This is a genomic window from Streptomyces sp. YIM S03343 (assembly GCF_054729195.1).
Genome location: NZ_JBPUKX010000001.1, coordinates 2,923,834 through 2,981,504, shown reverse-complemented (window position 1 = coordinate 2,981,504; position 57,671 = coordinate 2,923,834). Strand labels below are relative to the sequence as shown.

At 69.1% G+C, this 57,671-nt stretch carries 45 protein-coding genes and 1 pseudogene (2 of these 46 only partly in view); 17 read left to right on the top strand and 29 right to left on the bottom strand.

Features of this window, described 5'->3' with window-relative positions:
- From ACSYGN_RS12490 to mce, 5 genes are all read right to left on the bottom strand, one after another.
- Positions 1–37 carry the 5' end (the start) of an ABC transporter permease gene (locus ACSYGN_RS12490; protein ID WP_460394899.1) on the bottom strand. 845 nt of this gene lie to the left of the window's left edge, so the window shows 37 of its 882 coding nt (coding positions 1–37); its start codon is at positions 35–37; its stop codon lies beyond the left edge, outside the window.
- A complete protein-coding gene (locus ACSYGN_RS12485) occupies positions 34–1,386 on the bottom strand; it encodes an ABC transporter ATP-binding protein (protein ID WP_460394896.1) in 1,353 nt (450 codons plus the stop codon). Before ACSYGN_RS12485 ends, ACSYGN_RS12490 begins: the two co-directional genes overlap by 4 nt.
- A gap of 340 nt (positions 1,387–1,726) precedes the next feature.
- Complete coding sequence (locus ACSYGN_RS12480) at positions 1,727–2,665, bottom strand: cellulose-binding protein (protein WP_460394894.1); 939 nt, start codon at positions 2,663–2,665, stop codon at positions 1,727–1,729.
- 473 nt (positions 2,666–3,138) lie between these two features.
- Positions 3,139–6,987, bottom strand: coding sequence for a polarized growth protein Scy (gene scy / locus ACSYGN_RS12475; protein ID WP_460394892.1), 3,849 nt, complete (start codon positions 6,985–6,987; stop codon positions 3,139–3,141).
- A gap of 237 nt (positions 6,988–7,224) precedes the next feature.
- Positions 7,225–7,665, bottom strand: a complete 441-nt coding sequence (gene mce, locus ACSYGN_RS12470; RefSeq protein WP_460394890.1) for a methylmalonyl-CoA epimerase — start codon at positions 7,663–7,665, stop codon at positions 7,225–7,227.
- A gap of 146 nt (positions 7,666–7,811) precedes the next feature.
- On the opposite strand from mce, the gene ACSYGN_RS12465 reads away from it, so the two are divergent.
- Positions 7,812–9,077 carry an acetyl-CoA C-acetyltransferase gene (locus ACSYGN_RS12465; RefSeq protein WP_460394888.1) on the top strand — a complete coding sequence of 422 codons (1,266 nt, stop codon included), beginning with the start codon at positions 7,812–7,814 and terminating at the stop codon, positions 9,075–9,077.
- 207 nt (positions 9,078–9,284) lie between these two features.
- On the top strand, positions 9,285–10,241 hold the full coding sequence (gene meaB, locus ACSYGN_RS12460) for a methylmalonyl Co-A mutase-associated GTPase MeaB (RefSeq protein WP_460403408.1): 957 nt from the start codon (positions 9,285–9,287) through the stop codon (positions 10,239–10,241).
- 235 nt (positions 10,242–10,476) lie between these two features.
- Here the strand turns inward: meaB and ACSYGN_RS12455 are convergent, their stop codons facing one another.
- From ACSYGN_RS12455 to ACSYGN_RS12440, 4 genes are all read right to left on the bottom strand, one after another.
- Positions 10,477–10,953, bottom strand: a complete 477-nt coding sequence (locus ACSYGN_RS12455) for a MarR family winged helix-turn-helix transcriptional regulator (protein ID WP_460394886.1) — start codon at positions 10,951–10,953, stop codon at positions 10,477–10,479.
- A 92-nt stretch (positions 10,954–11,045) separates the two neighbouring features.
- Positions 11,046–11,801 (bottom strand): AIM24 family protein, encoded by a 756-nt coding sequence (locus ACSYGN_RS12450; protein ID WP_460403406.1) that lies wholly within the window; start codon positions 11,799–11,801, stop codon positions 11,046–11,048.
- 53 nt (positions 11,802–11,854) lie between these two features.
- The gene (locus ACSYGN_RS12445; RefSeq protein WP_460394884.1) at positions 11,855–12,505 is read right to left on the bottom strand and encodes an AIM24 family protein; all 651 of its coding nucleotides are present in this window, start codon (positions 12,503–12,505) and stop codon (positions 11,855–11,857) included.
- Between the two features lies 1 nt (position 12,506).
- Entirely contained in the window at positions 12,507–13,139 is a 633-nt protein-coding gene (locus tag ACSYGN_RS12440) for an AIM24 family protein (protein WP_460403404.1), read from the bottom strand.
- Between the two features lie 187 nt (positions 13,140–13,326).
- Here ACSYGN_RS12440 and ACSYGN_RS12435 point away from each other — a divergent pair, with 187 nt between their 5' ends.
- On the top strand, positions 13,327–13,671 hold the full coding sequence (locus tag ACSYGN_RS12435; protein WP_460394882.1) for a DUF3817 domain-containing protein: 345 nt from the start codon (positions 13,327–13,329) through the stop codon (positions 13,669–13,671).
- A complete protein-coding gene (locus tag ACSYGN_RS12430) occupies positions 13,668–13,961 on the top strand; it encodes an MTH1187 family thiamine-binding protein (protein ID WP_460394880.1) in 294 nt (97 codons plus the stop codon). The genes ACSYGN_RS12435 and ACSYGN_RS12430 overlap by 4 nt, the downstream gene beginning before the upstream one ends.
- Before the next feature lie 84 nt (positions 13,962–14,045).
- On the opposite strand, the gene ACSYGN_RS12425 is transcribed toward ACSYGN_RS12430, so the two are convergent.
- Positions 14,046–15,026, bottom strand: coding sequence for an ArsR/SmtB family transcription factor (locus tag ACSYGN_RS12425; RefSeq protein ID WP_460394878.1), 981 nt, complete (start codon positions 15,024–15,026; stop codon positions 14,046–14,048).
- Positions 15,027–15,139: 113 nt separating this feature from the next.
- On the opposite strand from ACSYGN_RS12425, the gene ACSYGN_RS12420 reads away from it, so the two are divergent.
- The 4 genes from ACSYGN_RS12420 (at position 15,140) to ACSYGN_RS12405 (ending at position 19,281) form a co-directional block, all read left to right on the top strand.
- Entirely contained in the window at positions 15,140–16,513 is a 1,374-nt protein-coding gene (locus tag ACSYGN_RS12420; RefSeq protein WP_460394876.1) for an MFS transporter, read from the top strand.
- Between the two features lie 11 nt (positions 16,514–16,524).
- Complete coding sequence (locus tag ACSYGN_RS12415; RefSeq protein ID WP_460394874.1) at positions 16,525–17,034, top strand: MarR family winged helix-turn-helix transcriptional regulator; 510 nt, start codon at positions 16,525–16,527, stop codon at positions 17,032–17,034.
- 101 nt (positions 17,035–17,135) lie between these two features.
- Positions 17,136–17,474: a DUF3817 domain-containing protein gene (locus tag ACSYGN_RS12410; RefSeq protein ID WP_460394871.1), complete on the top strand. Its 339-nt coding sequence runs from the start codon at positions 17,136–17,138 to the stop codon at positions 17,472–17,474.
- A 106-nt stretch (positions 17,475–17,580) separates the two neighbouring features.
- Positions 17,581–19,281, top strand: a complete 1,701-nt coding sequence (locus ACSYGN_RS12405; protein ID WP_460394869.1) for an acyl-CoA mutase large subunit family protein — start codon at positions 17,581–17,583, stop codon at positions 19,279–19,281.
- Positions 19,282–19,445: 164 nt separating this feature from the next.
- Here ACSYGN_RS12405 and ACSYGN_RS12400 read toward each other — a convergent pair whose 3' ends face one another.
- Positions 19,446–20,087, bottom strand: a complete 642-nt coding sequence (locus tag ACSYGN_RS12400; RefSeq protein ID WP_460394867.1) for a TetR/AcrR family transcriptional regulator — start codon at positions 20,085–20,087, stop codon at positions 19,446–19,448.
- A gap of 279 nt (positions 20,088–20,366) precedes the next feature.
- Here ACSYGN_RS12400 and ACSYGN_RS12395 point away from each other — a divergent pair, with 279 nt between their 5' ends.
- The 4 genes from ACSYGN_RS12395 to ACSYGN_RS12380 all read left to right on the top strand — a co-directional run bounded on the left by ACSYGN_RS12395 (position 20,367) and on the right by ACSYGN_RS12380 (position 25,014).
- Positions 20,367–21,338, top strand: a complete 972-nt coding sequence (locus ACSYGN_RS12395) for a tetratricopeptide repeat protein (RefSeq protein WP_460394865.1) — start codon at positions 20,367–20,369, stop codon at positions 21,336–21,338.
- Between the two features lie 745 nt (positions 21,339–22,083).
- Positions 22,084–22,671, top strand: a complete 588-nt coding sequence (locus tag ACSYGN_RS12390) for a DUF6230 family protein (RefSeq protein WP_460394863.1) — start codon at positions 22,084–22,086, stop codon at positions 22,669–22,671.
- 389 nt (positions 22,672–23,060) lie between these two features.
- Positions 23,061–23,711 (top strand): DUF6114 domain-containing protein, encoded by a 651-nt coding sequence (locus ACSYGN_RS12385; protein ID WP_460394861.1) that lies wholly within the window; start codon positions 23,061–23,063, stop codon positions 23,709–23,711.
- Positions 23,701–25,014 carry a hypothetical protein gene (locus tag ACSYGN_RS12380; RefSeq protein ID WP_460394858.1) on the top strand — a complete coding sequence of 438 codons (1,314 nt, stop codon included), beginning with the start codon at positions 23,701–23,703 and terminating at the stop codon, positions 25,012–25,014. Before ACSYGN_RS12385 ends, ACSYGN_RS12380 begins: the two co-directional genes overlap by 11 nt.
- Before the next feature lie 179 nt (positions 25,015–25,193).
- Here the strand turns inward: ACSYGN_RS12380 and pyk are convergent, their stop codons facing one another.
- From pyk to pta, 3 genes are all read right to left on the bottom strand, one after another.
- On the bottom strand, positions 25,194–26,624 hold the full coding sequence (gene pyk, locus ACSYGN_RS12375) for a pyruvate kinase (protein WP_460394856.1): 1,431 nt from the start codon (positions 26,622–26,624) through the stop codon (positions 25,194–25,196).
- A gap of 102 nt (positions 26,625–26,726) precedes the next feature.
- The gene (locus ACSYGN_RS12370) at positions 26,727–27,935 is read right to left on the bottom strand and encodes an acetate kinase (RefSeq protein WP_460403402.1); all 1,209 of its coding nucleotides are present in this window, start codon (positions 27,933–27,935) and stop codon (positions 26,727–26,729) included.
- Positions 27,936–27,961: 26 nt separating this feature from the next.
- The gene (gene pta / locus ACSYGN_RS12365) at positions 27,962–30,040 is read right to left on the bottom strand and encodes a phosphate acetyltransferase (RefSeq protein ID WP_460394853.1); all 2,079 of its coding nucleotides are present in this window, start codon (positions 30,038–30,040) and stop codon (positions 27,962–27,964) included.
- 310 nt (positions 30,041–30,350) lie between these two features.
- Between pta and ACSYGN_RS12360 the strand changes: the two genes are divergently transcribed.
- Positions 30,351–31,376 (top strand): ATP-dependent 6-phosphofructokinase, encoded by a 1,026-nt coding sequence (locus ACSYGN_RS12360; RefSeq protein WP_460394850.1) that lies wholly within the window; start codon positions 30,351–30,353, stop codon positions 31,374–31,376.
- A 115-nt stretch (positions 31,377–31,491) separates the two neighbouring features.
- Here the strand turns inward: ACSYGN_RS12360 and ACSYGN_RS12355 are convergent, their stop codons facing one another.
- From ACSYGN_RS12355 to ACSYGN_RS12345, 3 genes are all read right to left on the bottom strand, one after another.
- A complete protein-coding gene (locus ACSYGN_RS12355; protein WP_460394848.1) occupies positions 31,492–32,208 on the bottom strand; it encodes a helix-turn-helix domain-containing protein in 717 nt (238 codons plus the stop codon).
- A gap of 676 nt (positions 32,209–32,884) precedes the next feature.
- Positions 32,885–33,595: a response regulator gene (locus ACSYGN_RS12350; RefSeq protein WP_460394846.1), complete on the bottom strand. Its 711-nt coding sequence runs from the start codon at positions 33,593–33,595 to the stop codon at positions 32,885–32,887.
- Positions 33,592–35,475, bottom strand: a complete 1,884-nt coding sequence (locus tag ACSYGN_RS12345) for a sensor histidine kinase (protein WP_460394844.1) — start codon at positions 35,473–35,475, stop codon at positions 33,592–33,594. Before ACSYGN_RS12345 ends, ACSYGN_RS12350 begins: the two co-directional genes overlap by 4 nt.
- 235 nt (positions 35,476–35,710) lie before the next feature.
- Between ACSYGN_RS12345 and ACSYGN_RS12340 the strand changes: the two genes are divergently transcribed.
- Complete coding sequence (locus ACSYGN_RS12340) at positions 35,711–37,141, top strand: cation:dicarboxylate symporter family transporter (RefSeq protein ID WP_460403400.1); 1,431 nt, start codon at positions 35,711–35,713, stop codon at positions 37,139–37,141.
- A 277-nt stretch (positions 37,142–37,418) separates the two neighbouring features.
- Here the strand turns inward: ACSYGN_RS12340 and ACSYGN_RS12335 are convergent, their stop codons facing one another.
- A complete protein-coding gene (locus tag ACSYGN_RS12335) occupies positions 37,419–38,069 on the bottom strand; it encodes a TetR/AcrR family transcriptional regulator (RefSeq protein WP_460394842.1) in 651 nt (216 codons plus the stop codon).
- 181 nt (positions 38,070–38,250) lie between these two features.
- Between ACSYGN_RS12335 and ACSYGN_RS12330 the strand changes: the two genes are divergently transcribed.
- Together ACSYGN_RS12330 and ACSYGN_RS12325 are read left to right on the top strand one after the other, a co-directional pair.
- Complete coding sequence (locus ACSYGN_RS12330; RefSeq protein ID WP_460394840.1) at positions 38,251–39,948, top strand: MFS transporter; 1,698 nt, start codon at positions 38,251–38,253, stop codon at positions 39,946–39,948.
- Between the two features lie 105 nt (positions 39,949–40,053).
- A complete protein-coding gene (locus tag ACSYGN_RS12325) occupies positions 40,054–40,818 on the top strand; it encodes a DUF2127 domain-containing protein (RefSeq protein WP_460394838.1) in 765 nt (254 codons plus the stop codon).
- 48 nt (positions 40,819–40,866) lie between these two features.
- Here ACSYGN_RS12325 and ACSYGN_RS12320 read toward each other — a convergent pair whose 3' ends face one another.
- The 6 genes and pseudogenes from ACSYGN_RS12320 to ACSYGN_RS12295 form a co-directional block, all read right to left on the bottom strand.
- Positions 40,867–41,433 (bottom strand): hypothetical protein, encoded by a 567-nt coding sequence (locus ACSYGN_RS12320; protein ID WP_460394836.1) that lies wholly within the window; start codon positions 41,431–41,433, stop codon positions 40,867–40,869.
- Between the two features lie 420 nt (positions 41,434–41,853).
- Positions 41,854–42,198, bottom strand: a pseudogene (locus ACSYGN_RS12315) (transposase); the annotation flags it as partial.
- 157 nt (positions 42,199–42,355) lie between these two features.
- Positions 42,356–43,060, bottom strand: a complete 705-nt coding sequence (locus ACSYGN_RS12310) for a hypothetical protein (protein WP_460394834.1) — start codon at positions 43,058–43,060, stop codon at positions 42,356–42,358.
- A gap of 12 nt (positions 43,061–43,072) precedes the next feature.
- A complete protein-coding gene (locus ACSYGN_RS12305; protein ID WP_460394832.1) occupies positions 43,073–43,471 on the bottom strand; it encodes a hypothetical protein in 399 nt (132 codons plus the stop codon).
- Between the two features lie 167 nt (positions 43,472–43,638).
- Entirely contained in the window at positions 43,639–44,049 is a 411-nt protein-coding gene (locus ACSYGN_RS12300) for a type II toxin-antitoxin system VapC family toxin (protein ID WP_460394830.1), read from the bottom strand.
- A complete protein-coding gene (locus ACSYGN_RS12295; RefSeq protein ID WP_460394828.1) occupies positions 44,046–44,315 on the bottom strand; it encodes a hypothetical protein in 270 nt (89 codons plus the stop codon). Before ACSYGN_RS12295 ends, ACSYGN_RS12300 begins: the two co-directional genes overlap by 4 nt.
- Before the next feature lie 454 nt (positions 44,316–44,769).
- Here ACSYGN_RS12295 and ACSYGN_RS12290 point away from each other — a divergent pair, with 454 nt between their 5' ends.
- Complete coding sequence (locus ACSYGN_RS12290; protein ID WP_460403398.1) at positions 44,770–46,551, top strand: IS481 family transposase; 1,782 nt, start codon at positions 44,770–44,772, stop codon at positions 46,549–46,551.
- A 149-nt stretch (positions 46,552–46,700) separates the two neighbouring features.
- Here the strand turns inward: ACSYGN_RS12290 and ACSYGN_RS12285 are convergent, their stop codons facing one another.
- From ACSYGN_RS12285 to ACSYGN_RS12265, 5 genes are all read right to left on the bottom strand, one after another.
- The gene (locus ACSYGN_RS12285) at positions 46,701–47,204 is read right to left on the bottom strand and encodes a hypothetical protein (RefSeq protein WP_460394826.1); all 504 of its coding nucleotides are present in this window, start codon (positions 47,202–47,204) and stop codon (positions 46,701–46,703) included.
- Positions 47,205–47,410: 206 nt separating this feature from the next.
- A complete protein-coding gene (locus ACSYGN_RS12280; protein ID WP_460394823.1) occupies positions 47,411–47,647 on the bottom strand; it encodes a DUF2283 domain-containing protein in 237 nt (78 codons plus the stop codon).
- A 2-nt stretch (positions 47,648–47,649) separates the two neighbouring features.
- Positions 47,650–47,865 carry a hypothetical protein gene (locus ACSYGN_RS12275; protein WP_460394820.1) on the bottom strand — a complete coding sequence of 72 codons (216 nt, stop codon included), beginning with the start codon at positions 47,863–47,865 and terminating at the stop codon, positions 47,650–47,652.
- Between the two features lie 314 nt (positions 47,866–48,179).
- Positions 48,180–49,019 (bottom strand): barstar family protein, encoded by an 840-nt coding sequence (locus ACSYGN_RS12270; RefSeq protein WP_460394818.1) that lies wholly within the window; start codon positions 49,017–49,019, stop codon positions 48,180–48,182.
- A gap of 93 nt (positions 49,020–49,112) precedes the next feature.
- Positions 49,113–57,671: the 3' portion of a LamG-like jellyroll fold domain-containing protein gene (locus ACSYGN_RS12265; protein ID WP_460394815.1), read on the bottom strand. Its footprint extends 1,944 nt past the window's final position; the window shows 8,559 of its 10,503 coding nt (coding positions 1,945–10,503); its start codon lies beyond the right edge, outside the window; its stop codon occupies positions 49,113–49,115.

Below are 57,671 nucleotides of genomic sequence, written 5' to 3'. Positions count from 1 at the left end.
GCACGGCCTGCGGCATCGGGGACTGCGGGGTACTCATCGGGCGTCCTCGGGCTTGGTGAGGTCGGTGGCGGGCTTCTCGGCGGCGGGCGCAGGTGCGGCGGCGGGAGCGGGGGCCGCGGCGGGTGCGGGCTCAGGCACGGGCGGCCGGGAGGACGGGGGTTGCGGCTGGGCCTGGGGCGCCGCGACGGCCGCGGCCGACGGGGCCGCCGGGGCGGCGTACGGGTTCTGGGCGCCGCCGCCCGCACCGCCCGGCAGCGGGCCGTTGGGAGCGCCGTAGGGACCCGGCCGGCCCGGCTGGCCAGGCCCGCCCGGGGGCATTCCGGGAGGTGTACCTGGGGGCATCGAGAAGGGCTGCCCGCCCGGTCCGGGCGGCGGCGGGGCGTACCAGCCGGGCTGCCCCTGGCCCGGTACCGGCGCCGGCGGCTGGAAGCCGGGCGGAAGCGGCTGCATCAGCCCTTCCTTCTGGTCGACGGTGGAGCGGAAGTCGACGGCGGCCTGCGTCATCCGCATGTACGCCTCCTCCAGCGACGCCTGGTGCGGCGACAGCTCCCACAGCCGTACGTCGGTGTCGTGCGCGATGTCGCTGATGCGCGGCAACTGCAGCCCCATGACGCGCAGCGCGCCGTCCTGCTCGGGCAGCACCTGCCCGCCCGCCTCGGTGAGCGCGGAGGTGAGTTTCTCGCGCAGTTGAGGCTCGGTGTCCGGGGTGCGTACTCGTGCGAAGCCCGCGGAGTTGGCGGCGATGAAGTCCTTCACACCCATGTCGGCGAGCAGTTGGCCGCGCCCGATGACGATGAGGTGGTCGGCGGTCAGCGCCATCTCGCTCATGAGATGGGAGGAGACGAAGACGGTACGGCCCTCTGCCGCGAGCGCCTTCATCAGATTGCGCACCCACAGGATGCCCTCGGGGTCGAGGCCGTTGACCGGCTCGTCGAAGAGCAGCACCTGCGGGTCGCCGAGCAGCGCGGCGGCGATGCCGAGGCGCTGGCCCATGCCGAGGGAGAAGCCCTTGGACCGCTTCCGTGCCACGTCCTGGAGGCCGACCACGCCGAGCACCTCGTCGACCCGGCGGTCCGGGATGCCGGACAACTGGGCCAGGCACAGCAGATGGTTGCGGGCGTGCCGGCCGCCGTGCACGGCCTTGGCGTCGAGGAGGGCGCCGACCTGCCGGGGTGCGTTCGGCAGCTTGCGGTAGGGGTAGCCGCCGATGGTCACCTGGCCCGCGGTGGGATTGTCCAGGCCGAGGATCATCCGCATGGTCGTCGACTTGCCCGAGCCGTTGGGGCCCAGGAAACCGGTCACGGCGCCGGGGCGCACCTGGAAGGAAAGGTTGTACACAGCGGTCTTGTCGCCGTAGCGCTTGGTCAGGCCGACTGCCTCGATCATGCTCCGCACCCATCGACAGGTTCAGGAAAGCGGGGCACATGCCCCCCGTAAGGGCTAGAAGCTTATCGAGGCGCTGACGGTTCCGCTCAAGAGCAGGTAAAAACACGAGGTCTTCCGATCATCGCCCCATCCGTCCCGGAACGTCCCCCCACCGTGCGGCCGGTGGTTGTCGGTGATCGTCGGTGGCTGTCGACGGCCACCGGCCGCCGTCGGCTGCGGGAACGGCGAAGGCCCGCGCCTTCGGTGGATGTCCACCGGGGACGCGGGCCTTCGTAGCCGCTTGCGTCATCCGTCAGCCGCTACCCGTTGTCCGCCATCTGCGCTCCGCAGAAGGCGCGGGTCACCGGGTCTGCTGGGCCGGGACTCCGCGGGAGATCGGCTCGTCGTCCGTGGACGGGCTGCTCGCGGCGGCCACCGCGGCACCGGTCAGCGTGGCGAGCATCTCGCGGACGTTCGTCAGCTGGGCGTTGATGCTGTCGCGGCGGTTGGTGAGGGCGGCCAGCTCGCGCTCGGATTCCGAACGGATCCGGTCGGCCTTGGCGTTGGCGTCGGCCACGATGTCCTCGGCCTGGCGCTGAGCCGTCTCGACCGTCTGGCGGGCGCGGCGCTCGGCGTCGGTGCGCAGCTTCTCGGCCTCCAGGCGAAGCTGCTCGGCGCGGTGCTCGATCTCCGCGAGGCGCTTCTCGGCCTTCTGCTGACGCGAGGCCAGGTCGCGCTCGGACTGCTCGCGGCGCTTGGCGAGGTTCGTCTCGAAGTCGGCTGCGGCCTGCGCGGCCTTGGCACGGGTCTCCTCGAAGAGGGCGTCCGCTTCCTCGCGCTTGGACTGCGCGTCCTTCTGCGCGTCCTGACGCAGCTGCGACGCGTCACTCTTGGCCTTCTCGACGATCCGGACGCCGTCGTCCTCGGCCTTGGCCTTGCGCTCCGCGGCGAAGGACTCGGCGTCGTTGCGGACCTGCTGGGCGGCCGACTCCGCGAGTTCGCGGTGCTGCTCGGCGGCGCGGCGGGCCTCCTCGCGCAGATCCTTCGCCTCTTCCTCGGCGAGACGCAGGATCTTCTCGACACGCGCGCCGAGACCGGCGTACGACGGCTCGGCGTCGGTGATCGCGGCCTGGGCGTTCTGCGTCTCGAGGTGCAGTTCCTCGATGCGCTTTTCCAGAGCGGTGATGCGGGCCAGAGCACTGTCACGGTCGGAGACGAGCTTGGAGATTCGTTCGTCCACCTGAGCGCGGTCGTACCCACGCCGCACAAGCTCGAAGCCGTAGGGGGAAGTGTCGCTCATGGGGTTCCTGTCGAATGAGACCGGTGAGGTGATAGGTGGAATCCTAGGGGCCAAAACGGTGTGTCATCGAGCGGATGCGTGTTTGATCTGGAGAATGACACCCCTTTTGAGTGGCTGAAGCCCGGGCGGCTTGCCAAATGATCAATTAAATGCCCCGAAAGCAGGCGAAATCAACCGGGTTGGGTGACCCCTGGATCACACAAAGTCCCATCCAACTATCAGCTCCGTAACGCTCGCCCGGTAGGAGGGACGCACCGGCACGCCTTGGCGGGAGGGGCGCGACGGGGGCGGGAGTGCGCCCTGCGGCGGGGCGAGCGCCGTGGGGCGGGTGCGGTGAACAGCCCCCGGTCGACCGGGCGTTTGCCCCGACAGCGCCACGCCCACGCCACGCCCACGACACGCCCACGACACGCCCACGACACGCCCTCGCCGTGCCATCACCACGCCATCCCCATGCAGGGAAGGCTCGGCCGCTAGCCGTCCGACCCCTTGCCGCCGCCCCGGGGTCCGCCGATCGTGGCGCCGGCCTTCACCCCCGTGTCCTTGCCCGCTGACGGGGTTTCGAAGGATTCCAGGGCCTCCAGGACGTCCTGGACCCGGGAGATCTCCGCGTTGATGTCCTCGCGGCGGCGCACCAGGATCTCCAGTTCGCGCTTGCCCTCCTCGACGCTGGCCTTCGCCTCCTGGATGGCCTCGGCCTTCAGGTCCTCGGCCTCCTTGATGAGCTTGGCCTTCTTCTGCTCGGCCTCCTTGAGCAGGCCCTCGGCCTTCTTCACGGCGGCGATACGGACCTTGCCCGCCTCGGAGTTGGCCTCGGAGACGATCTCCTTGGCCTTCGCCTGCGCCTTCGCGTGCTGCTCCTCCGCGGACTTGATCAGCGCGTCGCAGCGGTCGCCGGTGGTCTTCATGGTCTCGGTGGCCTCGCGGCGGGCCCGCTCGTGCAGCGTCTCGATCTCGCTGGTGATGCGGTCGCGCAGCTCCTCCGCGCGGTCCCTTATGGCGGTGGCGTCCCGGCGCGCGCCGATGAGCAGCTCGTCCGCGTCCGTACGGGCCTTCTCCACCAGCGAGTTGCCCTCGACCGTCGCCTCCGCGACCAGCCTCTCGGCCTCGCTGCGGGCCGCGCCCACCATGGTGTCGGCCTGCGCCTCCGCGTCCGCGGTGGTCTTGTGCGCCTGCTGCTGCGCCTCCGACATCAGCTTGTCGACCTCGGCGGCGGTCTCCGTGATGAGCGTGTCGACCTGCTCGGCCGCCTCCGAACGCCGCTTGTTGGCGTCCTTGCGCGCCTCGTCCAGCGCACGCTCCGCCTCGGTGCGCGCCCCCGTCACCAGCCGCTCCGCCGCCGCCTCCGCGTCGGCCCTGAGCCGCTCCGCGTCGTGCCGCGTCCGGTCGGCGTGCAACTGGGCGGAGCCCACCGTCTCGGAGGCCTCGGCACGTAGCCGCTCCGCGTCCCCGGTGGCGTCCGCGATGAGCCGCTCGGCCTTGGCGACCGACTCCGCACGCACCCGCTCGGCCTCCTGCGCGGTCTCCGACTGGAGCCGCTCGGCCTCGTTGCTCGCCTCGGTGATCAGGGTGTCGACCTGCGTCGCCGCGTCCGACCGCATCCGGTTGGCGTCCTCCCGGGCGTCGGCCCGGGTGCGCGCGGCGTCGTGGTCGGCCTGCGCGATGGTGTCGGAAGCCTCGGTGCGCACCCGCTGGGCGTGGTCCGCGGCGTCCGACCTGACCCGCTCCGACTCGGCCAGCGCCTCGGTGACCGTGCGCTCGGCGAGCGCCTTCGCGGCGTCCGACTCCTCGCGGGCCTCGCGGCGGATCCGGTTGGCGTCCTCGGTGGCCCGCTCCCGTTCCGCATAGGCGTCCGCGCGGACCCGGTCCGACTCCTCCTCGGCCTCGCGCCTGGTGCGCTCCGCCGCGTGGTCGGCGGCCGAGCGCAGGCCCTGGATCTCCTCCTGCGTCTGCTCGTGCAGCCCGGCGACCGAGTCCCGTACCTGCTGGGCGTGCTGCTCGGCCGCGGACACCATCTCGGTGGCCCGCCGGTCGGCCTCCTCGACCAGCCGTACGGCCTCGGTCTGCGCCTCCTCGACCCGGTTGCGCGCCGACGCCAGCAGTTCCTCGCTCTGCTCGCGGGCCCGCTCACGCTCCTGGTCCGCCTCGGTGCGCGCGGAGCCGAGCAGTTCCTCGGCCTCGCGGCGGCGCCGTACCGCCTCCTCCTGCGCGGCGGCCAGCGTCTCCGACGCCTCCGTGGCCAGCCGTTCGGCGGCGGCCTGCGCCTCGGTGCGGATCCGGTCCGCGGTGTCCTGCGCCTCCGCCTTCAGCCGCTCCGCCTCCGCGGCGGCCTCCGACCGCAGCCGTACGGCGATGTTCTCGCCCTCGGCGCGGGACGACGCCGCGTCCGCCGCGGCCTCGTTGCGCAGCCGCTCGGACTCCGCCTCCGCCTGCCGGCGCAGCGTACGGATCCGTTCGGCGGCCTCGGCGCGCAGCCGCTCCGTCTCCTCACCGGCCTCGCGGCGGATCCGGGCGGCCTCCTCACGGGCCTCCGTCAGCGCCTGCTCGGCGCCGGTCAGCCGCTCGTCGGCCTCCGTCCGCAGCCGGTCCAGCTCCCCGGCGGCCTGCGCCTGCCGGTCCGCGACCGCCTGCTCGGTCTGCTCCCGCAGTTCGCGCGCGGCCCGCTCGGCGTCCGCCTGGATCGACTCCGCCCGCTCGGTCGCCTCGGCCTGCTGCTGCTCGGCGTCCTTGCGGGTGCGCTCCAGGGTGTCCGCGGCCTGCCGGCGCAGCGCGGTGGCGCGCTCGATGGCCTCGGTGCGGACCTTCTCGCTGTCCGTGGTGGCGGTCTGGCGCAGCTCGTCCGCGTCGGCCTTCGCCTTGGCCAGCAGTTCCTCGGCGCTCTTGGCCGCCTCCTCGATCTGCTGGACGGCCTCGCGCCGCGCCTCGGCCCGGATCCGCTCGCCCTCGGCGACCGCGTCGGCCCGCAGCTGCTCGGCCTCGCCGCGCAGCCGCCGCGCCTCCTCCTGGAGTTCGACGGTCTTGGCGCGGTACTCCTTGGTGTCGTCCTTCGCGGCGCCCTTGAGCTGCTCGGCGATGTCGTGCGCCTCGGCGCGCAGCCGGTCGGCCTCGGTCTCCGCCTCGGTGCGGATCCGCTCGGCCTCCTCGGCCGCCGCCCGGGTGGTCTGCCGAGCCTCCTCGGCCGCCTTGTCCAGCACGTCCTCGGCGGTCTTCGCCGCCTTCGCCAGCTGGGAGGCCGACTCCTCGGCGGTCAGGCTGCGGGCCTTCTCGGACGCCTCGGCGACGATCCGCTCGGCCTCCGTACGGGCGTCCGCGACGACCTGCTCGGCCTCCGCCTTGGTGGCCTCGGCCTCCTTGGTGGCCTCCGTGACCAGCCGGGCGACCTGCTCCTTCGCCGTACGGTTGCGCTGCTCGCTCGCCGACTCGGCGCTCGCCAGCGACTTCGCCGCGGCCTCCTTGGCGTCGGCGACCAGCTTCTCCGCCTCGGCCCTGGCCGCCCTGACCGACGTCTCCACCTCGGCCATGCGCTGCTCGGCGGCCCGGCCCACCTCTGCGGCCTCACGGCGCAGGGACTCCGACTCGGTGGCCGTGGTGCTGCGCAGCCGCTCGGCGTGGTCGGCGGCCTCCTGGGCCTGGGTGGAGGCGGCGTTCAGCAGCCGGTCGGCATCCGTGCGGGCCCGGCGCAGCAACTGCTCCGCCTCCGCACGCGCCGCCTCCGCGTCGGCCTGGAGCCGCTGGCGGGCCTCCATCGCGACCCGCTCGGCCTCGGCACGGGCGGCGGCCATGGCCTGCTCGGCCTCGGCACGCGCCTCGTCGACCAGCCGGCGGGCCTGCGACTCGCTGCGCGCCCGCACCTGCTCCGCCCACGCCACGTTCTCGTTGACGTGCGACTCGACGGTCTGCCGACGCTCGGCCAGCTCCTGGTCGAGCTGCTGGCGGCGGGTCACCGCCTCGGTGTGCAACTCGGCCTGGAGCCGTGCGGCCTGCTCGGCGTGCTCCTGAAGGATGCGCTGAGTCTGCGCTCTGACCTGGCTCAGCTCGCGCTCCGCGTCGGCGCGCAGCTGATCGGCCTGGAGCTGCGCGTTGCGCAGCATCTGCTCTGCCTGATAGCCGATGTCGCCGCCGTCGTAGGCGGGCCGGGACATGAGGGTGCGGCGCGCCTCGTGCAGCTTGGCGCGCAGCACCTCGACCTGGTAGCCGAGGTCCTCGGCGTGCTGGATCGCCTTTTCCCGCTCGGTCTTCAGCCGCTCCATCTCGGCCTCGAACCGAGAGAGGCTGTCGACGTCAGCCGCCGGCTCTCGCTCCTGGCGTTCGTAGCCCCGCACTGCGCGGTCCCATCCGTCCCCTGGTCGCAAGCCTGTCCACACGAGCTCCGTCCATCCGCCGGACGGGGCCCCCGGGGAATGGTGTCAGATCAAACGGCGGAGCACGGGCTGCTGCCCCGACGCTCTTCCCCCGAAACCCGGACCCCGGCCCGGTCCTGGCGTCGCAGACGACAGGACCCGGTCGCCCTGGTGGGAGCGGCGACCGACCCCAACCCTACCGGCCCATATGTACGAGGGTCAGTGCTCAGGTGACTCAACTGCCGCCGATGTGACCAGTTCTGTGAGGACACCGCCGCAATCCTTGGGGTGCAGGAAGGTGATCCGGGACCCCATGGAGCCGCGCCGTGGCTCCTCGTACAGAACACGTACGCCTTTTTCCCTGATGTCCGCCGCGTCGGTGTCGACATCCGCCGTACCGAAAGCGATGTGATGAACGCCCTCCCCGTTCTTCGTCAGCCACTTGCCCACCGCGGAGTCCTCGCGGGTCGGTTCCAGGAGCTGGAGGTAGGAGGCGCCGCCGTCCGAGGTGCCGTTGATCTTCAGCATGGCCTCCCGCACGCCCTGTTCCTCGTTGACCTCGGAGTGGAACACTTCGAAGCCGTAGGTGGCACGGTAGAACTCGACGGTCTTGTCGAGGTCGAAACAGGCGATCCCGATGTGGTCGATTCGCGTCAGCATGTAGTCAGTGCAGCGCTCATCGGGTGGTTACGCAACGTGCGCGCGATCACACCGGCCTCCCGATGACGGGCACGGGAGCGCTCAGTACATTCGGGTAAACCCTCGTTCACTCCTCAGCTTGTGCAGCTGAAAGGGGATCGCACCTCATGTCAGGAACGTCAGGTACGACACGTACGACAGACACTTCAGGTACTTCAGGTACTTCAGGTACTTCAGGAACGAACGGCACGACATCCGTCATCGTCGCGGGTGCCCGCACGCCCATGGGCAGGCTGCTGGGCTCCCTCAGGTCCTTCTCCGGGGCCGATCTGGGCGGCTTCGCGATCAAGGCCGCCCTCGACCGCGCGGGTATCGGCGGCGACCAGGTGCAGTATGTGATCATGGGCCAGGTGCTGCAGGCCGGGGCAGGGCAGATCCCGGCGCGCCAGGCGGCCGTCAAGGCGGGCATCCCGATGAACGTCCCGGCGCTCACCGTCAACAAGGTGTGCCTGTCCGGCCTCGACGCGATCGCGCTGGCCGACCAGCTGATTCGCGCCGGTGAGTTCGAGATCGTCGTGGCGGGCGGCCAGGAGTCCATGACCAACGCCCCGCATCTGCTGCCGAAGTCCCGTGAGGGCTACAAGTACGGCGCCGTCGAGGTCCTCGACGCGATGGCCCTCGACGGCCTCACCGACGCCTTCGAGAACATCGCCATGGGCGAGTCCACCGAGAAGCACAACGCCCGCCTCGGCATCGGCCGCGCCGAGCAGGACGAGATCGCCGCCCACTCCCACCAGCGGGCCGCCGCCGCGCAGAAGAACGGCGTCTTCGAGGCCGAGATCACCCCGGTCGAGATCCCGCAGCGCAAGGGCGAGCCGGTCGTCTTCAGCAAGGACGAGGGCATCCGCGCCGACACCACGGCGGAGTCCCTGGGCAAGCTGCGCCCGGCGTTCACCCGGGACGGCACGATCACCGCGGGCACGTCCTCGCAGATCTCCGACGGTGCCGCCGCGGTCGTCGTGATGAGCAAGGCCAAGGCCGAGGAACTGGGCCTTGCCTGGATCGCCGAGATCGGCGCGCACGGCAATGTGGCCGGGCCCGACAACTCGCTCCAGTCGCAGCCGTCCAACGCGATCCTGCACGCCCTGAAGAAGGAGGGCCTGGACGTCTCCGACCTCGACCTCGTCGAGATCAACGAGGCGTTCGCGGCCGTCGCGGTCCAGTCGATGAAGGACCTCGGGGTGTCCACGGACATGGTGAACGTCAACGGCGGCGCCATCGCCCTGGGTCACCCGATCGGGATGTCCGGCGCCCGTCTCGTGCTGCATCTGGCCCTGGAGCTCAGGCGCCGGGGCGGCGGTGTCGGCGCGGCCGCGCTGTGCGGCGGCGGCGGTCAGGGCGACGCGCTGATCGTGCGGGTGCCGAAGGCCTGAACCGGCGGCGGGGACACTGCCCGTGCGGGGGCGGTGTCCCGGCGGCTGTGATGGCCGTGGGGCGTGATGTTCGTACGGCCCTGACGGGCGTACGGCCTGACGGTCGTACGGCCTGACGGTCGTACGCACGTATGGCGTGGCCTTCGTACGTCGTGACCGTCGTACTCGTGACTGTCGTTCTTCGTGATCGGAGTGATCGGAGCTGTGATGCAGGACGTCTCCACTCTGGTGGCCCAGGCCAGGGACGGCAGGCCGCGGGCCGTGGCGCGGCTGATCTCCCTGGTGGAGGGGGCGTCCCCGCAGCTCAGGGAGGTCATGGCGGCACTGGCCCCGCTCACCGGCAACGCCTACGTCGTCGGTCTCACCGGCTCGCCCGGCGTCGGCAAGTCCACGACGACCTCGGCCCTGGTGACGGCCTACCGCGAGCAGGGCAGACGGGTCGGCGTCCTGGCCGTCGACCCGTCCTCCCCGTTCTCCGGGGGCGCCCTGCTCGGCGACCGGGTCCGGATGTCGGAGCACGCCTCCGACCCCGGTGTGTACATCCGCTCGATGGCCACCCGCGGCCACCTCGGCGGCCTCGCCTGGGCGGCGCCGCAGGCGATCCGGGTGCTGGACGCGGCGGGCTGCGACGTGATCCTGGTCGAGACGGTCGGCGTCGGCCAGTCGGAGGTGGAGATCGCCTCCGAGGCCGACACCAGCGTGGTCCTGCTGGCACCCGGTATGGGCGACGGCATCCAGGCGGCCAAGGCCGGGATCCTGGAGATCGGTGATGTGTACGTCGTCAACAAGGCCGACCGGGACGGCGCCGACGCCACCGCGCGCGAGCTGAACCACATGCTGGGCCTCGGCGAGGCCCGCGCCCCGGGCGACTGGCGCCCGCCCATCGTGAAGACGGTCGCCTCACGCGGCGAGGGCGTCGACGAGGTCGTCCAGGCCCTGGAGAAGCACCGTGCATGGATGGCGGAGCACGGCGTGCTGACGGCGCGGCGGCTGGCCCGCGCGGCTCACGAGGTGGAGACGATCGCCGTCACGGCCCTGCGTGAACGCATCGGCGACCTGCACGGCGACCGCCACCTCACCGCCCTCGCCGAACGCATCGTCTCGGGCGAGCTGGACCCGTACCGCGCGGCGGATGAACTGGTGGCGGGCCTGACGACGGCGTAGCGCCTGCGCGGAGGGCCTTCATGCCGGGGCCGCCGGACCCAGGCGGCCCCCGCAGAACCCCGGCGGCCCCACGAAGCCCGAGAGGCCCGAGAGGCCCGCACGGTGCGAGGAAACGTATCGCCAGGCGAAGCCCCGAGGGATTTCCGGCTGTCGAGGGGGTGGGGGTGGGGGCGGGGGTGCTGCCGGGGTCAGTCGGCGGCGGAGCGGATCACGGGCGTCGGGGACGTCGCTGACGTCACGGACGGCCGCGCTGGCCGCGGAGGTGCTCGGCGATGGGCTTCAGCGCCTTGTCCAGCTCCATCAGGGACTCCGGGCTCAGCAGGTCGATGAAGTGGCGGCGGACCGAGGCGACATGATGCGGGGCGACCTTGCGCATCGTGTCCATGCCGTGCTCGGTGAGCACCGCGTACAGCCCGCGCCGGTCGGACTCGCAGTTCTCGCGGCGCACCAGGTCCGCGTTCTCCATCCGGGTGATCTGGTGCGACAGACGGCTCTTGGACTGGAGGGTGGCGGAGGCGAGGTCACTCATCCGCATCCGTACGCCCTCCGACTCGGACAGATTCACGAGGATCTCGTAGTCGTTGCTCGTCAGCCCGAACGGCTGGAGGTCCTTCTCCAGCTGATAGTTCAACAGCCTGTTGACCTCCAGGTGGGTGCGCCAGGCGCACTGCTCCGCATCGGTCAGCCAGCTCGTGGCCGTCTCGGTCTCCATGAATGAAGTCTACCTAAAAAGTTGAAAGGTGAACTAGTGAGGGTGGTGTGACGGTGCGCACCCGTTCGATGTCACACTCCGCAGATTACCGCTCACAGCCCGAAGCGACGCTGGAGATCGCCCAGCTGTCCGGGAAGGCGCGGTGTACCGGCCTGCGGTGAATGGCCCCCGGAATATGCCCCTCCGCCGGGCACTCCGGGCTCGCTGGGCACGGTGCCCGTGGCCTGCTCGGCCATCAGGGTCTCGGTGGACTGGAGCAGTACGGTGCCCGCCCCGACGAACTCGAACTGATGCTCCTCCCCGGAGGCCCCGCCCAGCCCCGTCATCGCACGTAGACCGCCCATGACACCGGTGAGGTAGCCGTGGTCGTAGTGATGGCAGGGGGAGGGGCAGTCGGCCCAGCCCACCAGTGCCTGCGGATCCACCCGGATGGGCGGTTCCATGAACACCACCGGACCGTTGGACGCCGCCACGAACTTGCCGGTTCCGATCAGGGTCAGAAAGCCCGGAACGATCGACTGCTTGAGTGAAAGAGTTGGCTGAAAAGCGAGGAGGTTGCCCGAGCGAATGGTGAGGTTGCCGTCGTCCAGGTCGTAGGAGTTCACATCGAAGGCCCGGTCGGCCAGGAGCATCTTGCCCGAGCCCTCCGCCACCACCCAGTCGCTTGCGTGCAGTGGCGAATGGAACGAAGTACGCACCAGACGGTCCAGTCGGCCGTGCCCGACGCCGTTGAACTCGATCGCCCCGTAGTAGGCGATCATCTTCCCCTTCTGCAGGAACCACTGGCCGCTCTTGAGCTCCACGCAGAACGTGTACTTGTTGACGTTGTCATCGGCGGGAAGGGTCATCGGGTCGTGGACGACGGGGCCGGCGCCGGTACCGGCACCCGGGTAGGGGGCGTTCACAACTTCTCCTCCGATGCCTGGACGTACACCGTGCCGTTGCCGCTCAGCTCCAGCTGGAAGGCCTCGCCGGAGCCGCGGCCCACCATGTCCCGCCAGCCCAGCGCGGTCGACAGCTTGTTGCGGACGTCGCCGTGGTGGGCGACGTAGGCCTGCGGGTCCACATGGACGGGCCGCTGCGGGGTGATCGGCAGCTCGAAGACGCCGCCGTGCGCCATCACGGCGACCGCGCCGTGCCCCTGGAGCGTCGTGGTGAACAGGCCCTGGCCGGTGACCTGGCCGCGCACCATGCCCATGACGCCGCCCTGCGAGCCCATGAACATCGTGCCCTGCCGCAGGGTGCCCTCGAAGGCGAGCAGCCGGTCCGCCTCGACGTACAGCGTGTCCCCGGCGAGGTTGATCACCTGGACATGGTGGCCGCCGTGCCCGAAGAACACCGTGCCGCTGCCCTCCACCGTCATCAGCGGCGTCGCCTCGCCCGCGACCCGGCGCCCGATCATCGACATGATCCCGCCCTGACCGCCCTGCATATTGGGCGTGAAGGACACCTCGCCCTTGTACGCGAGCATCGCGCCGCGCTGACTGAACAGCTGCTGACCGCGCATGACGGTCGCCTCGACCATCTTGGAGTTGAGCTCCCGGAACGCCATCTCAGAGATCCCCCGCGATCGTGGTCCGCTCGCTGGGCTGGACGTACACCAGGCCGTCGCCCTCGAAGCGGATCTGGAAGGCCTCGCCGCCGCCCTCACCGAAGAAGGTGCGGAAGGTCACACCGGACTGGAAGGACTGCCGTACGTTCCCCTGGTGCGCGATGTACGCGCCCGGGTCGACGATCAGCGGATACTGCGGACTCACCCGCAGCACCACCGCCGGCCCGTCCGAGGTGATCGCCGCCTGTCCGTGCCCCTCGACGGTGGTCGTGAACAGCCCGTTGCCCTGGGTCGCGCCACGCAGCCCGGTGAACGTCGTCCCGGTGCGCAGCCCGGCGTCCGTGACGAGCAGATTGCTCGCCTCCACATAGAGGGTGTCACCCTGAAGAGTGACGAGGTTGATCTCGGTGGCCCGGTCCGCGAACCAGCACGTCCCCTGCCCCCGCACCTCCATCACCGTCATCTGCTCGCCGGTGAGCCGCCGGGTCACCATGCCCCGCAGCCCCTCACCGCCGCCGCTCATCTTCTTGAAGGCCATCGAGCCGTCGTACGCGACCATCGAGCCGTTCTTCGCCTTCACGGCGTCCCCGGTCATGTCGACGGCGAGCACCTTGCTGCCTTGCAGTCGGAACATCGCCACGGAGCGAAGGTAACCGCAGGCAGCGCTTGCGGACAGGGGGCCGGAGGGCCCCGCCGACCCCAGCCCGGCGCCGGCCCCATCCCAGCCCGGCGCCGGCCCGACCCCCGTCCGGCGGCCCGGCGGCCGTTTGTGACAGGCCGTTTGCGACAATGGACGCCGCGACCCCGACCGAAGGTGATCCGTGGACATCAAGACCGCCACCGCCCTCCGCCGCCTCCGTCTCGTCTCCGCCCCCGAGGCCGTCTCCTTCCTCCTCCTGCTGCTGTGCTCGGTCCTCAAACGGACCACGGACTTCAACGCGGTGCCCGTCATGGGCTCCCTCCACGGGGTGCTGTTCATCCTGTACGTCGTCTTCTGGGCGGACGCCTGGAACCGCGCCAGGTGGGGCAAGGGAACCGCCGCGTTCTACTTCGTCCTCTCCGTGCTGCCCACCGGCGGCTTCTTCGCCGAGCGCAGGCTGCGTCGCGCGGCCGAGGACGCGGTCATCGCGGCCCGCGCCCGCAAGGAAGGTGTGGTGAACGCATGATCGTCGCCTTCTCCGTGACCCCGCTCGGGGTCGGCGAGGACGTCGGGGAGTACGTCGCCGACGCCGTACGGGTGGTGCGCGAGTCCGGGCTGCCGAACCGCACCGACGCCATGTTCACCTCGATCGAGGGTGAGTGGGACCAGGTCATGGACGTCGTACGGCGCGCCGTCGCCGCCGTGGAGGCACGGGCGCCCCGGGTCTCCCTCGTCCTCAAGGCGGACATCCGGCCCGGGGTGACGGACGGACTGACGTCGAAGGTGGCGACGGTCGAGAGGCATCTCGCGCAGTAGCCATCGGCCGGTGGTGTTCGGGCGGTGTCACCCGTGAGGGGCAGCGTCACCCGTGAGAGGCGGCGTCACCCGTGAGAGGCGGCGTCACTCGCCGGATGTCAGTGCGATTCCCACCGGTGTCCGCTCGTACAGCACCCGGTGGCCGTAGCGCCGCGCGGTGAGCAGTCCCGCGTCGCGCAGCACCGTCAGATGCGCCGACACCGACGACGGGGCCAGCTCCAGACGCTGGGCGAGCGCGGTCGTGGTGGCCGGTTCGTCCAGCGCCGCCAGCACCGCCGCCCGGCCCCGCCCCAGCAGCCGTACCAGCGCGTCCGGGGCACGCCCGCCCTGCTCGCTCCACAGCCCGCCGATCCCGCGCGCCGGATACACCAGCGTCGGCTGCCACGGCGGCTCGAAGGTGCTCACCACGTCCGGCCAGATGAACACGCTCGGCATCAGCACCAGCCCCCGCCCGTCCAGATGCCGCTCGTGCTCGCCCCGGAACTCCACCGTCAGCGTCCCGGCCCGCCAGCCGAACCGCGGATTGATCTCCGGCAGCAGCCCGCCGAGCCCCACCTCGGCCAGCCGCCGCGAGTGGAAGGCGATGTCCGCCTCCAGCAGGGTCCGCAGCCGGGGCCAGTCCGGCTCGACCAGCGTGTGCCACACCTCCTCCAGCGCGTCCGCCAGCTGCCGCACCATGCCCGCCGGATCCGCCATCCAGGCCCGCCCGTACGGGGACTCGGCGGCGCCGGGCGTCGCCGCCAGCGAACGGGCCGTGTCCGCCCGGGCCGCCACCGGGTCCGCCGCCCGTACGGCCGCGATCTCCTCCTCGAACGACACCGCGGGCCCCAGCGGCGGCGGGCACAGCCAGTCCGGGCTGTGCCCCCTGCGCGGCATCAGCAGCCACAGCGGTGTCAGGTCCAGCGAGGCCGCCGCGGCACGGGTACGGCGCAGCCAGCGGGCGTGATAGCCGTGCCGCTCGGGCCGCTTGAGCATCCGCACCACGTCCTGCGTCTCCCACAGCGGCGACACGGCGAAGCGGCAGCGGAGGTAGTCCTCCTCACCGAAGTGCAGGTACGAGGGCATGGGCGGGTCCTTTGCGGTGCTCGGCCGATGGTTGCCCTGTTATGGGTCGGGGAGAGATTCGGCAGGTGCCGAAACTCTACGGCCCCGGGCCCCCGCCCCGGCAGCCTGCGGTCATGCCCGAACAGCCCGACCAGCCCTGCCGGCCCGACCAGCCCGACGACCAGCCCCGGCAGGGGTACGCCCGTGTCTTCGCGGTCCGTGAGTTCCGAGCCGTCTTCGCCGCCCACACCCTCTCCCTGCTCGGCGTCGTCGTCACCGAGATCGCCCTGTCCGTCCTCGTCTACGACCTCACCGGCTCACCCCTGATGAGCGCCCTCGCCTTCGCGCTCGGCTTCCTGCCCTACCTCGTCGGCGGCACCCTTCTCGCCGGCCTCGCCGACCGCCTCCCCGCCCGCCGTGTCCTGGTCGGCTGCGATCTGGTGTGCGCGGGCTGCGTCGCGCTCATGGCCGCGCCGGGCGCCCCCATCGCCGTACTGCTCGCCCTGCGTTGCGTCCTCGCCGTCGTCTCCCCGGTGTTCGCCGGGACCCGGATGGCGACCCTCGCGGACATCCTCGGCGAGGGCGACCTCTTCGTGCTCGGCCGCTCCCTGCTGCGGATCGTCTCCCAGGGCGCGCTGCTCACCGGCTACGGCCTCGGCGGGCTGCTCCTCACCGTCCTCGCGCCCCGCCACGCCCTGCTGATCACCGTCGGCACCTTCCTGGCCTCCGCCGCCCTGCTGCGCCTCGGCACCCGGCGCCGACCCGCCCGGGCCCGGCAGACCGGCGTGCTGCTCGCGGACTCGCTGCGCGGCGCCCGCCTGGTGCTGGCCGACCGCAGGGTGCGCGTCCTGCTGCTGCTCTTCTGGGTGCCGCCGATGTTCACCGTGGTCCCGGAGGCGCTGGCCGCGCCGTACGCCGACGACCTCGGCGCCGGGTCCACCGGCCTCGGCCTGCTGATGTGCGCCCTGCCGCTGGGCACCATCGCCGGGGAGGTCTGGGCGGGCGCCCGGCTGGGACCGGCGGCCCGTGAGCGGATCGCGCTGCCGCTGGTCTGTGTGACCCTCCTGCCGTACCTCGGCTACGCCCTGCGCCCCGGGCTCGGCGTGTCCCTGCTGCTCCTGCTGGTCTCCGGCACGGGGGCGGCGTACACGCTGGGCCTGGATCAGTGGTTCGTACGGGCGGTGCCGGAGGAGCTGCGCGGGCGGGCGATGACGCTGCTCACGGCGGGGCTGATGACCGTGCAGGGGGTGGGCATGGCTGTCGCGGGCATGGCGGCGGAGTTCGCCGGGGTGCGGGCCACCGTGGCGGGGGCGGGGGCGCTGGGGGTGGTGTGCTGCGCGTTGCTGGCGCGGGCGGCGTGGCGCCGCGGGGCGACGGCAGTGGCGGCCGGGCGGAGCGTGGATCGCCGGGGCGCGGACCGGCGGGGCGCGGACCAGTGGGGCGGCAGGGGTGAGCGGCCGGATATCGATGGCCGAGACAGTGCTGGCCGCAATGTGACCGGCGGGTAAGGTCTGATGACGTGCCCAAGCCCCTCAGTCTTCCCTTCGACCCCATCGCCCGTGCCGACGAGCTCTGGAAACAGCGCTGGGGAAACGTGCCGTCCATGGCCGCGATCACCTCGATCATGCGGGCGCACCAGATTCTGCTGGCCGAGGTCGACGCGGTGGTCAAGCCGTACGGGCTGACCTTCGCGCGCTACGAGGCACTCGTTCTGCTGAATTTCTCCAAGGCCGGCGAGCTGCCTATGTCCAAGATCGGCGAGCGGCTCATGGTGCATCCGACCTCCGTCACCAACACGGTGGACCGGCTGGTCAAGTCCGGTCTGGTGGCCAGGCGGCCAAACCCCAACGACGGGCGCGGCACGCTCGCCTCCATCACAGCCAAGGGCCGTGAGGCGGTCGAGGCCGCCACCCGCGATCTGATGGCGATGGACTTCGGGCTCGGGGTGTACGACGCGGAGGAGTGCGCGGAGATCTTCGCGATGCTGCGGCCGCTGCGGGTCGCCGCGCAGGACTTCCAGGACGAATGACCGACGAATGACCCACGAGTGACAGACGAGTGACCTCCGCGTCCGCGTCCGCGGAGGGGCCGCTCGAAGATCGCTCCGGAGCGGTGGTTACGCTCGTGCGCATGAAACGAAGCGTGCTGATCCGCTACCGCGTCATGGCCTACACCACCGGTGTCCTGCTCGTCCTGCTGTGCCTGAGCATGATCGCCAAGTACGGCCTGGACGTCGACGGCGCCGCCGACTTCACTCGGGTCGTTGCCATCGCGCACGGCTGGCTCTACGTCGTCTACCTCGTCGTCGCCTTCGATCTCGGCTCCAAGGCGAAGTGGCCGGTCGCCAAGCAGCTGTGGGTGCTGCTCGCGGGAACGATCCCGACGGCCGCTTTTTTCGTGGAACGGAAGATCAGCCATGAGCTGGAGGGCAAGGTCGCCGGTCCTGCGGCGGCGGTGGCGAAGGTCTGAGGCGTACGGGGTCTCCGCCTCGTACGGCTGGGTCAGCACTGGGGTGTCACTCGGGCGCCCCGGTCTCCCATCGACATTTAGTTGGACGTCCTAGTAAATTTGAAGCATGGACGCTGACGCCATCGAGGAGGGCCGCCGTCGCTGGCAGGCCCGGTACGACGCCGCACGCAAGCGGGACGCCGACTTCAGTACGCTGTCCGGCGACCCCGTCGACCCCGTCTACGGTCCCCGGCCCGGGGACACCTACGAGGGCTTCGAGCGGATCGGCTGGCCGGGGGAGTATCCCTTCACCCGCGGTCTCTATCCGACCGGCTACCGGGGGCGTACCTGGACCATCCGGCAGTTCGCCGGGTTCGGCAACGCCGAGCAGACCAACGAGCGCTACAAGATGATCCTCGCGGCGGGCGGCGGCGGCCTCTCCGTCGCCTTCGACATGCCCACGCTCATGGGCCGTGACTCCGACGATCCCCGCTCGCTGGGCGAGGTCGGCCACTGCGGTGTCGCGATCGACTCGGCCGCCGACATGGAGGTCCTGTTCCGGGAAATCCCGCTGGGCGACGTCACCACCTCGATGACCATCAGCGGCCCCGCCGTCCCCGTCTTCTGCATGTACCTCGTCGCGGCCGAGCGGCAGGGCGTCGATCCTTCCGTGCTCAACGGCACGCTCCAGACCGACATCTTCAAGGAGTACATCGCCCAGAAGGAGTGGCTCTTCCAGCCCGAGCCCCATCTCCGGCTGATCGGCGACCTCATGGAGTACTGCGCCGCCGGCATCCCCGCCTACAAGCCGCTGTCCGTCTCCGGCTACCACATCCGCGAGGCCGGGGCGACGGCGGCGCAGGAGCTGGCGTACACGCTGGCGGACGGGTTCGGGTATGTGGAACTCGGGCTGTCCCGGGGGCTCGATGTGGATGTCTTCGCGCCGGGTCTCTCGTTCTTCTTCGACGCTCACGTCGATTTCTTCGAGGAGATCGCCAAGTTCCGTGCGGCGCGGCGTATTTGGGCGCGGTGGATGCGGGACGTGTACGGGGCGCGGAGTGAGAAGGCGCAGTGGCTGCGGTTCCATACGCAGACCGCCGGGGTGTCTCTGACGGCTCAGCAGCCCTACAACAACGTGGTGCGGACCGCTGTCGAGGCGCTGGCTGCCGTGCTGGGGGGCACCAACTCGCTGCACACCAACGCCCTCGACGAGACGCTCGCGTTGCCCTCCGAGCAGGCCGCGGAGATCGCGCTGCGGACCCAGCAGGTGCTCATGGAGGAGACCGGGGTCGCCAACGTCGCGGATCCGCTGGGTGGTTCCTGGTACGTCGAGCAGCTGACGGACCGGATCGAGGCGGACGCGGAGGCGATCTTCGAGCGGATCAAGGAGCGGGGGCTGCGGGCGCATCCCGACGGGCGGCATCCCGTCGGGCCTGTCACCTCCGGGATTCTGCGCGGGATCGAGGACGGGTGGTTCACCGGGGAGATCGCGGAGTCCGCGTTCCGGTATCAGCAGGCGCTGGAGAAGGGGGAGAAGCGGGTGGTGGGCGTCAATGTCCACGAGGGGTCTGTGACGGGGGAACTGGAGATTCTGCGGGTCAGTCATGAGGTGGAGCGTGAGCAGGTTCGGGGGTTGCGGGAGCGGAAGGGGCTGCGGGACGAGGGGGCGGTTCGTCTGGCGCTCTCGGAGATGGTTGCGGCGGCTCGGGGCGGGGGGAACATGATCGGGCCGATGCTGGTCGCTGTGCGGGCGGAGGCGACGTTGGGGGAGATCTGTGGGGTGCTGCGGGAGGAGTGGGGGGTGTACAGCGAGCCGGCCGGGTTCTGACCGGGTGGGTTTGCGCCCCCGCCGCCCCTTCCCGTTCCCGACCCTGCGGGCTGCGCCCCCAGACCCCCGCTGGTATCAGCCCCTCCGGCGTTTGAGGAGCGGGGGTACGGGGGCGGAGCCCCCGTGAGGGGACGGGAAGGGGCGGCGGGGGCGAGATCCCGGGCTCAGGCGCCCGACGGGCCGGATTGGTGCTTCAGGCCGTTCAGGAGGATCTTGGTCAGGCCCTCTACCCAGCGCTCGTCCGCCGGCTCCGCGCTGACCAGGGTCCGGTGGACCACCGCTCCTGCCACCACGTCGAAGATCAGGTCCGCCGTGCGGGTGGTTTCCTCGGGGTCCGCGGGGGGCGGCAGTTCACCGCGCTGCTCGGCCCTCTCCCGGCCTTCCAGGACCAGCCGTTTCTGACGGTTGACGATCGAGTCCCGGATGCGCTCGCGCAGCGCCGAGTCGCGGGTCGATTCCGAGATCACCGCCATCAGACCGCTCCGGGCCTCCGGGCGCGCCAGGATCGTCGCAAACTGCAGGACCACGCCCTCGATGTCGGCGGCCAGGCTGCCCCTGTCGGGGAGTTCCAGCTCGTCGAAGAGTTCCGCCACCGCGTCCACCACCAGCTCGTTCTTGCCCGACCAGCGGCGGTAGAGGGTCGTCTTCGCCACCCCCGCCCTGGCCGCCACGTCTCCCAACGTCAGGCGGGACCAGCCGAGTTCGACCAGGGCCGCCCGGGTCGCCGCCAGGATCGCGGTGTCCGCGGCGGCGTTGCGCGGGCGGCCCGTGCGGCCCGTGCGGGCGGTGGGGATGCGGCTCTGCATGCCATGACCATAGCCGTGGGGCCACGTCGTACAGGTGTGTGAGGCGGATCACTTCCGGGTGGTTCCGCGTGAGGGGGCTGTGCCGTTACGCTACGAGGCGTAGCGAAAGGGTGCGATGGCTGTTCTGTGCGCCCTCGAGCGACGACCACCGTAATACCTGGCGTCCGGTGGGGACCTGGCGCCGATCAGTACGTCCAGTACGTCACAACGGCAGCACGCAGTGGGGTCGGCTTCCTCTGCGTTTTTCGCTCACGCGCGGGAACGGGGGAGGATAGACGCATGCAGCCACGGAACATGTCCATGAGCGGCGTCGTCGACCTCGCCGCGGTGAAGGCGGCCCAGGAGGCCAAGGCCAAAGCGGAACAGACGCGTGCCGAAGCGGTACGGCAGGGCGGGGGAGGGGCGGTGTCCCCGGCCGACCTCGTCATCGACGTCGACGAGGCGGGATTCGAGCGGGACGTCCTCCAGCGGTCCGCCGAGGTGCCCGTCGTCATCGACTTCTGGGCCGAGTGGTGTCAGCCCTGCAAACAGCTGAGCCCCGTCCTGGAACGGCTCGCCGTCGAGTACGACGGGCGTTTTCTGCTTGCCAAGATCGATGTCGACGCCAACCAGATGCTGATGCAGCAGTTCGGGATCCAGGGCATCCCGGCCGTCTTCGCCGTCGTGGCGGGGCAGGCGCTGCCGCTCTTCCAGGGGGCCGCGCCCGAGGCCCAGATCCGGGAGACCCTCGACCAGCTGGTGCAGGTCGCCGAGCAGCGCTTCGGGCTGACCGGTCTGACCGTCGACCCGGACGCGGAGGCGGGGGATGCCGCCGTGCACGAGGCGCCGGTCGGGCCCTACGACGCCCTCCTCGAAGCCGCCGTGCAGGCCCTGGACGCCGGTGATCTCGGCGGTGCGGTGCAGGCGTACCGGAATGTGCTGAACGACGACCCCGGCAACCCTGAGGCCCAACTGGGCCTCGCACAGGCCGAGTTGCTCCAGCGCGTACAGGGCGTGGACCCGCAGCAGGTACGCAAGGACGCCGCCGAGAAGCCGGACGACGCGGCCGCGCAGATCGCCGCCGCCGATCTGGACCTGGTCGGCGGCCATGTGGACGACGCCTTCGGCCGGCTGATCGACACCGTCAAGCGGACGGCGGGGGACGACAGGGACGCCGTGCGGCGCAGGCTGCTGGAGCTGTTCGAGGTCGTCGGGACCGAGGATCCCCGCGTCGTCGCGGCCCGACGGGCGCTCGCCCGGGCGTTGTTCTAGGACGACACGCCCTTAGGGGCCGCGGGCCCATGGCGGCGGTGGAGGCGCGGGGCGGGTGGCCCGTTCTGAGCTGTTGCTAAACGCCGGGGGTTGTGGTCCCCGCGTGAAAAATCTGTTGTGAGACACCGATGCGGCCGCGCTTTACCAAATCTTGGTAATCGCGGCCGCTGTTACTTGGGGTAATCCAAGGTCGTTGTTCTGTCGCGTTCCGTCCGCAGAACGGCGTATTTGTTCCGCCATTCCGGGGCACCGAGCGTCGCCGTTCGCGACCGACGGGCGGGCGTGCGGTTATCCGGCCGTTACCCGTGAGTAACGAACCCCCTTGTGCGGGCGGCCAGAATGCACCACGATCGGCGACGCTCGGTCCATTCCCGTACCCCCGACAGCCGGTCGGGCGGCCGGGTTCATCTGTGGGTCCCCACCGGGCAGAGCCGGCCGTCGCGCCGGCTCTTGGGCAGGGGGGTCTTCGTCCGCTGGACGAAGCCTGTCCAGAAAGGTTGTGCGTGATGCGTGTCAGGCGCGACCAGTGGTTGTCGCTCGGGGGTGATCGCCGGTGATCCGGGTGCGGTTGGCGCCCGTGACCGCGGGCGCTCCCCTTCCGAGGACGTAGCACTTCTCCCATCCCTGCCCCCGGCTGAGCCGTCGTCAGGAGGCGAGCCGGGACCAGGAGATGTACGTCCGAGAAGGAGGAAATATGGAGTCCCAGGTGCGTGGCGGGACCAGATGGAAGCGGTTCGCTGTGGTCATGGTGCCCAGCGTCGCCGCGACTGCCGCGATAGGTGTCGCCCTCGCGCAGGGTGCGCTGGCCGCGTCGTTCAGCGTGTCGGGCCAGAACTTCAAGGTCCGGGCCGACCAGTTGGTGGGTTACGGGTTCGAGCAGTACGGGGCGATCGACTCGGGTTACACCCTGGACGGCAAGAAGACGGCTCACCCCGTCGCCGTCTCGGCGTTCAACGACGCGACGATCACCAACATGTGCCAGTCCGTGGTCACCCCGGACATCCCGCTGATCGGTTCGGTCACCCTGCGGCTGGAGGCCGGCGGTGCGGGCCACGACCCGGTGCAGGCCCACAACATCTACATCGACGTGGCCGACCTGAAGGCCGACGCCACGTTCGACGACATCGACATCGGTGTGGCCGCCAAGGACGCCAACAAGGGTCCCGGTATCAAGAGCGGTGACACGGCGAATCCTTACGGCTTCTCCCAGCAGGCCACCAAGGCCACGCTGACCGACGTGAAGCAGACGGCGTGGGCCACCACCGCCGGAACCTTCAAGCTGAGCGGTCTGCACATGTCGCTGTCGACGGGTACCAGCGCCGAGTGCTACTAGTGCCGCGACAGGCAACGTTCGCCCCGTCGCGACGCCCGGCACGCACTCTCGCCGCACCGGCCGAAGACCCGAGTACGTCCAGTACGAGGGCCTCCGGCCGGCACGCCGAGAGCACGCACCGGACGCCGCTCCTTCACGGGCAAACGTTGCCTGCCACGGCACTGGGCACTCCGTGACGGGCGGGGGATGCCTGATCGGGGCGCCCCCGCCCGTCCGTCTTCCAGCCGGCTCTTCACACACCCCCCACACCGCACACGCGGTACCACCCCCAACGAGGTACCAGGCTCGACGCGGTACCGCCCGCAACGAGGTACCGCCCGCAACGCGGTACCGCCCTTAACGAGGTACCACCCTCACCACAGCAACGCCGCACCAGGGAGCTGTTTTCCATGAGCGCCGAGACTTCTGCCGTGACCGGCCAGTTCACCCGCCGGAGGCTGCAGTTCCGCGACTGGCGGGGGACGCGGCCGTTCTGGGCCGGCCTCTTCGTCATGATCGCCGGCGTGCCGATCATGTACTTCCCGTACGCGCACCTCCAGCTCGGCCATCTGACCCTGGCGCTGGCCACCACCGGTGGCGCCGGATCGCTGATCATCGGTGTGCTGCTGGTCGTTCTGGGCTTCAGCCTGTGGTTCCAGAAGCATGTCCGGGTCTTCGCGGGCGTCGCGTCGATCCTGCTGGGCCTCGTGTCCATCCCCGTCTCCAACTTCGGCGGCTTCGTCGTCGGTTTCCTGTTCGCCCTCATCGGCGGTGCGATGGCCGTGGCTTGGGCGCCGGGTGTACCGCAGCAGCAGCAGCTGCCGCAGCCGCAGTCGGTGCAGGAGACGGACCTCGGGGTGGCCGCCCCCGAGGTCGTGCCGGATCCGGGCGCGGGCGACACCATGACCGGCGAGGCGGTGACCGGTGACGTCACGACCGATGACGTCAAGACCGGTGAACCCGTGGCCGAGGACCCGGGCGTGCACGAGGCGGGCGAGCCGAACGACCTGTCAGGAACGAGCCCGGCCAACGGGGCGAACGGGAGGCACAGTGCCGGCTGACGAGGTGACCCACGGGACTGATGTGGACGAGTCCCGCGGGAGAACCGGGCCGCGTCACGCGGCACCCAAGAAGCCGCTGTTCACCAGGTTCCATATGCCGGCCGGCAAGGCGATCGCCATGGCGGCGATGCCCACCGCGGTCCTCGTGGGCATGGGGTTCACATCGACGCTCGCGCTCGCCGCGGGCAACGGCTCCACGCCGACGACGTCGAACAGCCAGAGCGCCGAGGACTACAAGAACTGCGTCGCCGCGTTGAACGGAGCCTCGGCCTCGCCGTCGGCGTCCGCCTCGGCGAGCGACTCGGCGACGCCCTCGCCGTCGGCGTCCGACTCGGGGTCCTCGCCGTCCTCGGACTCCAAGTCCTCGGACTCCGGCTCGGGTTCGGGCTCGGGCACCTCCTCCTCGTCGGATTCAGGTTCCGGCGACAAGGCCACGCCCACGCCCTCGGCCACGTCGGGCTCCGGCACGAGCACCGCCACGGCCAGTCCCTCGGCGTCCGCGAGCAGCGGCAGTCTGCTGGACACCATCGGCGACACGATCACCGGCATCCTCACCGGGGGCGGCGGCGGCTCGGGGTCGGACTCGGGTTCCTCGTCGAGCGCGAGCCCCACGCCGTCCGCGACCCCCTCGGCGTCCGCCTCGTCGACGGGGACCGGAAGCAGCGGCTCGGGTTCGTCCGGTTCCTCCAGCACCGTGAAGGACACCGCGAAGAAGGTCACCGACACGGCGTCCGAAACGGCCGACACCGCGACGGCGGCCACGGAGTCGGCCACCCCGTCGGCCACCGCCTCGCCGAGCCCGTCTGCGAGCTCCTCCACGGACACCTCGGACTGCGTGGCGGCCACGGACGCGGTCAGCGGTGTCGACAACAAGGTCCCGGTGGCCGACGACCCCTGGTATCTGAACGCCAGTTCACTGCTGCTCAAGGGCGCCGACTACAAGGGCGTCGTCGAGGTGAAGTCGGCGAACGGCACCGTCAAGAAGGTGCTGAAGTTCGTCATTTCCGGCGGCACCGACATCGGCGATCTGCACCAGACGGTGAACGACAAGCAGTCCGGCAAGACCTACCATGTGCAGGCCGAGTCCGGCTCGACGTCCACGATCCGCGACGGCGACACGGTGATGTACACCGAGAGCATCTCCGGCAACCTGTTCGGGCTGGTCCCGGTGACGTTCAGCCCTGCAAGCCCGCCGCCGCTGAACATCCCGCTGATCTATTTCACGAACGTCAAGGTGACCCAGGCCGCCCAGTTCGGCGGATCGCTGCACATCCCCGGCATGCATGTCTACACATCGGACTGACGCATCGGACTGACGCATCGGTCTGCACATCGGCCCACATATCGGACTGACATACCGTCCACACACCACGAACCGACCGTCACCACAAGCCAGTCCGGGAGCCGCACACAGCTGAGGGCGCCCCCTGCCGCAAGCACAGGGGGCGCCCTCAGCGCCGTACTACCGGGAGCGGAGCGGGATCAGTCCCGCGCGCCGCCACCCACGTGGTGGACCCGCACCATGTTGGTGGTGCCGGGGACCCCGGGGGGCGAACCGGCGGTGATCAGCAGGGTGTCGCCCGCGCTGAACCGCTTGAGCTTGAGGATCTCCTGGTCCACCAGGTCGACCATCTCGTCGGTGCTGTTGACGAGCGGGACGATGTGGGACTCCACGCCCCAGCTCAGCGTGAGCTGGTTGCGGGTGTTCTCGTCGGTGGTGAAGGCGATCACCGGCTGGGCGGCGCGGTAGCGGCACAGACGGCGGGCGGTGTCACCGGACTTGGTGAAGGCGATCAGGCCCTTGCCGCCGAGGAAGTCGGCGATCTCGCAGGCCGCGCGGGCGACCGAGCCGCCCTGGGTGCGGGGCTTCTTGCCGGGGACCAGGGGCTGCAGGCCCTTGGACAGCAGCTCCTCCTCCGCTGCCCTGACGATCTTCGACATGGTCTTGACCGTCTCGATCGGGTACGCGCCCACCGAGGACTCGGCGCTCAGCATGACCGCGTCGGCGCCGTCCAGGATCGCGTTGGCGACGTCGGACGCCTCGGCGCGGGTCGGGCGGGAGTTGGTGATCATCGACTCCATCATCTGGGTCGCGACGATCACCGGCTTGGCGTTGCGCCGGCACAGGTCGATCAGGCGCTTCTGCACCATCGGGACCTTCTCCAGCGGGTACTCGACGGCCAGGTCACCGCGGGCGACCATCACACCGTCGAACGCCATGACGACGGACTCCATGTTGTCGACCGCCTGCGGCTTCTCCACCTTGGCGATGACGGGGACGCGGCGGCCCTCCTCGTCCATGACACGGTGGACGTCCTCGACGTCCTTGGCGTCCCGGACGAAGGACAGGGCGACCATGTCGCAGCCCATCCGCAGGGCGAAGCGGAGGTCCTCGATGTCCTTCTCGGACAGCGCGGGCACGTTCACGGCGGCGCCGGGCAGGTTGATGCCCTTGTGGTCGGAGACCACGCCGCCCTCGATGACGATCGTGCGGACCCGGGGGCCGTCGACATCCAGCACCTTGAGCTCGACGTTGCCGTCGTTGATCAGGATCTGGTCGCCGCGCGTCACGTCGCCGGGCAGGCCCTTGTACGTGGTGCCGCAGATCTGCTTGTCGCCGGCCACGTCCTCGACGGTGATGACGAACTCGTCACCGCGCTCCAGCTCGACCGGACCCTCGGCGAAGGTCTCCAGACGGATCTTCGGGCCCTGGAGGTCGGCGAGGACGCCGATGGGGCGGCCGGTCTCCTTGGAGGCGGCGCGGACCCGGTCGTAGCGGCCCTGGTGCTCGGAGTGGCTGCCGTGGCTGAAGTTGAAACGGGCCACGTTCATGCCGGCCTTGATCAGGGAGACCAGCTGTTCATGGGAGTCGACCGCGGGGCCGAGAGTACAGACGATTTTGGAACGGCGCATGGGGGCGATCCTATCGGTTTGTTTCGCTGCGGAATATTCCGCAGTATGGAAGATGCAAATGGGCGGACATGCGCTCAGCCGTGTTACCGCCGTGTATTTTGTTCAGGAGTTCTTTCCGGCGAGTGCGTAGGTCTGGGTGGCGATCTCCAGTTCCTCGTCGGTCGGCACCACCGCGACAGCCACTCGCGCGCCTTCGGGCGAGATCAGTCGCGGCTGGTCACCACGTACGGCGTTGAGCTCGGCGTCGACCGCCAGGCCCAGGTCCTCCAGGCCCGCCACGGCTGCCTCCCGTACGGTACTCGCGTTCTCCCCGACTCCCGCTGTGAAGACCACCGCGTCCACCCGGCCGAGCACCGCGTAATACGCGCCGATGTACTTCTTCAGACGGTGAATATAGATGTCGAAAGCCAGCTTCGCCCGGTCGTCGCCCTCGTCGACCCGGCGCTGGATTTCGCGCATGTCGTTGTCACCGCACAGTCCGAGCATGCCACTCTTCTTGTTGAGCAGAGTGTCGATCTCGTCGACGGACATTCCGCCAACACGCATCAAATGGAAGATGACGGCCGGGTCCAGGTCGCCCGAACGGGTACCCATCACCAGCCCCTCCAGAGGCGTGAGCCCCATGGAGGTGTCCACGCACACACCGCCCCGCACCGCCGAGGCCGACGCCCCGTTGCCGAGGTGCAGCACGATCACGTTGGCGTCCTCGGGCGCCTTGCCCACCAGGCCCGCCGCGACCCGGGAGACATAGGCGTGCGAGGTGCCGTGGAAGCCGTACCGCCGGATGCTGTACTTGTCGGCCAGCTCCACGCCGAGCGCGTAGCGGGCGGCCGACTCCGGCATCGTCGAGTGGAACGCGGTGTCGAAGATGGCGACCTGGGGGAGGTCGCCCCGCAGCGCCACCGCAGTGCGGATCCCGGCCAGGGCTGCCGGGTTGTGCAGCGGGGCCAGCGGGATCAGCCGCTCGATCTCCTCGATCACGCTGTCGTCGATCAGCGTCGGCTCGGTGAAGGAACCCGCGCCCTGCACCACCCGGTGGCCGATGGCGGCCAGCTCCGGGGAGTCCAGGCCGAGCCCGTCCAGGACCAGCTCGTCGGCCATGGCCTTCAGGGCCGCCTCGTGATCGGCGATCCGCCCCTCGGACTCGCGGGTCACACCGCTGGCCACATGGGTGTGCTTGCGGCGGGAGTTCTCCTCGCCGATGCGCTCCACGAGACCGACGGCGAGCCGGCTGTGGTCACGCATGTCCAGCAGCTGGTACTTCACCGACGAGGAGCCGGAGTTCAGGACGAGGACGCGGGTCGCGGTCACGGTGTGGAAATGCTTTCTGTGCTGCGTCACTTGACGGAGGTCTGGGCCTGGATCGCCGTGATGGCGACGGTGTTGACGATGTCCTGGACGAGTGCGCCGCGGGACAGGTCGTTGACCGGCTTGCGCAGCCCCTGGAGGACCGGGCCGACGGCGATCGCGCCGGCCGACCGCTGCACGGCCTTGTAGGTGTTGTTGCCGGTGTTGAGGTCGGGGAAGATCAGCACGCTGGCCTGCCCGGCGACCTCGGAGCCCGGCAGCTTGGTCTTGGCGACGGTCGGCTCGACGGCCGCGTCGTACTGGATCGGGCCCTCGATCTTCAGATCGGAGCGCCGCTCCCGCACCAGCTCGGTCGCCTCGCGCACCTTGTCGACGTCGGCGCCGCGGCCGGAGGTGCCCGTGGAGTACGACAGCATCGCGATCCGCGGGTCCACACCGAACTGCTCCGCGGTCGCCGCCGACTGCACGGCGATGTCGGCGAGCTGCTGCGCGTTGGGGTCGGGGTTGACCGCGCAGTCGCCGTAGACGAGGACCTTGTCGGCCAGGCACATGAAGAACACCGAGCTGACGATCTTCGAGTCCGGCCGGGTCTTGATGATCTCGAAGGCCGGGCGGATGGTCGCGGCGGTGGAGTGCACCGAGCCGGACACCATGCCGTCGGCGAGCCCCTCCTCGACCATCATCGTGCCGAAGTAGTTCACATCGGACACGATGTCGTACGCCAGCTCCACGGTCACGCCCTTGTGCGCACGCAGTTGCGAGTACTTCAGGGCGAAGGACTCCCGCAGATCGCTGGTGGCCGGGTCGATGAGCTGGCAGTCGCCGAGGTCTATGCCGATGTCGGCGGCGTTCTTGCGGATCTGGTCGACATTGCCGAGCAGGGTGAGATCGCACACACTGCGGCGCAGCAGCACCTCGGCGGCGTGCAGCACCCGGTCCTCGGTGCCCTCCGGCATCACGATCCGGCGCCGGTCGGAGCGGGCCTGCTCCAGCAGCTTGTGCTCGAACATCATCGGCGTCACACGGTCGCTGCTCGGCGCGGAGACCCGGCTGAGCAGATCGGCGGCGTTGACGTACCGCTCGAACAGACCGAGCGCCAGCTCCGCCTTGCGCGGGGTGCCGGCGTTGATCCGGCCCTCCAGGGAGAACAGCTGCTCCGCCGTCGGGAAGGTGTTGCCGGGCACCGATATGACCGGGGTGCCCGGAGCGAGGCGGGTGGCGAGCTTGAGGATGTCCTCGCTCGGGATCTGGCCGAGGGTCAGCAGCACACCGGCGATCGGCGGGGTGCCGGAGCTGTGCGCGGCCATCGCGCCCACCACCAGATCGGCGCGGTCGCCCGGGGTGACCACCATGCAGCTCGGGGTCAGGTAGTTCAGGAACTGCGGCAGCATCGCGCCGCCGAACACGAAGTCGAGGGTGTCCCTGGCCAGGCCCGCCTCGTCGCCGAGCACGATCTTGGCGTTCAGCGCCTGGGCGACCTGCGCGACCGTCGGCGCGGACAGGGCGGGCTCGTCGGGCAGCACGTAGCAGGGCACCGGCAGCCGGGACTCCAGCCGCTCGGCGATCACGTCGCGCTCCTCGCGGTGCACCCGGTTGACCACCATGGCGAGGACGTCGCAGCCCAGGCTGTGATATGCGCGGTAGGCGTTGCGGGTCTCGGAGCGCACCGCTTCGGCGCTCTCGTCGGGCTTGCCGCCGACCACCGGGATCACGGCGGCGCCGAACTCGTTGGCGAGGCGGGCGTTGAGGGCGAGTTCGTCGGGCAGCTGGGTGTCGGAGAAGTCGGTGCCCAGAACGAGAACGACCTCGTACTCCCGCTCGACCTTGTGGAAGCGGTCGATGAGCGTGGAGACGAGTTCGTCGGTGCCCTTCTCGGCCTGGAGGGCGGATGCCTCGTGGTAGTTGAGGCCGTAGACCGTCGCCGGTTCCTGGGTGAGCCGGTAACGGGCCTTGAGCAATTCGAACAATCGGTCGGGACCGTCATGGACAAGTGGCCTGAACACGCCCACCCGATCGATCTGCCTGGTGAGGATCTCCATGACCCCCAGCTCGACCACCTGTCGGCCGTCACCGCGGTCGATCCCGGTCACGTATACGCTGCGCGTCACGCGAGCACTCCGTTTCGTCTCTTCGGTTCGCCCGATCGTTTTGATCGATCAGACGGTGCGGTTCTGACCGTGGGCGTTTCCGCAGGTCACGCCCGCGGTAAGCGGTACCGGGTTCGCCCACAGGAGTGACCCGAACCCCCTTGACAATACCCTTCGGTGTGGATAAGACGCCCGCCCGCATTCGACCCCCAACGCAGGGACCATCGGCCCATGCGGGCAGTGCCAAGGGCGGGCACCGCTGCGTTCAGGGCATGAAACAATCGGACTCGGCTCACCGGTTATCAACAGCGAGCAGGAGAGAAGCAGCACGATGCGTATCGGAGTTCTCACCGCAGGTGGCGACTGCCCCGGCCTCAACGCAGTGATCCGGTCGGTCGTGCACCGCGCGATCGACAACTACGGCGACGAGGTCATCGGCTTCGAGGACGGTTTTGCCGGTCTTCTCGACGGCATCTACCACCCCCTCGACTTGAAGGCGGTCAGCGGCATCCTGGCCCGCGGTGGTACGATTCTCGGTTCTTCGCGTCTCGAGCGCGGCCGGCTCCGTGAGGCGTGCGAGAACGCCACGGACATGGCCCGCGACTTCGGTATCGACGCGCTCATCCCGATCGGCGGCGAGGGCACCCTGACCGCCGCCAAGATGCTGTCCGACGCGGGTCTGCCGGTCGTCGGCGTCCCGAAGACGATCGACAACGACATCTCCGCCACGGACCGCACCTTCGGCTTCGACACCGCGGTCGGTGTCGCCACCGAGGCGATGGACCGTCTGAAGACCACCGCCGAGTCCCACCAGCGTGTGATGGTCGTCGAGGTCATGGGCCGGCACGCGGGCTGGATCGCCCTGGAGTCCGGCATGGCCGCCGGTGCCCACGGCATCTGCCTGCCCGAGCGCCCCTTCGACCCGGCCGACCTCGTCAGGATGGTCGAGGCCCGCTTCGCCCGCGGCAAGAAGTTCGCGGTCGTCTGCGTCGCCGAGGGTGCCCGCCCCATGGAGGGCAGCATGGACTACGGCAAGGGCAAGATCGACCAGTTCGGTCACGAGCGCTTCCAGGGCATCGGTACCGCCCTCGCCTTCGAGCTGGAGCGGCGCCTCGGCAAGGAGGCCCGGCCGGTCATTCTCGGCCACGTCCAGCGCGGCGGCGTTCCGACGGCGTACGACCGTGTCCTCGCCACCCGGTTCGGCTGGCACGCGGTGGAGGCGGCGCACCGCGGCGACTTCGGCCAGATGACCGCGCTGCGCGGCAACGACATCAAGATGGTCCCGCTCATGGACGCGGTGACCGAGCTGAAGACGGTCCCCAAGGACCGCATGGACGAGGCGGAGTCGGTCTTCTAGACCGGGACGGCCCTCCGTACGGCTTCTCGACGGCCGGTGCACCCTCGGGCGCACCGGCCGTTCGCCTTTGCCCGCGTGTTTTCGTGCCCCCGGCGGGCCGTGGGCCTTCGTGCCGTCAGCGGGTCCTGCCGACCGTCTCCCAGAAGTGGTCGACGATGCGGACCAGGAAGTCACGGCCGTGGGCGCCGGTGTCGCCCTGCGGAACGCCCCAGCCCGGCACGGTGACCAGCCGCGCCCGGTAGTCCTCGTACAGGTCGAGGAGGGTGTCCTCCAGCAGCGGCCGCTCCAGCGGTACGACCCTGCCGACCGGCCGTACATACGCCTGCCAGCGCGCGGTCACCGCGCCGCGCAGCAGCCCGGCGAGCTTCGGGTCGCGTCCGGTGACGGTGATGAAGTCGGGCAGCGACAGCTCCAGCAGATCGGCGAGCACGGCGGACTGCCGCTGGGTGCCGCGCCACGCGTTGCTCTCCTCCATCCGCAGATAGACGAGGAGTTCGAGCCCGACGGCGCGGGCGACGTCCTGCGAAGAGAGCCCGTGGGCGACCCGGTGCTCGCGCAGGGTGCGGGGCCTGCCGATGAGTTCACCAGGTGAACACCACAGCACGGCGGCCAGCGCGGACATTTCGGCCCTGCTGGGGGCGGCGGCACGGTGCTCCCAGGCTAGGACGAGATCGGGCGAGACATACGGCAGCCCGTACGAGGCGCGCATGCCGTAGGCGACGTGTTCGGGCCCCATTCCCAGTGCGGTCCGCAGTCGGCGGGCGGCGGTCGGGTCGAAGGGCGGGGGCGGCGGGGCGGTCAGGTGCGGTGGAGCGGGGGGTGGTCGGCGCATGGGTTTCAACGTAGGACCGCCCGGAGTGCGATGACTACGGACTGTTTGGACAGGATCACAGATCGTACGAATATACGGTTTTGGTCGCGCGGAGAGGGTGGGGGGCGCTGGTCGCCGTAGTGGCGGCCGTGCGGTGCACGAGCGCGCGCGAACTGCCAAACGGATGGGCGAACGGCAAGGTGGGCGGGCATATGCGGGGTCGGCCGACGGGTATGGAACGTGGGATTGCTCACCTTTGCGACGGCGGGTAAGCCGTCACGGTATTCGCACGTGTGGGCGGAAAGGGTATGGGTGTACGCGGTGTCCGGGTGTCCGGTGAGGGCTGCCGAAACGTGACGGCAGGGTGGCGCGGACGGCGCGATCCTTACCCTGCCGGGGGTCGGTGCGGGGCGTGTCCCGCGTTGTGGTGTGTCGTGGTGCGTCGTGGTGCGTCGTGGTGCAGGGGATCAAGCGTTACGCGTTCCGGTACGAGACTCCAGGCGATCTTCGCCGAGTTCCACGGTCCACGAGGTGTCCTGCCGGGGCGAGTTGAGCGCCCGGGCATGCCGAGTCACCACCGCCGGCCTGCGGACTCCGGCGACTTGGTGGGCTGCACCACCCGGCGGACACCCGGCGGGACGCCATTTCGGTGGGAGCTGCCGCTCGATGTGGCGCTTCTCACTGCGCCGCAGTGTCGTCACCGCCCCCGTTCGGTCTCCGTGAGCCAGCGGTAGACCAGTTCCGGGCGGCCCACCTGGCCGTAGACCGGGGTGCGGGCGGCGCGGTCGGCCTCGACCAGATGCTCCAGATAGCGGCGGGCCGTGATGCGGGAGATCCCGACCGCCTCGGCGACCCCGGCGGCGGTGAGCCCCGCCGTGGAGTCCCGCAGGGTTCCCGTGACCCGCTCCAGGGTCGGCCCGCTCAGCCCCTTCGGCAGCGCAGCGGGACCGGGTGCCCGGAGCGCGGCCAGCGCCCGGTCCACCTCGTCCTGCCCGCTGGCCTCGCCCGCGGCACCGCGGAACTCCGCGTACCGGACGAGACGGTCGCGCAGGGTCGCGAAGGTGAACGGTTTGAGCACGTACTGGACCACGCCGAGCGACACCCCTTCACGGACCACCGCGAGGTCCCGCGCCGAGGTGACCGCTATCACGTCCACGCGATACCCGGCCGCCCGCAGCGACCTGGCCAGCTGCAGTCCGTGCACATCGGGCAGATGCAGATCGAGGAGCAGCAGGTCGACCGCCTTGCGGTCCAGCATCCGTCGCGCCTCGGTCCCCGTGTGCGCCTTCCCGGCCGCGACGAACCCGGGCACACGGCCGACGTACATCACATGGGCGTCGGCGGCGACGGGATCGTCCTCGACGACGAGCACACGGATGGCCTGCCGGCCGGCGCCGTGGTCTGTCATGCGTCACCTCTCGGTGCTGTTGGGTGGGTGGGCGTGGCCTCGCTCGTGCCCGGCAGCTGACGGGGGGATCTCGCCCCCGCCGCCCCTTCCCGTCCCGTCCCTGGGGGCTGCGCCCCCAGACCCCCCTTCGGCCCTTCGGGCCTCGTCCTCAAACGCCGGACGAGCTGAAAGCCAGCCCCTCCGGCGTTTGAGGAGCGGGGGGACGGGGGCGGAGCCCCCGTGACGGGACGGGAAGGGGCGGCGGGGGCGGCAGAAGCGGTCGGACGCCACGGCAGCCGCGCTTCGAACACCGCTCCGGTCTCCCCGTTCCGCGCCGCCGTCAACGTGCCCTCGTGGCGGGTGACCGCCTGGCGGGCCAGGGCCAGGCCCAGGCCTCGGCCGCCCGGGCCGGACGGCTTGGTCGAGAACCCCCGTTGGAATACCAGCTCGGTGTGGGCCGGGTCGACACCGGCCCCCGTGTCCGCCACCCGCAGCACCAGGTCGGCGCCCTCGGTGCGGGCCGTCACCGTCACCCGGGCCCGTGCGCTGCCCTGGGCCGCGTCCACCGCGTTGTCGATCAGATTGCCGAGGATGGTGACGAGGTCACGGGTGGGCAGAGCGCTCGGGAGCAGGCCGTCGTCCAGGCGGCTGTCGGGGGACACCACCAGCTCCACGCCCCGCTCGTTGGCCTGCGCCGTCTTGCCCAGCAGCAGGGCCGCGAGCACCGGTTCGCCCACCGCGGCGACCACCTGGTCGGTGAGCGCCTGGGCCAGTTCCAGCTCGGCGGTGGCGAAGCCGACGGCCTCGTCGGCGCGGCCCAGCTCGATCAGCGAGACCACGGTGTGCAGCCGGTTCGCCGCCTCGTGCGCCTGGGAGCGCAGCGCCTGGACAAAACCTCGCTCGGAGTCCAACTCGCCCATCAGGGACTGGAGTTCGGTCACATCCCGGAGCGTCACCACCGTGCCGCGCCGCTCGCCGCCGGACACCGGCGAGGTGTTGACCACCAGCACCCGGTCCGCTGTCAGATGCACCTCGTCCACCCGTGGCTCCGACGCCAGCAGCGCCCCGGTCAGCGGTGCGGGCAGCCCGAGGTCCGCCACCGAGCGGCCCACCACCGAACGGTCAGCCCTCGAACGGTCCGTCACATCGCCGGAGACGCCCAGCAGTTCGCGCCCGCCGTCGTTGATCAGCGCGATCCGGTACCGCCCGTCCAGCATCAGCAGCCCCTCGCGCACCGCGTGCAGCGCGGCCTCGTGGTAGTCGTACATCCGGCTCAGCTCGGCGGTGTTCATCCCGTGGGTGTGACGGCGCAGCCGGGCGTTGACGACGTAGGTCCCGATCGCACCCAGCGCGAGCGCGCCCGCTGCCACCCCCACCAGCGCGGTGACCTGGCCCTCCGCCCGCCGGCTGATCGCCTCGACCCGGATCCCGGCGCTGACGAGCCCGACCACCCGCCCGCCGTCCCGCACCGGTGTCACCGCGCGCACCGACGGGCCGAGCGTGCCGGTGTAGGTCTCGGTGAACGGCCTTCCGTCCAGCGCGGGCGTGATGTGTCCCAGGAACGGCTTGCCGATCTGGGTGCGGTCCGGGTGGGTCCAGCGGATGCCCTCCCGGTCCATGATCGTGACGAAGTCGACGCCGGTGTCGGCGGTGACATGCAGCGCGTACGGCTGGAGCCGCGCGGAGGGATCGGCGGTGCGGATCGCCGCCCGCACCGAGGGCGCGTCGGCCACCGCCCGGGCCACCGCCATGGCCTGTCGGCCGGCCGCGTCCTCGGCCTGGCGGCGGTCGCTGACGTAGGTGAACAGCGCGTACCCGGCGACGACGACGGCGATCAGCACCGCCTGCACGGCGAAGAGCTGACCGGCCAGGCTGCGGGGTCGGGGCAGGACGACTCGCATGCCGCCAGTGTGCCCGGCACGTCAAGCGTGACCTACGTGACCCCATGACACGTCCGGCGTGAACTCAATGACGCGAGCTCAATGAGACGTGAACTCAACGAGATGCGAACTCGATGAGACGTGAACTCGATGAGACGTGAACTCAATGAACGGAAAGGTGACCGCCCTCACACCGCACGCGATAGTTCACGGCAACCCCCCGACCACCACCCCGGACGTGAGCCGCACGCCGGTCATGCCGACGAAGACGTCAAGGAGGGCAGCCGTGTCCCGTTCCCCTGCTTCCCCTGCTCCGGCACCTGCCGCGCCCGCCGCCAAGCGGGACCGGACCCACTATCTCTATCTCGCGGTGATCGTCGCCGTGGTCCTCGGCATCGCCGTGGGCCTGATCTCCCCCGACGCCGCCATCGAGCTGAAACCGCTCGGTACCGGCTTCGTCAACCTGATCAAGATGATGATCTCTCCGATCATCTTCTGCACGATCGTGCTGGGCATCGGCTCGGTCCGCAAGGCGGCCAAGGTCGGCGCCGTCGGCGGGATCGCGCTCGGCTACTTCCTGACGATGTCGCTGGTCGCGCTCGGTATCGGCCTGGTCGTAGGCAACATCCTGCACCCCGGCGACGGCCTGCACCTCACCAACGCTCTCCGGGCGACCGGCCACGACCAGGTGTCCAGCGAAGCCCTGCCGCCCGTCGACTTCGTGCTGTCGATCATCCCGGTGACCTTCGTGTCCGCCTTCACCGAGGGACAGGTCCTGCAGACCCTGCTGATCGCACTGCTCACCGGCTTCGCCCTCCAGGCGATGGGCCCGACCGGCCGGCCGGTGCTGCGCGGCATCGAGCACATCCAGCGGCTGGTCTTCCGCATCCTCGCCATGGTGATGTGGGCCGCGCCGATCGGCGCGTTCGGCGCGATCGCCGCCGTCGTCGGCTCGGCCGGCTTGGACGCGCTCAAGAGCCTCGCCGTGCTGATGCTCGGCTTCTACGTGACCTGCGTGCTGTTCGTCTTCGTCGTGCTCGCGGCGCTGCTGCGGGCGTTCACCGGGCTGAACATCTTCTCGCTGTTCAAGTACCTGGGCCGGGAGTTCCTGCTGATCCTGTCCACGTCGTCGTCGGAGTCGGCGCTGCCGCGGCTCATCGCGAAGATGGAGCACCTGGGCGTCAGCCGGGCCGTGGTCGGCATCACCGTGCCGACCGGCTACTCCTTCAACCTCGACGGCACCATGATCTACATGACCATGGCGTCCCTGTACATCGCCGACGCCCTGGGCACCCCGATGTCGGTCGGCGAGCAGATCCCGCTGCTGCTGTTCCTGCTGCTGGCGTCCAAGGGCGCGGCGGGCGTCAGCGGCGCGGGCCTGGCGACGCTGGCCGGCGGCCTCCAGTCGCACAAGCCCGCGCTGGTCGACGGGGTCGGTCTGATCGTCGGCATCGACCGTTTCATGAGCGAGGCCCGCGCCCTGACGAACTTCGCGGGCAACTCGGTGGCGACGGTGCTGATCGGCACCTGGACGCACGAGATCGACAAGGACCGGGTGCGCCGGGTGCTCGCGGGCGAGCTCCCCTTCGACGAGACGACCCTCCTCGACGAGCACGCCACCCCCACCGGCCCGGACCCCGCGGACCGCCCGGAGGGCGACAGCCGGAAGGAACTCACCATCGCCTGACCACCCGCACACCCCGCGCCACGCGCCGGGCGTCCGGCCCCGCCTGAACCGGGTCCGGCCGCCCGGCGGGCACCCGGCGCCAGCCGTCCCGCCCCCGCCGCCCCTTCCCGTTCCCGTCCCTGGGGGCTGTGCCCCCAGACCCCCCTTTGTCGGCCCTGCGGGCCTCGTCCTCAAACGCCGGACGGGCTGAAGTCAGCCCCTCCGGCGTTTGAGGAGCGGGGGTACGGGGGTGGAGCCCCCGTGACGGGACGGGAAGGGGCGGCGGGGGCGAAAACCCTCACCCCGCCCCAGCGCTGAGCTTCCCCACCAGCTCCGCCGCCTGTACCGCCGGCACCCCCGCCGTCGTCAGCAGGGTGACCGCCGCCGAGCGGCCCGCCTCCTCCGGTGCGAGCAGCCCGTCGTTCACCGCCGCCATCAGGGCGAACAGCATCTGCTCGTGGACGAACGCCAGTGCCGGCGGCGGCAGCGGTGAGGTGAACGTGCCCTCGTCCAGGCCGGTCCGGAGGATCTCCGCGCAGGTCTCGCGCACCGGGGCGAGACGTTCGCGGATGCCCTGCACCGAAACGCTGTGCTGGGCCAGCCCCACGAGGATGCGGTAGCGGTCGGCGATCTCCCACACGGCGAGCGCGGAGCGGGCCACCTCCTCCGCGGGGTCGGCCGCCCCTTCCCGCGCCGACTCCCTGGCGGCTTCCCGCCCCGACTCCATGGCAGCCGCGACCGCCGCCACCGCGCCGTCGAGCAGGGTGCTGACCAGCGCCTCCCGGGTGGGGAAGTGGCCGTACACGGTGCGCCGTACGACGCCGGCGGCGCGGGCGATCTGGTCCATGGACGCGTCGGGATCGCGCAGCAGCTCCGCAAGGGCGACGTCGAGTATGCGGCGCCGGTTCGCGTCGGCGCGACTGGTGGGGCCCGTGGTCATGGTGGTCATTGTGCCTGCCCCGCGGAGGGGCGTGTGCTGGCGTGCCGCGCCGCTCCGCATGGGCTTCACCTCCTTCATTTGCACAACGCTGTGCAGTCGACGTACATTGCACATCGTTGTGCAAGTGCACACCGCTGTGCAAGTCGGTGTGCGTCCCGGAGCACGGAAATTTTGAGGAAGGCACCCTGCCATGTCACTCGTCATGACCCGACCGGTCGAAAGGACGGAGGAGCGGCCCTACGCCCGGCGCTGGTGGGCGCTCCTCGTGCTCTGCCTGAGCCTGCTGATCATCGTGATGGCGAACACCGCCCTCACGGTCGCCGCGCCCGCCATGACCCGGGACCTGGGTCTGTCCAGCGCGGACCTCCAGTGGGTGATCGACGGCTACACCGTCCCCTACGCCGCGCTGATGCTGCTGCTCGGCGCGATCGGCGACAAGTACAGCCGCCGCGGCGCGCTCGCCCTCGGTCTCGTCGTCTTCGGCGGCGGCTCGGTGTTCGGGTATCTCGCGGACAGCTCCACGACCGTCATCGCAGCCCGCGCGGTGATGGGCTTCGGGGCCGCACTGATCATGCCCGCCACGCTCTCGCTGCTCGCCTCGACCTTCCCGCGCCGTGAGCGCACCAAGGCGATCACCCTGTGGACCGCCACCGCCGGACTCGCGATCGCCGCGGGCCCGCTGGTCGCCGGCGCGCTGCTGGAGCACCACGGCTGGCAGTCGACGTTCCTGATCAATGTGCCGATCGCCGCCGTCGCCCTGATCGCCGCCTTTGTGCTCGTCCCGCCGTCCCGCGCCGCGCACCACGACCGGATCGACTACATCGGCGGGCTGCTGTCCGTGGTGTGGATCGGCTCCCTCGTCTACATGATCATCGAGGGCCCGCACTTCGGCTGGGGCACCAAGGCCGTCACGGCCGCCGTCGTCGCCGGCGCGGGCCTGGTGCTGTTCGTGCTGTGGGAGCTGCGCCACCCGCGCCCGGTCCTGAACGTACGGCGCTTCACGCACCGCCGGTTCGCCGGGTCCAACCTCGCCGTCGTGATGTTCTTCCTGGCCGTCTTCGGCGCGTTCTACTACCTCACCCAGTACCTCCAGTTCGTCCTGGGCGAGAGCGCCCTCGGCACCGGTCTGCGGATGCTGCCGCTGGCGGGCGCGGTGTTCGTCGGCTCGGCGCTCACCGCCTATCTGACCCCGCGCCTCGGCATGAAGGTGACGGTCACCGCGGGCATGGTCGGCGGCACCACCGCCCTCGCCCTGCTGACCCGGATCGACGCCACCTCGTCCTACGGCGACCTCGTGGCGCCCCTGATCATCCTGGGCATCGCGATCGGGCTGGCCCTCTCGCCCTGCACGGACGCCATCATGGGCGTCTTCCCCGAGGCCGAGTTCGGCGTCGGCGGCGCCGTGAACGACACCTCGCTGGAACTGGGCGGCTCGCTCGGCATCGCGATCCTCGGCTCGCTGCTCTCCACCTCGTACTCGAACCACCTCGCCGACGCCACCGGCGGCAGCCGTCTCCCGGCGGCCACGCTGGCCACCGCGCAGGACTCGGTGGGTGCGGGCTACCAGGTCGCCCAGGGCATCGGCGACAAGGCGCAGCAACTCGCGGCGCAGGCCGCCCGGGCCGCGCAGGCCGGCGACCCGCAGCAGGCCGCAGCCCTGAAGGCGCAGGCCCAGCAGCTCGCCTCCGGGGCACGGCAGATGGCGGACGCGGTGGGCTCCTCCTTCGCCGACGGTGTCGCCCACACCAGCCTGGTCGGCGCGGTGATCCTCGGCATCGGCACCGTCCTCGTGGGCGTGCTGCTGCCCCGCAAGTGGGCCATGCCGAGCGAGGACGACGGCGAGCCCGAGCAGCCGTCGCGGGAACTCGCGGACGCAACGGTGAACTGAAGACACCGCCACGGCGTCTCTCACCGCGACACACCGCCGTGCCGTGCCGGACCCCGGCGCGGCACGGCGGTGCGTGATACCGGCTGTTCAGGGAAGGTGCGGGGGATGGCGATCGACTGGGACCGGCGCACATGCGCACGCAAGGGGCATGTGACCTACGCGCCGGACGACCCCCGGCTGCGGATCCGGCTGCGCGCCGACACCGCGCTCGGCGAGGTCTGGCGCTGTCTGCGCTGCGGCGACTTCGTGCTCGGCGAGCCGCACGGCTCGGGACCGGCCGCCCAGGCGCCCCTGGTGCCGCGCGGCAAGGTGCTGCGGGACCTGTTCATCCTGCGCTTCCTGGCTGTCGAGCGGGCCGTGCGCGGTGTGTTCATCGTGCTGGTCGCGATCGCCGTATGGCGGTTCAGCAACAGCCAGGACGCGGTGCGCCGGCTGTTCGACGAATATCTCGACGTCTTCCGGCCCGTCTTCCGGCACTTCCACTACGACCTCGACCACTCGCCCGTGGTCGGCACCATCCAGCACACGTTCGGCTACAAGCACTCCACGCTGCTCATGGTGGCCGCGCTGCTGATGGCGTACGCGCTGATCGAACTCGTCGAGGCGGTCGGCCTCTGGTACGCCAAACGCTGGGCGGAGTATCTGACGGTCGTCGCCACCGCCGCGTTCCTCCCGCTGGAGATCTACGAACTCACCGAGCACATCAGCTGGCTGAAGATCACCACACTGGTGCTCAACATCCTCGCCGTCCTCTACATCGCCCTCGCCAAGCGCCTCTTCGGCCTGCGCGGCGGCCGCCGCACGTTCGAGGAGGAACGCCGCAGCGCCTCGCTGCTGGAGGTCGAGGTGTCCGCCGGGGTGCTGGTCTGACCCGGACCCGGCCGCTGTTGCCTTGACGTCGTGCGGGCGATCATCGCCTCATTCACCTCGGTAGCCGATGGACTCAAGCCATCTCCGGGAAGCCGACCGCTCCTGTTGAGGTGTCCCCCGCCATTCTGCTTTCCAATTCGCGAGTTCGCGAAGGCCGGTGAGATTGCGGAAGTCATTCACCAGGACAGTGCCGATCGAGGAATCCCCCGTAGTGCCACAGACGATGACGTCCCCGGTCAGTGACAGCATTGCGAACTCCGGTGCACCGAAACCGCCTCCGAGTGCGGCAGCGGACCCCGCGCCCATGATGTCCCAGGACTCGGCCAGCCTGACGCGCGCCCACCACCAGTCTCCGTCGTGAGTCTCGGTGGCTACCAGGAATTCTCGATCGGCAGCGAAAAGACCTCCTTCACGGGAGAGGTCGAACCAACCGTTGTTCGCCATGGTGACGAAATCAGGAGTACCGCTGTCGATGACCGATCGGGACCATTTTCCGGATGCTGTCGGATAACCCGAGGCCCGAGTGGCGAGTGTTGGTGGGATGAGCGGATGTTCCGGGTCCATCATTTCTAGGTAAATCAGTCCGCCCGGAGCAAGGCGCTCAAGGTGGTCCATAATGGCAGCCTTTCTGGGAAAACCTCAGACAAAACCAATAGATGATGAGATGAAGCAGTGCACGGAACCCCTTGAGGGGTTCCGTGCACTGCTCACTTTAGGCTACCTCCACTTGTAAATCTTTGGCGACCCGTAGTTGTGTACGCCTTTACTTGTCAGGGGGAAGTAGGCGATCTCGCCAGTTTTTGGATTCACCATGATCCTTATCTGGTTGCCCGGTTTACCGTTCCAGTAGATCGGTGAATCCTTCCAGGACCCTCAGAATCTCTTCTGCTGCTTGGTGAGGTCTTGTCCCGTGAACTTGTCGACGCTTCCGTCCGGATTTCCCGCGGTGGCATGTTGGGGTTGTTGAGATACTCGGTCACTAAAGGCTGTCCCGTAAATGATCTCTGGCATGCCAGGTGACCTGCACGTTCCTCGTTATCCGGCGATGGTGAGGTTGTGAAGTCGGGCGATGCCGAGCATGGCGTGATGGACGCCGTCGCCTTTCAGCCGGCAGTCGCGAAGGATCTTCCAGTTCTTCATGCGGGCGAAGGCGTGCTCGACGCGGGCACGGACCTTGCGGTGCGAGGTGTTGTGTTCCTCTTTCCAGTCCGGGAGTTCGGTCTGGCCGGGTTCGCGGCGGTGCGGGATGATCAGCCCGGTGCCGCGGTAGCCGCCATCGGCGATGACGGTGGTGTGGCCGACGGCAGCTTTCGCTCCGGACAGTTCCCATGCGTTGCAGTCGTTGCGGTTGCCGGGCAGGGGTCGGCCGACAACCACCAAGCCTGGGCCCAAGCAGGCCTCCAACACACAGCCTGATCACACCAGCCCCGCGAGAACAGCGAAAGTCGAGTTCCACATACCGCACTCAAAATGAGGAAGCCCCGCTCGATGTGGTCGAGCGGGGCTTCCGTGGGGTGGAGCGAGTAGACGAATCGCGTCAGTGCTCCCGGCCCTGACTCTCCGCCACCTCGTTGTCAATCAGGTGTTCCATTGCCGCAACCAGAAATTCGCCGTATCCATAGGAGGCGCCCTGCCTTTCCAGTTCGCCATAAATGTGGGCGGGGACAGGGTGGGCGGAGTTCAGGAGACTGCGAACGGCAATGCGGAGTGCAAGTTCCGGACAGACATTGTCGGCAATTTCATCCCACGCGGCCAGAAACTCGGAGTCCGAAACCCCTTGCTGGACGAGACCGCCGGCCGAGGCCGTCTTGTCGATCCACTGTCTCACCGGAGCAGGAAGCGGATCATGCTGACAGGCCGGAATGACGTCGAGTTCGGATCCAGAATTCTCGGCCAGCCAACCCCGGGCGATGTCCGATACTTGAAGAATCCACTCCCTGCCGTCCCTTCCGAAGAGGCCGGCTGGCCACACCCAAGGGGCGCAGGCGTCCCATAGGGTGCCCAGAGAGTCCGCCGAAAGCTCTGAGCGGAGCATTCTCTGGGCGTCCTCGAGTAGCAGGGACACCTTCTTCGCTCGCAGCTCGCCGAGTTCGCTGATCCAGGTGTGAACCAGACCCTCAGGCGTTTTCGCGTAGTTGCGCCAATCCTGATGAAATTCGCCGGCGAGTCGAGTGATGCCGAAATCGAACTCGGCTACATTGAGAATTTCATCGGTCATGGCTTCAGGTGTCCCGTGCTTCATCTTGGAATCTGACTATTTAGGGATGACGGTGTCGACGATGAACCCCATCGGGTGCCCCTTCATCCGTCGAAGGATCACCGTATACCCGTTTCCGGTTGGAGTGCCGACCAGATTCCCCTCGCTGTCGCGGGTGTACGCCGTTCTCAGGGAACTTCCCTTGGGGCCGTAGTAGCCCGTGTACGGAGGAGACTTCGTGAGTTTGGTCTTGAACCAATTCTGCAGCTGGCTCTTCTGTCCGCCGGCGGTGATCCTCTTGATCACCTCGTCGGCGATCGCCTGCGCGTCGGCCTGGTTGTGGAAGACCGAGTTGATGCCCTTATCGTCCACAAGAGCCCCGAGGTTGTCACCGGGCCTCACATGGTGCCTGAGCGTGTGGGCGAAGTCGGGATACTGAGCCTCGTCCGCCTCCAAGCCATTGCAGTTATGGACCAGCACCGGAGTTGCCCCCGCCAGCACATAGTACGTGTGCTGGAGGTACCCTTTGCACCTGCGTTTTCGCAGGTCAGCGTCGGTCTATGGGTCCGTGGAAGTCCGCTGGTGTCCGCTGTTGGCGGGTCCGGTTGCCGTCGGCGTTGCCGTCAGGGCTGCAGTGTGAGAGCCGGGGTGTGTTTGGGGCGGACGACGCTGAAGTGCCTGCGGTCGAGGGTCGCGACCCGTTCCACGCCGAAGCGTTCGGCCACGGCGATCACCGAGGCGTCGACGCCGCCAAGTGGGAAGTCCGCGTACTGCAGGACGAGCTCCCCCATCCGCTCCAGGTCGGCAGGGGTGAGGTGGACCAGTTCGAAGGTGCCCTTGGCGACCTCGGAGAGGAAGGCGGCTTCCAGCTTGGGCCAGCGTTCCAGCAGCCAGCACACCTCGGTCAGTACGGGGCTGGGGAGCAGGCGGCGGCCGGTCGTGGAGACCAGCAGTGAGGCACACTCCGCGTGGCGACGGTCGCCCGCGTTCAGGGCCGCGGCGAGCGGGCCGGTGTCGAGGACGATCGCGTTCACGCCTCGTCGCCGAACCGCTCGCGCATCCGCTCGCGGATGTAGTCGTCGTGCCGCTCGGCCAGATCCTCCGGCCCGTTGACCGCCCCGATCAGCGCCAGCAGTCCCTCAGGAGCAGCCCGTTCCTCGGTGGGACGCGGGGGGAGGGATTCGGCAGCCTGTGCGAGTTCCTCGTCCTGGGTGACGAGCAGGCGCAGCCGACGTACCTGGTGCGGCGTGAGCCGGTCCACCAGGTAGTGCATGTCCTCGTAGTCGAATGCTGCGGTCACCCAGCCAGTCTAGGGCGACAGCACCCGTCGCGCCCCCATCTCCAGCAGCTTCGCTCTGACCCGGCACACCGGTAGGACGTCAACTGTCCCAGGACGGTCTTGGCCGGACTCGCGACAGGCTGACCTGATCTGCCGAGTGCCGGCGCGTCGGAAGATCCTGCGGTCAACCCGCCGTTCCGGAGCGCTGTTCTGCGCGGCCAGGGGCCGGGTTCGGGGTTAGCGGGGCGGCGCCGTAGCGGCCGGGCCTGCGTCCCGGCCGCGCGCGGGTCCGCGTCAGCGGGCCCGCCTTGAAACCGCATAGAAATTATCGACGCAACCCTCACCCCAGCAGATGTCCTGTCTCGGTTGATGGTTGACACTGCGGCTTCACCTGATGCTTGACACCGCTTGCCTCGGCTTGGCTGTGTGCGTCTGATCGGCGCGTGCAGGGAGGGCTGAGGCCGTGCTGGTGGAGTTGAGCGTGGTCGAGCAGCGGTATCACGCGGTCATGGAGGTGGCCGCGGGGGTTCCCGTCACCCAGGTCGCGGCCCGGTATGGGGTGTCACGGCAGTCCGTGCATTCCTGGGTGCGCAAGTACGAGCAGTCGGGTCTGCCGGGGCTGGCAGACCGGTCACATCGGCCGGCCTCGTGTCCGCACCGGATCGCGGCGGACGTTGAGGCGGTGGTGTGTGAGCTGCGGCGTCGGCATCCGGCCTGGGGGCCGCGCCGGTTGGTGCACGAGCTGGCGCGTGCGGGGGTGGTGCCAGTGCCGTCGAGGGCCACGGTCTATCGGGTGCTGGTACGTAACGGCCTGGTGCAGCCGGGGGTGCGCGATTACCGCAGGTGGGAGCGGGAAGCGGCGATGGAGCTGTGGCAGATGGACATCGTCGGCGGGCTGCTGCTGGCCGACGGGGCCGAGTGCAAGCTGGTCACCGGCATCGACGACCACTCCCGCTTCGTGGTGATCGCGAAGGTGGTGCGGCGGGCGACCGGGCGGGCGGTGTGTCTGGCCTTCGGCGAGGCCCTGCAGCGGTTCGGGGTGCCGGGCGAGGTGCTCACCGACAACGGCAAGCAGTTCACCGCCCGGTTCGGCTCCGGCAAGCCGGGAGAGACGATGTTCGACCGGATCTGCCGGGAGAACGGCATCACCCACCGGCTCACCAGGCCGAGGTCCCCCACGACTACGGGGAAGATCGAGCGGTTCCACCAGACGCTGCGGCGTGAACTGCTCGACGAGCACCTGCCGTTCGCGGACGTGGCCGCCGCGCAGCAGACAGTGGACGGGTGGCTGGAGGACTACAACCGGGCCCGTCCGCATCAGGCACTGGCCATGCAGGCTCCGGCCGTCCGGTTCAGCACCGAGGCGGCCCGGGCGGAGGCTGCAGTGCTGCCGGTGAAGCTGCCGCCGAGCCTTCAAACGGTCGCCGACACAGGGGCATCTGTCGTGGTGCCTGCCCCGCGTCGGCCGCCGGAGCAGGAGCAGGCGGCCTGCTCCTGGCCCGTGACCGGTGACGACGTCGGCACGATCGAGGTGGAGCGGACCGTGCCGCCGAGCGGGAACCTCTCGGTGAGCGGGCAGCAGATCTGGTTCGGTCCCGCGCTGGCCGGTACCACGGTGACCTTGCGGATCGACGTGAACCGGCTGCATGTGCTCATCGGCGGTGCCCGGCACAAGACCCTTCCTTCGAAGCTGTCCGGCCGCGACCTGCGCGCGTTGCTGGCCTGCGGGGACGCCCGGCCCGCAGGGCCGTGGGCCGACGAGCCGGGCCCGGCCGACACCACCGCGGTGGAGGTGGACCGCACCGTCAACCCGGTCGGCTACATCGGTCTGGGCGGCGACCGGTGCAACATCGGTTGGGCCTTCGCCGGGCAGCGGGTCACCCTCCGGCTGGACGGCACCGTGATGCAGGTTCTCGACGAACAGCGGGTCCTGCTGGCTGCACTGCCCTGCCCGCTGTCGGCCACCGCCTGCGGGCGTCTGCGCGGGGCCAGACCGGCCGGCTCACCCCCGACCGTCCCGCCGCCCGCCGCGCAGATCGCCGAGCGGACCGTCAGTACCGTCGGCGGCTTCGTCGTCGCGGGCCAGCGCATCCAGATCGGCCGGGCCTATGCCCACCAGGTCGTCACCGCCCACCTGGACGACAGCGTCATCCGCGTCTTCCACGGCGACGACCTGATCACCACCGTTCCCCGCACCACCACCAAGGGGGTGGTCGTCCGCAAGTCCGGGGAGTACAACAGACGAAAGATCGTCTAGGACAGACGTCAAGCATCACCCGATGCCGAACCGTCAAGCATCACCTGAGACCCGACACCTCACCCCAGCAGATCCCTGACCAGCGTGGACGCAGTCCTCGGCCGCTGGCCGTACCGGCGGTGAAGCTGTCCGGCCCGGTCCTGTCAGGGTCAGTCGTGGGTGTGCTTGCCTCCGAGGTGGTCGAGGCGTTCGCGGAGTTCCTGGATCTGACCGAGGGCGTCCTCGAGTGCGTCGGCGAGCACGTCCATGCGCATGCGGGCCTGCATCTCCTCGGGGCTGGGGCCGCTGAGGACCTCCAAGGTTCCCGGTGTCCCCTGGCTCGGTCCGGGGCCGATCACGGTGACCTCCTCGACCCTCATCCCACCGTGAGCGGTGGGGATGCCTCGGCGGACGCGGGCGGCCTTGCGCTCCATGATCAGCAGGTTCAGCGCCTGCTGCGCGGTCCGTACGTCCGCACCGAGGAGGTCGGCCGTGGTCTCGGCGGTGATTTCCGTGCCCTCGGTGAGAGTGCCGTTGTCGATCTTCCGGGTCAGGGTGGCGTGGGCGAGACGCGACCTCGTGACGTAGTCCCCATCCAGGAACGCCGACGGCTCCACGAGATACCTCGTGGGGCCGTCGGCGTCCGGCTCCGTTGCCGTCAGCGTTGCCGTCAAGTGGCTCGGATTACGCCAGCACACCCTTCGCCAATTACCTTCAGCTCCATACCGCGATTACCCCTGCTCATTCACCGAACTCAGCTTCAGTGAGCCCAGCAATAGATCTTTGATGAGCAGATTCGAACCTTTCCCGCCATAAAGCGGGGAGGATAAAACCAAATTCGAGAACTCAGTCCAGATCTCGTTAGCGGCTTTCAGGAACCCTATGCGTCGAGTCGCTCCGCTACGTCGAGCAAGTACTGGGGCAGCTTTGAACTGGCCGCCAGCACCTCGACACCAATGAGGCACCCGTTCTCATCGAAGTCAAGGTTGATCATGCCCCCGACCTCGACCGGATCGCAGGGATACATGTGCGCCGCATTCGTGCGCGCTTGCGGATCCGTGAAGTAGACATATGCCGCATCTGCCTTCGGATCGTATGTAACTCTCACGTCAGCCATGCTCAGCCCCCTCCTTGGAGACGGTTGATGTATGCCTGATCCACATTGGTCATCACGGTGTTCACGTTCCCGTCAACGGTCTTGGCGACAAACACCTTGGATTTGGGATCACAGTAGCCCATCTTCCACTGATCCTCGTGCTTGTAAGAGAATGACTCTCTCCCAAGAACGGCCTGAGCATCCTCTGCCGAAACCCCACGCTGCTCCAGGCGCTGCATAGCGTGAAGTGTGAATTCATCACCCCGAGCAGCAGTGTTAGGGCGCAGAATAACCGGCTCGCCCCAATTGCAGTAGCAGTCATCGGCATGAGCAGAATCGCCGCATGCATTGTGCACAAGAATCGGCGTAGTGCCTGCGACGGCATAGTACGCCTGCCGGGTGCGCCTCTCCCTTCCTGTACCTTCGCAGGAAGGGAGAGGGAGTCTTTATTTTCTGATGGCGGGGGATATTGCCCGCCAGTGGCGGGATCGGAGGTGCGGCGGAGCCGAATCGGAATTCTCCGCACCCAAGAAATATAACCTAAGAATTCACCTCACGCCAGTTCGACAGTCACCCCACGTCGCTCGAAACATTCGAGAATCAAGCCCATTGCAGTTTTGTTATCAATATAAGTAGGCAGGGCGCCGAGCGAGTTCATTGCAACCGCAGAGTTCTGCCATACGAGCCGGAACGGGGCTGCTTGACCGTGCCCGCCGAAGAGGCAGTCGTCAAGGGCGGCCAAATTGCTTCCATAATATCCACCGGGGCCATTCATGGCCTCGCCGATGGCACAGTAGAAACTTGCGAGGTCCATGATATTGGTGCCGATGAGCACATATTCCCCATCGGGATTCTTCGCGTGGGGTGAGGTCCTTCCATACATCCGGGAAACTTCAATCCAACCCTCCCTCTGTCCCAGTGGGATATCTACCCAATCATTCATGGATGTAGGCGCTTGGTGACTCCAGGTTTTCCATAGGGCGCCAGCACTTCTCTCGGGAAGTACGTTGAGCCAGCAAGAAAAGACAGCGGTTACTGTCAGATCCGGACTCTCTCTCCAGTCTTCCAGCGTCACGGATCCTGCAAAGTATGAGCCGATCACTTGTCCATGGGTATCGTGGATGTTGATCCACGCATTCCCGAGCTGTCTTTCCCGGACCGATCCGGCGGTCCAGGATTCTTTCAAGGTTTCAGACGGTGTCAGGCCAACCAGTTGAGGGTGGAGCCAGAATCCGCCACCATGCAATTCGCTCTCCGTTTCATCGTCGAATTCGGAGAGTGCGCTGGAAGAGCCAATGAAGAAATTTTCGAGGTCGGCAAAATTCCCGAGAGGGGTTTCTTCTTCATCGTCTGCATGGAATGAGAATGCGAAAGGTGTGGTCGATGTGTGCATCGCGTAAGTCCATTCAACGAAGGAACCCGAGAGGCCTGCGGTATGCACCAGGCCCCTCGGGTGACCGTCTGTAGGTTTATGAATACGGACAGTCTAGTTTCCGTAACCCTCAGGGAATTCCTGAATTGTTCTGTAGTGGTTATCAGACCATCCCATGCGGCCCGTCTCTTCGTTCTGCAGGATTCTCACTTCGTTCCCCGGGCGATTCGTCGGCACAACCCATTCCTTCGCCCCTGCCCACATCCTCTGAGTCGGCTTGTCGCCGCGAAATATCTTCTGCACGCCATCTTCGTCGAGTTGGGGAATTCCATTCCCTCGCTTGATGGCTGTGTAATGATATTTCACTTCCCTGGGGATCACCGGTTGTGTCGGGCCGGAAGGAATCTTTTTGGCGCAATTATGCACCAGCACCGGGACGCGACCTGCAAGTACATAGTACGTGTGGAGTTCCTGGACGGTGAGGTTCCAGCGGTCTGCCTCACCAGGGGTGATCCGGGTGGTGGCTACGTAGACGTGGCCGTTGCTGGACGTGCTGAGGGCGTCGCCCCGGTGAAGTTTGCCAGCGGCGACCCAGCGGTGGGTGGTGTCGTTCCAGAAGGGATGGTTGGACGTGGTGTGGAGGGTGGCGGTCTTGCCGCCCTTCGTGCGGACGGTCAGGTCGAGCAGGTCGCGGTCGTGATTGACCCATACGTGCTCAACTTCGCGGGCGCCTTGGTGCTTACCCGTCTTCGGGCTGGCGGACTCGACCTTGTCGCCGACCTTTATCTTGCCGATCGCCTTGGTCTTGCCGTCCTTCATCAGAACCTTGGTGTTCGGGGAGAAGCTGCACGGACAGGTGCACGTATTCCCCTCGGGCGACTCGCTGCCACCGGACGACTTCTTCGGTGCCCTCAGGCCACCACCTTCGCCGCCTCCGCCGGCCTTGGCGGTTCCTCCGGCCGACTTCGGCGCGCCGGAGCTGACCGACTTGGCTGCGGAAGAACCGGCTGCCGCGTCGTCCCCGACACCGGCTTCGACGGCGACTGCGCCTCCACCCGCTACCACGGAGCCGGCTCCCCAGAGGGCTGAACCGCCTTCCACGATGGCGGAGATACCGGCGCTGGCGACTGCGGCGCCTTCGCCGAGTACGGCACCTTCGCCAAAGGCAGTGGCGATGGGCGCGAGGCATGCGCCGGCAGTGAGGGCGACGCAGGTGAACGCACCGGCCGCGGCCAGGACGGCGAGCGTCGCGACGATGGCGGTCTTGTGCTTCTTGATGAACTTGTCCGCGGCCCTCTTGGCCTTCTTCAGCGCACCGCCGACCGCCTTGGCAGTGTGTTTGAGCTGCTTGACGGCGCTGTGGTAGTGCCGCGTCGCGCTCTTGATCGCGCGGTGCACGTAATGCCGAACGCGGTGGTAAGTGTGGCTGACGTAGTGATAGATGGCCGGATGGTGGTCACGGACGTACTTGACGGCCTTCCTGGCGTAGTGCTTGGCGACCTTCTTGATCGCGGCCTTCAGTCCGTGCTTCTTCACCTGCTTCACGAAGTTCTTGACGTGCCTGGCGGCCGACTTCAGGTGACGGCGCAGGCTGGAGTGGTGCCAGGCGTGGGAGGCATGCTTCTTGATGGACTTCACCGCGCCCCACAGCGACCAGTGGCCGGTCGGGTCGGTGTTGGTCAGCGGGTTGTCGTCGCCGTAGGCGAAGCGGTCCGCGTCGACCGAGTCCGGGATGGGGCTGTTGGCGACGGTGTCCCGGGAGGAGAACTGGCCGATGTTGGGGTTGTACCAACGCGCGGCCATGTCGACCTGGGAGGTGTCCGGGTCGGTCCACTCCGACTGGTAGCCCAGGGCCCCGACCATGCTCTGCGTGGCGAGGACCTTGCCGAACGGGTCATAGGTGGTCGATCCGGTCAGGGCCGTGCCGGCGTCGGTGAACTGGCCGACCACGTCGTCGTGCACGTCGGTCATGGCCAGCACCTTGGTGCCGCCGGCGTTGATGCCGATCAGTGCGCCACCGGGGTCGCGACTGTAGGTGGTGAAGCCGTCGGAGGCCAGGTCGTTACCCATGCCGGTGAAGGCGAAGGTCTGGTTGGTGGCCCCGTTGTTGGCGGTGACCATCCGGTCCAGGCCGTCATAGGTGTACGTCTTCGTCCCGGAGGTGATCACCCGGTTGAAGGCGTCCGCCGTGGTGCTGGTGGTCTGGCTCTGTGCGTCGACGACGGAGCGCAGGGTGCCACGGGCGGTGTAGCTGTAGGTGCTGTGGCCGTCCGACGTCAGTTCGTTGCGGGCGTTGTACGTGTAGGTGTCCGCGCCGACTCTGGTGCGGTTGCCCGCGTTGTCGTAGCCGTAGGTGGTCGTGGTGGTGCCGTTGTTCCAGGAGGCGAGCCGGTCGGCCCAGTCGTAGGTGTAGGTGTTGGTCGCGGCCCCCGAGAATCCGGTGGTGGTCTTGGAGGTCTCGTTGTCGTTCAGGTCGTAGCCGTAGGCGATCGACGCCTCGGTCCCGCCCGCCGGCTTGGTGAGGGTGTCGCTGGTGAGCCGGTGCGCCCAGTCGTACTGGAGGGTGCGGTTCGCCTTGCCGGTGCCGTAGGAGACGGACGACGGCAGTGACATCGTGTTGTAGCCGACGGTGGCGGTGGACCCGGTGGCGGCGTCAGCGATGGTCTTCAGCCGGCCCGCGGTGTCGTAACCGTAGGTGGAGGTGCCCGCCGCGTCGGTACGCCTGGTCATCTCCCCGTCGCCGCCGTAGGCGAAGGACGAGGTTCCCGACGGTCCGGCGGTGGTCAGCAGGTTGCCACGGTCGTCATAGGTGAAGGTGTCGTCCGAGTTCGGGGCGGCGGCGGAGGTGATGCGGCCGTCGGCGTCGTAGCCGAAGGTGTGGTCCGCGGTCGCCGCCTCGGCACCGGTGCCGGTCTGCCTGGTCAGGTCTCCTGTGGTCGAGTCGTAGGAGTCGACGACGGACACGCCGCCGGGGGACGTCTGCTGCGTCACCCGCGCGTCGGCGTCGTAGACGTTGGTGTAGGTCCGGTCCGCGACTGTGGGGTAGGCCGGCGTGGACGGCTCGATCTGCGACTCCGGCAGGCCCCACTTGTTGTACGTGGTCAGCCAGTCGTGTCCGGCCACGGGGTTGCCCGAGGCGTCGTAGCCGTTGCCGTCGGTGAACCGGGTGAGGTTGCCGACGGCGTCGTAGCCGAACGATGTCGTGATCGACTGTCCGGCCGCGACCGGCTGGACCTCCTTGGTCACCATTCCCGTCGCGTCGTAGGCGAGGGTGGTGGTGTGGCCGTTGCCGTCGGTGGAGGACGTGACGTTGCCCTCCGGGTCGTACTGCGCGGAGGTGGTGCGACGCAGCATGGAGGTGGCGTCGTACTCCCCGGTGCCGACCGTGTTGCCGAAGGCGTCGTAGGTGGCCGTCGAGAAGGTGCCGTCCGGGTTGGTGACCTTGGTCTGGCGGCCGTCCAGGTCGTAGGTGTACTGGGTGGTGTTGTTCGCCCCGTCCACGACCGTGGTCTGCTCACCGGCCGCGTTGTAGGTGAACGACGTGGTCACACCGTCCGGCGACACCGACGACGACAGCAGGCCGCCGGGGGCGTCGTAGTGGTTGGTGGTGGTGTACGCGGCCTGCGACGGCCGGCGCTCGACCTGCGTGGCGGTGAGCTGGTGGCCCAGGTAGTCGTAGGTGGCCTGGGTCACCGCGCCGGTGGGGTCGGTCACCGACAGCAGGTCACCGTTGGTGTCGTAGGCAGAGTGGGTCGTGCGTCCGCCCGGCAGCGTCTCGTCGACCTGGTCGCCGAGCTGGTCGTAGGTGTAGGACGTGACCTTGCCCAGCGCGTCGGTCTCGGAGGTGATCTGACCGGCGGTGTTGTACTGCGTCGAGGTCACCGGCGTGATCGGCGTCGAGGAACCCGGCGGCGTGTACGTGGGCATGGTCTGCGAGACCTGCTGACCCATCGGGTCGTACCCCGTCGTGACGACGTTGCCGTTCGGGTCCTTGGTCTCGGCCACCTCACCGAAGGTGTTGTAACCGGTGTACGCGATCGGGTGCGATGCCCCGACGGTCGAGGTGCCCGTCGCCGCGTCGACCGTCTCCGAGTCCGCCGTCGGCGCCGTCGTGACCGCGAGGTTCCCGGCCTCGTCGTAGGCGTAGGACGTGACGTTGCCGTTTGCGTCGGCCTGCCACAGCGGGAGTCCCCGCTGGTCCAGGTCCGCCCGCGTGGTGTGCACGGTCGAGCCCGCCGCGGGGAGCGTCCCGCCGTACAGGCTCGAGACCTGCGTGGCGGACAGCGAGCTGGAGTATGCCTGGACGTCGGAGACCGAGCCGTTGGCGTACTCGCCCCAGGTGCCAGCGGACTTCTTCCGGGCGATGTCGAAGGTGCTGGTGGCGTTCCACGGGGTCGTGAAGGCCTTCGTGCCGGCCAGAGCACCGTTGACGTAGAGCTCGAACTGGCTCGCCGCGGCGTTGTAGACACCTGTCAGGTGGGTCCACTGGCCGACGACGGGGGTGCCGCCGTAGGCAGCGGTCCAGGTGGCTGTGGAGGTGTCGCCGCTGTGGCCTCCGATGGCCCACTGGTTGGCCCCGGAGGAGTAGTAGAGCTGGAAGGCGCTGGTGGTGGCGCTGTTCTGGGAGACGAACGTGGAGTTGCTCGCCGAGGAGCCGAGCTTGACCCACGCCGAGACGGTGTAGCCCGTCGCGGTGTCCACGACCGGACTCGCGGTCTCCGCGTACGACGTGGACGTGCCGTTGAACACGGCGCTGCCGCCGTGGTCGGTCGACCTCGTCACACCGCTCGCGGCGGTCGCGGGGTTGTTCGCCCCCGAGGAGTCGGCCGCGTTGGTTCCGGACGTCTCGTTCAGCTTCCAGCGGCCGACCGGCGCGGTGTTGGCGTCGTGCACCGTTGCCGAGAGGGTGTTGCCGAGCGCGTCGTAGGAGTACGACGTCGTCTCAGGCGTACCGGAGGCGCCGGTGTGCGTGGACGTGACCACGTGGTCGTCCGGGTCGTACGACACCGTGTCGCTGCGGTTCAACCCTGTGGGGTCCAGCGTCGTGGTGGTCGTGCGGGACGCCGCGTCCACCGCGAAGGTGGTCGTGGCCGCGCCGTCGTCGGAGACCTGCTTGATCAGGTTGTCGGCGGCGTCGTAGGTGTTGACCTGGTCCACGAACGACTTCGGGTTGGCCGGGTCCGTCACCGCGTCCGTGCGGGTGATCGTCGCCGGGAGCCCGTTGTCCGTGTAGGTGTAGGACGTCGTGAAGCCCATCGAGTTCGTGACCGAGGCGAGACGTCCCGCCGGGTCGTACGCCCGCGAGTCCAGCGTCAGGGTGCGTGCGGGGGACGGGTTGTCCGGGTCACCTGTGTAGCCGGGCTGCGTGGTGGTGATCCCACGGTTGTCGGCGTCGAAGGTGTAGTCCGTCTCGTTCCCCGACGGGTCGACCTCGGTGACCACGTTGCCGTACACGTCATGCGTGTAGGTCGTGGTCAGGAGCGTCTTGTCCGAGCCGTCCGCGTTGAAGGCCGAGACCTCCGACTTGGTGGCCATGCGGTTGCCCGAATCGTAGGTCCACTCGGTGCGGCGCTGTCCGTCCCCGCCGGTCAGGTCCTTGATCGTCTCGGAGAGAGGGTTGCCGTCGGTGTCGTAGACCGTCGTCGTCTGCGCGGTGTGGGTCGCGCTGGTCACGCGGTCGAGGACGGGCGGGGCGGTCTCAGAAACGACCTGGTCGTCCTTGTCGTACGTGTACGACGTCGTCAGACCCGCCGGATAGCTGTCCGATATCTCGGTGCTGCTCAGCTTCCGGCCGATGTTGTCGTAACCGAAGTTGACCAACGTGCCGTTGGCGTCCGTCTGCCGCGCCAGGTCACCGTTGTGGTTGTAGGTGTACGTCGTGGTCGCGCCACCCGGCGTGACGACGGACGCCTCCAGGTACGCCGGGGCGTACCCGCTGTCCGCGGCGGCCGTGGTCGCCGTGGTGTAGGTCGTCGTCGTGGTCCGGCCGGCCGGGAAGCCCGGTACCGGCGGGGTGGTCACCGTCGTCTGGTTGCCGTACTGGTCGTAGCCGTAGCTCGTCAGGTACGTGTTGTCCGTCGGGCCCGAGGAGCGACCGTCCCGCTCGGTCAGCATCAGGTCGTTGCGCGGGTCCGGCGTCGGGTTCGCGGTGGTGTCGTCCGGATAGTAGGTGTAGTAGTCCGTCTCGCACAGGTTCTGCGACTGGTCCTGGCACGTCGTCTTCGACACCACGTTGCCGCGCACGTCGTGCCCGGTGGTGGTCGTGTTCCCGTCCGGGTCCGTGGTGGTGTAGAGGAAGCCGGAGGTGTCGTAGCCGTAGGTGGTGCGGTTGCCCAGGGCGTCGGTCTGGTAGAGGACCCGGTCGCCGTTGTCGACGTCGTAGCCGTAGGTGATGTACTTCGTCGACCCGTCGGTGGTCGGCACCTGGATCTGCACCGTCCGCACCGGCGCGACGCCGGAGGAGGCCTTGTACGCCGCCCATTGCTGCGTCACCTGGGCGGTGCTCAGGGCCGAACGGAAGACCGCGACCTCGGCGAGCGATCCTTCCCAGTAGTCACTCTCGTTCCCCGCGTTCAGGGCGCGTCCGATCTGCAGGGCGCCGGTCGCGGACCACACGTTCGGCCGTGCGATCGTGCCCTGGAGCGTGCCGTTGACGTAGAGCGCGAGCTTGCCGCTCGTGGCGTCGTAGCTGGCCGCGAGGTGGGTCCACTGGCCGGTCGCCGCGATGGCGGTCGAGTACACGGCCTGCGTGGTCAGGTTGCCGCTCGAGGAGTCAGCCGTCGGAACCCGCAGCGCCCACTTGTTCTGGGTGTGCTCGTAACCGAGGTAGAACCCGGCGTGGTACGTGCCGTCCTGGCTGACGGCCGTGTAGTTACGGGTGGTGGAGTTGAGGTTCACCCAGGCCGAGACGCTGAAGCTCTTGGAGGTGTCGACCTCCGACGTGCCGGGGCTCGCCCAGGAGCTGGAGGAGTTCGCGAACGACGCCGCCTTCACGTCACTGGCGCCGAACGGGCCGGCGGCGTTGAGGGTGACGTTGTTGTAGGTGGCGTGGCCGGTGTTGACCTCGTTGGCCCCGGCGGAACCCGAGGTGTCGCTCAGCCGCCAGTAGCCGGAGGGTCCGGCACCCATCACCGCGGAGCGGTAGACCTGCGAGGATCCGGTGACCGTGGGCGGGGTCAGCTTCCAGACGCCGCCGTTGTTGTCCGTCTCCTGGGAGATGGTGTCGTCGACCGCGTTGTACTGCACGCTGTTCTGGGTCTTGCCCGAGGGCAGCGTGATGGTCTGCAGCACCTTCGCGGACGTCGTGGCCGCCGAGTACTGGTTGGTGATCGTCGCCGCGTCCAGCGGCTGGTTGAAGATCGCCGCCTCGGCCATCAGACCGCTGTAGTGGCCGAGGGTGTCGGCGGGCATGTCGGGCCAGCCGTGGGTGTCCACACCCGCGCCGAAGGTGACGTACGGCTGGTTCCAGGACCACAGGCTGCCGGCCATGGTTCCGGCCAGGGCGCCGTCGAGGTACATCGACTGGGTGTTGCCCGCGGAGGTGAGGACCACCTGGTGCCAGGCGTTGTTGTTGACCGTGGTCGCGGACTGGATCGGGGTGTTGCAGCCGGCGGCCATCGCGAAGCAGCCGTGCAGCTTGCCGTTGGTGCCGATGTAGATCGCCGGGGTGTTGTACTTGGTGTTCGCGACCGGGTCGGAGTCGGTCAGCGGCTTGTCACCGTAGTAGAACAGCACGCCGCCGGCCTGGGACGTCTTGAACCAGAGCGACACCGACGCGTACGTGCGCGTCGCGCCCGGCGTGCCCGGGATCGACAGGTACGAGCTGGTGCCGTTGAACGACGCGGCGTGGCTGCTCGCCAGCGGCCCGGTCGAGCCCAGGGTGACGTTGTGGTAAGTGCCGTTGAGGTTGCCCTCGTTGGTGTCCACACCGTCGGCGGCCGTCGTGCCGGACGTCTCACCCATGCGCCAGTACGCGAACGGGTCCGCGTCCAACACCGTGGTCCGGTAATGGTTGCCGGCGGCGTAGCCGTAGGTGGTGCAGTGCGTGGGATCGGCAGGCGGGCAGACCGAGGTCAGGTTGTCGCCGCTGTAGCCGTAGCTCCAGGTCTCGATCGTGCTGGAGTTCCCCGCCGTCGCGGGATCGGTCGCCACCGTCGCCACATGGGAGACGGTCGCGCCCGCGGGCTTCGACCAGGTCAGGTTCAGCGTGCGGCCCGAGACCTGCGAAGTGATCTTGGTGAGCGGGCCGGAGCTGTAGTCGAAGGTCTCCGCGCGGCCGGCGTAGTCCGTGATCGAGGTGATCGCGTACGCGCCCGTCCTGCTCGTGATCCCCTTCTGGAAGAGGTAGGCGGTGTCGTCCTTGTCCAACAGCTTGTAGCCGGCCGGCGTGGTGGTCGCGGTCAGGGACGCCCAGCGCCCCGGCGGCGGGGTGAAGGAGCCGTCGGCGTTCTTGCCGAAGCCGACCTGCGAACCGTCGGGGTAGGTGATGTTGACACTCGCCACCGCGCCCGAGGAGTCCTTGACCTCCGCGGCCTCCATGTCCGCGACCGTCGACCAGCCCGCGCCGAACGCGCCGTCCACCCGCGGGTCCAGGGAGTTGTAGTCACGCTCGACCGACAGCGACGGGCCGACCGTCTGCACGTCGGCGTCGGTGTCGGAGGTGGTGTAGTTGCC

Excerpts from the sequence above, each read along its gene's own strand:
- ACSYGN_RS12480 (WP_460394894.1), bottom strand. The coding sequence starts at position 2,665 with ATGAGCGACACTTCCCCCTACGGCTTCGAGCTTGTGCGGCGTGGGTAC.
- ACSYGN_RS12390 (WP_460394863.1), top strand. The coding sequence starts at position 22,084 with ATGGTGCCCAGCGTCGCCGCGACTGCCGCGATAGGTGTCGCCCTCGCG.
- ACSYGN_RS12430 (WP_460394880.1), top strand. The coding sequence starts at position 13,668 with ATGATCGTCGCCTTCTCCGTGACCCCGCTCGGGGTCGGCGAGGACGTC.
- ACSYGN_RS12405 (WP_460394869.1), top strand. The coding sequence starts at position 17,581 with ATGGACGCTGACGCCATCGAGGAGGGCCGCCGTCGCTGGCAGGCCCGG.
- ACSYGN_RS12340 (WP_460403400.1), top strand. The coding sequence starts at position 35,711 with ATGCCGACGAAGACGTCAAGGAGGGCAGCCGTGTCCCGTTCCCCTGCT.
- ACSYGN_RS12450 (WP_460403406.1), bottom strand. The coding sequence starts at position 11,801 with ATGACCCTTCCCGCCGATGACAACGTCAACAAGTACACGTTCTGCGTG.
- ACSYGN_RS12425 (WP_460394878.1), bottom strand. The coding sequence starts at position 15,026 with ATGCCCTCGTACCTGCACTTCGGTGAGGAGGACTACCTCCGCTGCCGC.
- ACSYGN_RS12330 (WP_460394840.1), top strand. The coding sequence starts at position 38,251 with ATGTCACTCGTCATGACCCGACCGGTCGAAAGGACGGAGGAGCGGCCC.
- ACSYGN_RS12350 (WP_460394846.1), bottom strand. The coding sequence starts at position 33,595 with ATGACAGACCACGGCGCCGGCCGGCAGGCCATCCGTGTGCTCGTCGTC.
- ACSYGN_RS12345 (WP_460394844.1), bottom strand. The coding sequence starts at position 35,475 with ATGCGAGTCGTCCTGCCCCGACCCCGCAGCCTGGCCGGTCAGCTCTTC.
- ACSYGN_RS12455 (WP_460394886.1), bottom strand. The coding sequence starts at position 10,953 with ATGGAGACCGAGACGGCCACGAGCTGGCTGACCGATGCGGAGCAGTGC.
- mce (WP_460394890.1), bottom strand. The coding sequence starts at position 7,665 with ATGCTGACGCGAATCGACCACATCGGGATCGCCTGTTTCGACCTCGAC.
- ACSYGN_RS12280 (WP_460394823.1), bottom strand. The coding sequence starts at position 47,647 with ATGGCTGACGTGAGAGTTACATACGATCCGAAGGCAGATGCGGCATAT.
- ACSYGN_RS12360 (WP_460394850.1), top strand. The coding sequence starts at position 30,351 with ATGCGTATCGGAGTTCTCACCGCAGGTGGCGACTGCCCCGGCCTCAAC.
- ACSYGN_RS12445 (WP_460394884.1), bottom strand. The coding sequence starts at position 12,505 with ATGGCGTTCCGGGAGCTCAACTCCAAGATGGTCGAGGCGACCGTCATG.
- ACSYGN_RS12420 (WP_460394876.1), top strand. The coding sequence starts at position 15,140 with ATGCCCGAACAGCCCGACCAGCCCTGCCGGCCCGACCAGCCCGACGAC.
- ACSYGN_RS12325 (WP_460394838.1), top strand. The coding sequence starts at position 40,054 with ATGGCGATCGACTGGGACCGGCGCACATGCGCACGCAAGGGGCATGTG.
- ACSYGN_RS12310 (WP_460394834.1), bottom strand. The coding sequence starts at position 43,060 with ATGAAGCACGGGACACCTGAAGCCATGACCGATGAAATTCTCAATGTA.
- ACSYGN_RS12400 (WP_460394867.1), bottom strand. The coding sequence starts at position 20,087 with ATGCAGAGCCGCATCCCCACCGCCCGCACGGGCCGCACGGGCCGCCCG.
- ACSYGN_RS12320 (WP_460394836.1), bottom strand. The coding sequence starts at position 41,433 with ATGGACCACCTTGAGCGCCTTGCTCCGGGCGGACTGATTTACCTAGAA.
- ACSYGN_RS12355 (WP_460394848.1), bottom strand. The coding sequence starts at position 32,208 with ATGCGCCGACCACCCCCCGCTCCACCGCACCTGACCGCCCCGCCGCCC.
- ACSYGN_RS12335 (WP_460394842.1), bottom strand. The coding sequence starts at position 38,069 with ATGACCACCATGACCACGGGCCCCACCAGTCGCGCCGACGCGAACCGG.
- ACSYGN_RS12485 (WP_460394896.1), bottom strand. The coding sequence starts at position 1,386 with ATGATCGAGGCAGTCGGCCTGACCAAGCGCTACGGCGACAAGACCGCT.
- ACSYGN_RS12275 (WP_460394820.1), bottom strand. The coding sequence starts at position 47,865 with ATGCAGCGCCTGGAGCAGCGTGGGGTTTCGGCAGAGGATGCTCAGGCC.
- pyk (WP_460394856.1), bottom strand. The coding sequence starts at position 26,624 with ATGCGCCGTTCCAAAATCGTCTGTACTCTCGGCCCCGCGGTCGACTCC.
- meaB (WP_460403408.1), top strand. The coding sequence starts at position 9,285 with ATGCAGGACGTCTCCACTCTGGTGGCCCAGGCCAGGGACGGCAGGCCG.
- ACSYGN_RS12270 (WP_460394818.1), bottom strand. The coding sequence starts at position 49,019 with ATGCACACATCGACCACACCTTTCGCATTCTCATTCCATGCAGACGAT.
- ACSYGN_RS12440 (WP_460403404.1), bottom strand. The coding sequence starts at position 13,139 with ATGTTCCGACTGCAAGGCAGCAAGGTGCTCGCCGTCGACATGACCGGG.
- ACSYGN_RS12385 (WP_460394861.1), top strand. The coding sequence starts at position 23,061 with ATGAGCGCCGAGACTTCTGCCGTGACCGGCCAGTTCACCCGCCGGAGG.
- ACSYGN_RS12410 (WP_460394871.1), top strand. The coding sequence starts at position 17,136 with ATGAAACGAAGCGTGCTGATCCGCTACCGCGTCATGGCCTACACCACC.
- ACSYGN_RS12465 (WP_460394888.1), top strand. The coding sequence starts at position 7,812 with ATGTCAGGAACGTCAGGTACGACACGTACGACAGACACTTCAGGTACT.
- ACSYGN_RS12395 (WP_460394865.1), top strand. The coding sequence starts at position 20,367 with ATGCAGCCACGGAACATGTCCATGAGCGGCGTCGTCGACCTCGCCGCG.